Annotated in this window: 50 protein-coding genes and 12 tRNA genes (2 of these 62 running past the window's edge); 12 read left to right on the top strand and 50 right to left on the bottom strand. The window is 64.2% G+C overall.

Annotated features, from left to right (window positions below; genetic code table 11):
• The 9 genes from ACFPPB_RS03550 to ACFPPB_RS03510 form a co-directional block, all read right to left on the bottom strand.
• Window positions 1–204: the 5' end (the start) of a glycosylasparaginase gene (locus tag ACFPPB_RS03550; protein ID WP_377324435.1), read on the bottom strand. It extends 885 nt beyond the left edge of the window; the window shows 204 of its 1,089 coding nt (coding positions 1–204); it begins with the start codon at window positions 202–204; its stop codon lies beyond the left edge, outside the window.
• Between the two features lie 81 nt (window positions 205–285).
• Entirely contained in the window at window positions 286–489 is a 204-nt protein-coding gene (locus ACFPPB_RS03545; RefSeq protein WP_072756936.1) for a cold-shock protein, read from the bottom strand.
• 395 nt (window positions 490–884) lie between these two features.
• Entirely contained in the window at window positions 885–1,649 is a 765-nt protein-coding gene (locus ACFPPB_RS03540; RefSeq protein WP_377324433.1) for an S-methyl-5'-thioinosine phosphorylase, read from the bottom strand.
• Between the two features lie 161 nt (window positions 1,650–1,810).
• Complete coding sequence (locus ACFPPB_RS03535) at window positions 1,811–2,368, bottom strand: hypoxanthine-guanine phosphoribosyltransferase (protein WP_377324431.1); 558 nt, start codon at window positions 2,366–2,368, stop codon at window positions 1,811–1,813.
• Window positions 2,365–3,381 carry a beta-N-acetylhexosaminidase gene (nagZ, locus tag ACFPPB_RS03530; protein ID WP_377324430.1) on the bottom strand — a complete coding sequence of 339 codons (1,017 nt, stop codon included), beginning with the start codon at window positions 3,379–3,381 and terminating at the stop codon, window positions 2,365–2,367. Before nagZ ends, ACFPPB_RS03535 begins: the two co-directional genes overlap by 4 nt.
• Window positions 3,375–3,896, bottom strand: coding sequence for a CYTH domain-containing protein (locus ACFPPB_RS03525; protein WP_377324428.1), 522 nt, complete (start codon window positions 3,894–3,896; stop codon window positions 3,375–3,377). Before ACFPPB_RS03525 ends, nagZ begins: the two co-directional genes overlap by 7 nt.
• A 159-nt stretch (window positions 3,897–4,055) precedes the next feature.
• Window positions 4,056–5,393 carry a 23S rRNA (uracil(1939)-C(5))-methyltransferase RlmD gene (rlmD, locus tag ACFPPB_RS03520; protein ID WP_377324426.1) on the bottom strand — a complete coding sequence of 446 codons (1,338 nt, stop codon included), beginning with the start codon at window positions 5,391–5,393 and terminating at the stop codon, window positions 4,056–4,058.
• 825 nt (window positions 5,394–6,218) lie between these two features.
• Entirely contained in the window at window positions 6,219–6,827 is a 609-nt protein-coding gene (locus tag ACFPPB_RS03515; RefSeq protein WP_377324424.1) for a YdbL family probable chaperone protein, read from the bottom strand.
• A gap of 39 nt (window positions 6,828–6,866) precedes the next feature.
• Window positions 6,867–8,888: a translocation/assembly module TamB domain-containing protein gene (locus ACFPPB_RS03510; RefSeq protein WP_377324422.1), complete on the bottom strand. Its 2,022-nt coding sequence runs from the start codon at window positions 8,886–8,888 to the stop codon at window positions 6,867–6,869.
• A 45-nt stretch (window positions 8,889–8,933) separates the two neighbouring features.
• On the opposite strand from ACFPPB_RS03510, the gene ACFPPB_RS03505 reads away from it, so the two are divergent.
• A complete protein-coding gene (locus ACFPPB_RS03505; protein WP_377324420.1) occupies window positions 8,934–9,671 on the top strand; it encodes a response regulator in 738 nt (245 codons plus the stop codon).
• 250 nt (window positions 9,672–9,921) lie between these two features.
• On the opposite strand, the gene recO is transcribed toward ACFPPB_RS03505, so the two are convergent.
• From recO to ACFPPB_RS03450, 11 genes are all read right to left on the bottom strand, one after another.
• Window positions 9,922–10,644 carry a DNA repair protein RecO gene (gene recO / locus ACFPPB_RS03500; RefSeq protein ID WP_377324418.1) on the bottom strand — a complete coding sequence of 241 codons (723 nt, stop codon included), beginning with the start codon at window positions 10,642–10,644 and terminating at the stop codon, window positions 9,922–9,924.
• 96 nt (window positions 10,645–10,740) lie between these two features.
• The gene (era, locus tag ACFPPB_RS03495) at window positions 10,741–11,673 is read right to left on the bottom strand and encodes a GTPase Era (RefSeq protein ID WP_377324416.1); all 933 of its coding nucleotides are present in this window, start codon (window positions 11,671–11,673) and stop codon (window positions 10,741–10,743) included.
• 149 nt (window positions 11,674–11,822) lie between these two features.
• Entirely contained in the window at window positions 11,823–12,482 is a 660-nt protein-coding gene (gene rnc / locus ACFPPB_RS03490; RefSeq protein ID WP_377324414.1) for a ribonuclease III, read from the bottom strand.
• A gap of 3 nt (window positions 12,483–12,485) precedes the next feature.
• Window positions 12,486–12,869 (bottom strand): DUF4845 domain-containing protein, encoded by a 384-nt coding sequence (locus ACFPPB_RS03485; RefSeq protein ID WP_377324412.1) that lies wholly within the window; start codon window positions 12,867–12,869, stop codon window positions 12,486–12,488.
• 332 nt (window positions 12,870–13,201) lie between these two features.
• The gene (gene lepB, locus ACFPPB_RS03480) at window positions 13,202–14,113 is read right to left on the bottom strand and encodes a signal peptidase I (RefSeq protein ID WP_377324410.1); all 912 of its coding nucleotides are present in this window, start codon (window positions 14,111–14,113) and stop codon (window positions 13,202–13,204) included.
• A 115-nt stretch (window positions 14,114–14,228) separates the two neighbouring features.
• Window positions 14,229–16,019, bottom strand: a complete 1,791-nt coding sequence (gene lepA / locus ACFPPB_RS03475; RefSeq protein WP_377324408.1) for a translation elongation factor 4 — start codon at window positions 16,017–16,019, stop codon at window positions 14,229–14,231.
• Between the two features lie 200 nt (window positions 16,020–16,219).
• Entirely contained in the window at window positions 16,220–17,689 is a 1,470-nt protein-coding gene (locus tag ACFPPB_RS03470; RefSeq protein WP_377324406.1) for a DegQ family serine endoprotease, read from the bottom strand.
• Between the two features lie 167 nt (window positions 17,690–17,856).
• Window positions 17,857–18,537, bottom strand: coding sequence for a sigma-E factor negative regulatory protein (locus tag ACFPPB_RS03465; RefSeq protein WP_377324404.1), 681 nt, complete (start codon window positions 18,535–18,537; stop codon window positions 17,857–17,859).
• A 24-nt stretch (window positions 18,538–18,561) separates the two neighbouring features.
• Complete coding sequence (rpoE, locus tag ACFPPB_RS03460) at window positions 18,562–19,173, bottom strand: RNA polymerase sigma factor RpoE (protein ID WP_377324402.1); 612 nt, start codon at window positions 19,171–19,173, stop codon at window positions 18,562–18,564.
• Between the two features lie 188 nt (window positions 19,174–19,361).
• Entirely contained in the window at window positions 19,362–21,926 is a 2,565-nt protein-coding gene (locus ACFPPB_RS03455) for a GGDEF/EAL domain-containing response regulator (RefSeq protein WP_377324399.1), read from the bottom strand.
• A 14-nt stretch (window positions 21,927–21,940) separates the two neighbouring features.
• The gene (locus ACFPPB_RS03450; RefSeq protein WP_377324398.1) at window positions 21,941–22,435 is read right to left on the bottom strand and encodes a hypothetical protein; all 495 of its coding nucleotides are present in this window, start codon (window positions 22,433–22,435) and stop codon (window positions 21,941–21,943) included.
• Between the two features lie 305 nt (window positions 22,436–22,740).
• On the opposite strand from ACFPPB_RS03450, the gene ACFPPB_RS03445 reads away from it, so the two are divergent.
• Complete coding sequence (locus tag ACFPPB_RS03445) at window positions 22,741–24,801, top strand: 3-hydroxyacyl-CoA dehydrogenase NAD-binding domain-containing protein (RefSeq protein ID WP_377324396.1); 2,061 nt, start codon at window positions 22,741–22,743, stop codon at window positions 24,799–24,801.
• Window positions 24,802–24,879: 78 nt separating this feature from the next.
• Here the strand turns inward: ACFPPB_RS03445 and ACFPPB_RS03440 are convergent, their stop codons facing one another.
• The 5 genes from ACFPPB_RS03440 to ACFPPB_RS03420 form a co-directional block, all read right to left on the bottom strand.
• The gene (locus ACFPPB_RS03440) at window positions 24,880–25,467 is read right to left on the bottom strand and encodes a DUF2058 domain-containing protein (RefSeq protein ID WP_377324394.1); all 588 of its coding nucleotides are present in this window, start codon (window positions 25,465–25,467) and stop codon (window positions 24,880–24,882) included.
• Between the two features lie 27 nt (window positions 25,468–25,494).
• Complete coding sequence (locus ACFPPB_RS03435; RefSeq protein WP_377324392.1) at window positions 25,495–25,719, bottom strand: SlyX family protein; 225 nt, start codon at window positions 25,717–25,719, stop codon at window positions 25,495–25,497.
• Window positions 25,716–27,059 (bottom strand): UDP-glucose dehydrogenase family protein, encoded by a 1,344-nt coding sequence (locus ACFPPB_RS03430; protein ID WP_377324504.1) that lies wholly within the window; start codon window positions 27,057–27,059, stop codon window positions 25,716–25,718. The genes ACFPPB_RS03435 and ACFPPB_RS03430 overlap by 4 nt, the downstream gene beginning before the upstream one ends.
• Window positions 27,060–27,207: 148 nt before the next feature.
• Window positions 27,208–27,957, bottom strand: a complete 750-nt coding sequence (locus ACFPPB_RS03425) for an FKBP-type peptidyl-prolyl cis-trans isomerase N-terminal domain-containing protein (RefSeq protein WP_377324390.1) — start codon at window positions 27,955–27,957, stop codon at window positions 27,208–27,210.
• 173 nt (window positions 27,958–28,130) lie between these two features.
• A complete protein-coding gene (locus ACFPPB_RS03420) occupies window positions 28,131–29,897 on the bottom strand; it encodes a cation:proton antiporter (RefSeq protein WP_377324388.1) in 1,767 nt (588 codons plus the stop codon).
• A 168-nt stretch (window positions 29,898–30,065) separates the two neighbouring features.
• Between ACFPPB_RS03420 and ACFPPB_RS03415 the strand changes: the two genes are divergently transcribed.
• The 3 genes from ACFPPB_RS03415 (at window position 30,066) to ACFPPB_RS03405 (ending at window position 30,333) form a co-directional block, all read left to right on the top strand.
• Window positions 30,066–30,141: transfer RNA gene (locus ACFPPB_RS03415), tRNA-Ala, on the top strand.
• A 9-nt stretch (window positions 30,142–30,150) separates the two neighbouring features.
• Window positions 30,151–30,226 (top strand) — tRNA-Glu (locus ACFPPB_RS03410).
• Window positions 30,227–30,256: 30 nt separating this feature from the next.
• Window positions 30,257–30,333: transfer RNA gene (locus ACFPPB_RS03405), tRNA-Asp, on the top strand.
• Between the two features lie 77 nt (window positions 30,334–30,410).
• Here ACFPPB_RS03405 and ACFPPB_RS03400 read toward each other — a convergent pair.
• A complete protein-coding gene (locus tag ACFPPB_RS03400; protein ID WP_377324386.1) occupies window positions 30,411–30,872 on the bottom strand; it encodes a DUF1249 domain-containing protein in 462 nt (153 codons plus the stop codon).
• Between the two features lie 27 nt (window positions 30,873–30,899).
• Window positions 30,900–31,715, bottom strand: coding sequence for a posphoenolpyruvate synthetase regulatory kinase/phosphorylase PpsR (ppsR, locus tag ACFPPB_RS03395; protein WP_377324384.1), 816 nt, complete (start codon window positions 31,713–31,715; stop codon window positions 30,900–30,902).
• A 232-nt stretch (window positions 31,716–31,947) separates the two neighbouring features.
• Here ppsR and ppsA point away from each other — a divergent pair, with 232 nt between their 5' ends.
• The 3 genes from ppsA (at window position 31,948) to ACFPPB_RS03380 (ending at window position 35,509) form a co-directional block, all read left to right on the top strand.
• Window positions 31,948–34,320 carry a phosphoenolpyruvate synthase gene (gene ppsA, locus ACFPPB_RS03390; RefSeq protein ID WP_377324382.1) on the top strand — a complete coding sequence of 791 codons (2,373 nt, stop codon included), beginning with the start codon at window positions 31,948–31,950 and terminating at the stop codon, window positions 34,318–34,320.
• Window positions 34,321–34,420: 100 nt separating this feature from the next.
• Window positions 34,421–34,510, top strand: a tRNA-Ser gene (locus tag ACFPPB_RS03385).
• A 297-nt stretch (window positions 34,511–34,807) separates the two neighbouring features.
• Window positions 34,808–35,509, top strand: a complete 702-nt coding sequence (locus ACFPPB_RS03380; protein WP_377324380.1) for a PP2C family protein-serine/threonine phosphatase — start codon at window positions 34,808–34,810, stop codon at window positions 35,507–35,509.
• A 22-nt stretch (window positions 35,510–35,531) separates the two neighbouring features.
• Here ACFPPB_RS03380 and dnaQ read toward each other — a convergent pair whose 3' ends face one another.
• The 3 genes from dnaQ to ACFPPB_RS03365 are packed head-to-tail and all read right to left on the bottom strand — an operon-like array spanning window position 35,532 to window position 37,403.
• Window positions 35,532–36,242: a DNA polymerase III subunit epsilon gene (gene dnaQ / locus ACFPPB_RS03375; RefSeq protein WP_377324378.1), complete on the bottom strand. Its 711-nt coding sequence runs from the start codon at window positions 36,240–36,242 to the stop codon at window positions 35,532–35,534.
• A complete protein-coding gene (gene rnhA / locus ACFPPB_RS03370) occupies window positions 36,239–36,682 on the bottom strand; it encodes a ribonuclease HI (protein WP_377324376.1) in 444 nt (147 codons plus the stop codon). The genes dnaQ and rnhA overlap by 4 nt, the downstream gene beginning before the upstream one ends.
• Window positions 36,683–36,707: 25 nt before the next feature.
• Complete coding sequence (locus ACFPPB_RS03365; protein ID WP_377324374.1) at window positions 36,708–37,403, bottom strand: class I SAM-dependent methyltransferase; 696 nt, start codon at window positions 37,401–37,403, stop codon at window positions 36,708–36,710.
• A gap of 248 nt (window positions 37,404–37,651) precedes the next feature.
• Between ACFPPB_RS03365 and gloB the strand changes: the two genes are divergently transcribed.
• A complete protein-coding gene (gene gloB / locus ACFPPB_RS03360; protein ID WP_377324372.1) occupies window positions 37,652–38,416 on the top strand; it encodes a hydroxyacylglutathione hydrolase in 765 nt (254 codons plus the stop codon).
• Entirely contained in the window at window positions 38,413–39,615 is a 1,203-nt protein-coding gene (locus ACFPPB_RS03355; protein WP_377324370.1) for a transglycosylase SLT domain-containing protein, read from the top strand. Before gloB ends, ACFPPB_RS03355 begins: the two co-directional genes overlap by 4 nt.
• Window positions 39,616–39,695: 80 nt before the next feature.
• On the opposite strand, the gene ACFPPB_RS03350 is transcribed toward ACFPPB_RS03355, so the two are convergent.
• From ACFPPB_RS03350 to rlmE, 16 genes are all read right to left on the bottom strand, one after another.
• Window positions 39,696–41,597, bottom strand: coding sequence for a SurA N-terminal domain-containing protein (locus ACFPPB_RS03350; protein WP_377324368.1), 1,902 nt, complete (start codon window positions 41,595–41,597; stop codon window positions 39,696–39,698).
• A gap of 135 nt (window positions 41,598–41,732) precedes the next feature.
• Window positions 41,733–41,809 (bottom strand) — tRNA-Asp (locus tag ACFPPB_RS03345).
• 10 nt (window positions 41,810–41,819) lie between these two features.
• A tRNA-Val gene (locus ACFPPB_RS03340) sits at window positions 41,820–41,894 on the bottom strand.
• Window positions 41,895–41,913: 19 nt separating this feature from the next.
• On the bottom strand, window positions 41,914–42,186 hold the full coding sequence (locus tag ACFPPB_RS03335) for an HU family DNA-binding protein (RefSeq protein ID WP_072756969.1): 273 nt from the start codon (window positions 42,184–42,186) through the stop codon (window positions 41,914–41,916).
• A gap of 349 nt (window positions 42,187–42,535) precedes the next feature.
• Window positions 42,536–45,010, bottom strand: coding sequence for an endopeptidase La (gene lon / locus ACFPPB_RS03330; RefSeq protein WP_377324366.1), 2,475 nt, complete (start codon window positions 45,008–45,010; stop codon window positions 42,536–42,538).
• Window positions 45,011–45,183: 173 nt separating this feature from the next.
• Complete coding sequence (gene clpX / locus ACFPPB_RS03325; RefSeq protein WP_377324364.1) at window positions 45,184–46,479, bottom strand: ATP-dependent Clp protease ATP-binding subunit ClpX; 1,296 nt, start codon at window positions 46,477–46,479, stop codon at window positions 45,184–45,186.
• A gap of 109 nt (window positions 46,480–46,588) precedes the next feature.
• Window positions 46,589–47,218, bottom strand: a complete 630-nt coding sequence (gene clpP / locus ACFPPB_RS03320) for an ATP-dependent Clp endopeptidase proteolytic subunit ClpP (protein ID WP_072756972.1) — start codon at window positions 47,216–47,218, stop codon at window positions 46,589–46,591.
• Between the two features lie 84 nt (window positions 47,219–47,302).
• The gene (gene tig, locus ACFPPB_RS03315) at window positions 47,303–48,595 is read right to left on the bottom strand and encodes a trigger factor (RefSeq protein ID WP_377324362.1); all 1,293 of its coding nucleotides are present in this window, start codon (window positions 48,593–48,595) and stop codon (window positions 47,303–47,305) included.
• An 89-nt stretch (window positions 48,596–48,684) separates the two neighbouring features.
• Window positions 48,685–48,769 (bottom strand) — tRNA-Leu (locus ACFPPB_RS03310).
• Window positions 48,770–49,065: 296 nt separating this feature from the next.
• Window positions 49,066–49,141: transfer RNA gene (locus tag ACFPPB_RS03305), tRNA-Lys, on the bottom strand.
• Between the two features lie 20 nt (window positions 49,142–49,161).
• A tRNA-His gene (locus ACFPPB_RS03300) sits at window positions 49,162–49,238 on the bottom strand.
• Between the two features lie 15 nt (window positions 49,239–49,253).
• Window positions 49,254–49,330, bottom strand: a tRNA-Arg gene (locus ACFPPB_RS03295).
• Window positions 49,331–49,355: 25 nt separating this feature from the next.
• Window positions 49,356–49,432: transfer RNA gene (locus ACFPPB_RS03290), tRNA-Pro, on the bottom strand.
• Window positions 49,433–49,609: 177 nt separating this feature from the next.
• Window positions 49,610–49,686 (bottom strand) — tRNA-Arg (locus ACFPPB_RS03285).
• A gap of 279 nt (window positions 49,687–49,965) precedes the next feature.
• Window positions 49,966–51,924, bottom strand: a complete 1,959-nt coding sequence (ftsH, locus tag ACFPPB_RS03280) for an ATP-dependent zinc metalloprotease FtsH (RefSeq protein WP_377324360.1) — start codon at window positions 51,922–51,924, stop codon at window positions 49,966–49,968.
• Window positions 51,921–52,571: a 23S rRNA (uridine(2552)-2'-O)-methyltransferase RlmE gene (gene rlmE / locus ACFPPB_RS03275; protein WP_377324358.1), complete on the bottom strand. Its 651-nt coding sequence runs from the start codon at window positions 52,569–52,571 to the stop codon at window positions 51,921–51,923. Before rlmE ends, ftsH begins: the two co-directional genes overlap by 4 nt.
• An 82-nt stretch (window positions 52,572–52,653) precedes the next feature.
• On the opposite strand from rlmE, the gene yhbY reads away from it, so the two are divergent.
• Together yhbY and ACFPPB_RS03265 are read left to right on the top strand one after the other, a co-directional pair.
• Window positions 52,654–52,950, top strand: a complete 297-nt coding sequence (gene yhbY, locus ACFPPB_RS03270; protein WP_377324356.1) for a ribosome assembly RNA-binding protein YhbY — start codon at window positions 52,654–52,656, stop codon at window positions 52,948–52,950.
• Between the two features lie 9 nt (window positions 52,951–52,959).
• Window positions 52,960–53,337: an Mth938-like domain-containing protein gene (locus ACFPPB_RS03265; RefSeq protein ID WP_377324354.1), complete on the top strand. Its 378-nt coding sequence runs from the start codon at window positions 52,960–52,962 to the stop codon at window positions 53,335–53,337.
• A 28-nt stretch (window positions 53,338–53,365) separates the two neighbouring features.
• Here ACFPPB_RS03265 and ACFPPB_RS03260 read toward each other — a convergent pair whose 3' ends face one another.
• The 4 genes in view from ACFPPB_RS03260 to surE are tightly spaced (at most 53 nt apart) and all read right to left on the bottom strand, a layout consistent with a single transcriptional unit that may run on beyond the window.
• A complete protein-coding gene (locus tag ACFPPB_RS03260; protein ID WP_377324502.1) occupies window positions 53,366–54,391 on the bottom strand; it encodes a peptidoglycan DD-metalloendopeptidase family protein in 1,026 nt (341 codons plus the stop codon).
• A gap of 53 nt (window positions 54,392–54,444) precedes the next feature.
• Window positions 54,445–55,053, bottom strand: coding sequence for a YqaA family protein (locus ACFPPB_RS03255; protein ID WP_377324352.1), 609 nt, complete (start codon window positions 55,051–55,053; stop codon window positions 54,445–54,447).
• Window positions 55,053–55,733, bottom strand: a complete 681-nt coding sequence (locus tag ACFPPB_RS03250) for a protein-L-isoaspartate(D-aspartate) O-methyltransferase (protein ID WP_377324350.1) — start codon at window positions 55,731–55,733, stop codon at window positions 55,053–55,055. The genes ACFPPB_RS03255 and ACFPPB_RS03250 overlap by 1 nt, the downstream gene beginning before the upstream one ends.
• A gap of 3 nt (window positions 55,734–55,736) precedes the next feature.
• Window positions 55,737–56,019 carry the 3' portion of a 5'/3'-nucleotidase SurE gene (gene surE, locus ACFPPB_RS03245; protein ID WP_377324348.1) on the bottom strand. Its footprint extends 530 nt past the window's final position, so only the last 283 of its 813 coding nucleotides appear in the window; the start codon falls outside the window, past its right edge; it ends in the stop codon at window positions 55,737–55,739.

Raw genomic sequence — 56,019 nt, 5'->3', positions numbered from 1 at the left:
CCAGGCTGCCTGGTTCGCGGCGATGCCGAAGTCCCAGGTCGAGGCCACCCGCACGGGCGCCGCCGGCGGCGTACGAGATGCCGCACCGGCGGCCAGCTTGCCGCTTTGGTCTATCGGTCCGGCGGCCAGCTTGCCGCCCCAGGCCAGCATCGAAGCGGAAGCTCCCAGTACGGAGGCCTTGAGGAAACGTCTGCGATCAGTCATCACCTTTCTCCAGGTCACAAAGCAAAAAACCCCGCACAGGATGCGGGGTTTCGTTCTTGCTGTACAAGGTTGCCCGGTTGATCAGGCGGCTTCGACCGCCGAAGCCTGGGCGCCTTTCGGCCCCTGGGTGATATCGAACTTCACGCGCTGACCTTCCTGCAGGCTGCGGAAGCCCTTGCTGGTGATCGCCGAAAAATGGACGAAAACGTCCGCCCCTCCGTCCTCAGGCGAGATGAAACCGAAACCCTTGGCGTCGTTGAACCATTTGACCGTACCAAAACTCATTGCGCGAACCTCTGGATCCATGAAAGGGTGCGCCAGGCTCCGCGCTGAACCACCTACTCCCCCCGGTTCGCCGCCCTGGCTGGCGAAAAGTATCAATATGTGAAGGCCGAGCGCAATACGAGAGATGCCCGGGACACCCAAAGGCGGACGCCGTGCTCAGCTTTTCGGCACCTGAAGAGTGTCGAAACTCAGCCATGCTTCTGCCGTTCGCCCCCGGATCAAGTCCGGGGCAGGCTCTGAGCGTAGGCCGTAAGGCCGCACGCGGGGAGTGGCCATGGATGGCCACGGCTTTGAGGAGCGAGGAAGTCGAAGGGTACCAGCGAAGAAGCGCTTCGACTCCGCTCGCTGACGCGAGCTACGCTCAGCGCGAACGGGGCGGGTTTCAAGTTTCGACACTAATCCTGTTTCGGCATGGCGGCGAGGATGCGCGGCACCTCGGAGGTGGCCGCCGCCAGGTGCGCGAAGATTTCCTCGATGCTGATTTCCGCCTCGTCGCCGCAACCGGCGGCGAAGTTCGCGACCAGCGCCAGACACGCGTAGTCGAGCGTCAGCTCACGGGCCAGCGCGGCCTCGGGCATGCCGGTCATGCCGACCAGGTCGCAGCCGTCGCGCTTCATGCGGGCGATCTCGGCACGCGTTTCCAGCCGGGGTCCCTGCGTGGCGCCGTAGCACCCGCCGCCGATCACCGCGATGTCCGCCGCGCGCGCCGCCGCCAGCAACTGCAGGCGCAGCGACTCGGTATACGGCTCGCTGAAGTCGATGTGCTTCACCTCGGCGCCGTCGACATCGCAGTAGCTGGTGTAGCGGCCGTGGGTGTAGTCGATCAGCTGGTCGGGCACCACGATCACCCGCGGTCCCAGGTCGCCGCGAATGCCGCCCACCGCGTTGACGCCGATCACCCGGCGCGCGCCGAGACTGTGCAGCGCCCACAGGTTGGCGCGGTAGTTGACCCGGTGCGGCGGCAAGGCATGGCTCTCGCCGTGGCGGGCCAGAAACGCCACGCGCTTGTCGGCGAAATCGCCGATCACCACGTCGCCCGAGGCCGCGCCGTACGGTGTGTCCACGCGGTGGCGCGACGCGCTCTCCAGGCCGGGCAAGTTGTAAAGGCCGCTGCCGCCGATGACGGCCAGGTCTATGGTGGCGTGGTCAGGATGAGGCATCGCGATGATCCGTTTGCAGATGGTGGACAAAGACCAAAGTGGTGTCGTGAATTATCGAGGCCACGTGTAGGAGCGAACCCTGTGCGCGATGCTCTTGCTTCGTAGCGCGGGCGGTGGCCGCCCGAAGCCGGAGCGGACAGCATCGCGCACAGGGTGCGCTCCTATACGCCAGCCTTCAACGCATAGATACCCGGCAGATTGCGGCCCTGCTCGTAGTAGTCCATGCCGTAGCCGAACACGTAGCGATCCGGCAGCTCGACGCCGTTGAAATCGGAAGCGATGCCTTCGGCCAGGCGGTCGTGCTGCTTGGTGCACAGGCTGGCGATCAGCACCTTTTTCGCGCCGCGCGCATAGCAGTCCTCGCGCACCGCCTTCAGTGTGTAGCCTTCGTCGAGGATGTCGTCGACCAGCAGCACCACCCGGCCGGCCAGCGGCACCAGCGGCTCGCGCAACCAGTGCAGCTCGCTGCCGGAGGTGGCACCGCGGTAGCGCGTGGCATGCACGTAATCGAATTCCAGATCGGTGCGGATGGACAGCGCCAGCTGGCCGGCGAAGATCAGCGCGCCGTTCATCACGGTGAGGAAGACCGCCCGCTCACCATCCAGCGCGGCGTCGATGCGCCGGCCGATGTCGGCGATCACGGTGTCCAGCGTGCCGCGTTCGTACAGCAGATCGGCCTGCGCCAGCGCGTCGGCCAGTGAGGGTGTCGGAGTATTCATGCGGTTCCTTGGTCGGCGTGCAGCGCCGTGACGCGCGCGACGAAACGGTCACGCTGCGGATTATTCGTGAGGCTGTCCCAGCTCGCGCCCAGTGCGCCACGCAGGGCTGCCAGTGACGGCGGCATCGGCGACGCCTCGCCGTGCAGCGCGGCGATCGCCTCGTCCACGACCTCGGGGAAGCAGGCCAGCACCAGATCGCAACCGGCATCCAGATGCGCCCGCACACGCTCGCCCACGCTGCCGGCGGCACCGGCGGCGGCCATGCTGATGTCGTCGCTGATCACCGCGCCCGCGAAACCCAGCTCGCCGCGCAGGATCTGTCCTATCCACACCTTCGAATAGCCGGCCGGCTGGCTGTCCACCGCCGGATAGGTCACGTGCGCCATCATCACCGCCTCGACCCGCGCTTCGATGCACTCGGCGAACGGCAGCAAGTCGTCGCGGCGGATCTGGTCCAGGTCGCGCGGATCGATCGCCTGCGCCTTGTGCGTATCGGTGGCGACCGACCCGTGCCCCGGGAAATGCTTGAGCACCGCCGCCATGCCGCCCAGATGCATGCCGCGCACGTAAGCCTGGGCCAGCTCGGCGGTCACCGCCGGGTCGGCGTGGAACGCGCGCAAGCCGATCGCCGCATTGCCGCGGGCCAGGTCGACCACCGGCGCGAAACTGAAATCCACCCCACTGGCGCGCAGCTCGCTGGCCATCACCCAGGCGTGCTCTTCCGCCAGCCGCACCGCCTCGGTGGGGTCGCGCCCGTACACCGCGCCGATCGCCGCCAGCGGCGGCAGCCGGGTGAAGCCGTCGCGGAAGCGCTGCACCGGACCGCCTTCCTGATCCACCGCGATCAACAACCCGTCGCCGCCGGCTCCGCGGATCGCATCGCACAACGCGATCAGCTGCTCGCGCGATTGGTAGTTGCGCGCAAACAGCAGCACGCCGGCCACGCCCGGCGCGGTGAGCCAGCGCTTCTCGTGTTCGGCCAGTTCCAGCGCGGCCACGCCGATCATCAGCATGCGGCATCCTCGGTAGCGCGCTCGGCCGGCGACCACTGCCGGTAAGGATGCGCGATCAGGTTGACGTTGTAGTAGCGCGTCAGCGCGCTCACCTCGCGGCCCAGCCATGCCGGCCGCGGGAACGGCGCATCGACCGCCGGCAATTCGATCTCGGCGACGATCAGCCCGTGGTTGTCGCCCTCGAACTCGTCGACCTCGAACAGCATGCCGTCGACCCGCACATGATGGCGCACTTTCTCCAGCACGCCATCGCACAGGCTGGCCAGCAAGGCCCTGGCATCGACTACGGGTATCGGGTACTCGAACTCGGCGCGCGCGATGCCCGGCGTGGCCGCCTTGATATTCAGCCACGCCCGCTCGCCGGCGAGGCGGGCGCGTACCGAGGCCCGTGCATGGCCCTCGCGCAGCGCCTGCGCACCGACCAGGTAGCCCTGCGCGATGGGCTCGCTGCGCTCCACGGCGGTGCGCCAGGCATCGCTGGCCAACAGGAATTTTCGTTCGATCTCGATGGGCATAAAAGTCAGGAGTGAGTGGAGAGGCGTGAGGAGTGGGAGAGAGCAAAAACAAGAGTGTCAGGCATGCAGTGCCTCGCCCGAATCGACATGGCAACGGCGTGAAGGATCATGCACTGGCTTTCTCTCACTTCTCACTCCTCTTCACTCGCTCCTCGCTCTTCAGCGTTCGAACAGCGCGATCGACTCGACGTGCGCGGTATGCGGAAACATGTCCATCACGCCGGCCGACTTCAGCTTGAAGCCATGCTGGTTGACCAGGATGCCGGCATCGCGCGCCAGCGAGGCCGGATGGCAGGAGACGTAGACGATGCGGTGCGTCTGCTTGTGCGGCAGATACTCCAGCACCTTGTCGGCGCCGGCGCGTGGCGGGTCGAGCAGCAGCTTGTCCCACGGCTGGCGTGCCCAGTCCGCGGCGCGCTGATCCTCGAACAGGTTCGCCACGTGGAAGCGTGCGTTCTCGATGCCGTTGCGCGCGGCGTTCTGCGCGGCGCGTTCGACCAGGCCGTGCTCGCCTTCCACGCCCACCACGTCGGCGACCCGGCGGGCGATCGGCAAGGTGAAGTTGCCCAGGCCGCAGAACAGGTCAAGCACGCGGTCGGTCGGCTGCGGATCGAGCAGCTCCAGCGTGCGCGCCATCATCCGCTGGTTCATGTCGGCGTTGACCTGCACGAAGTCCAGCGGCTGGAACTCCAGCTCGACGTCCGCGACGGCCGCGTCGCCACTGGCGATGCGGAACGCCAGCCGCGGGTTCTCCGGCCACAGCGGATGCACGCTGCTGTTGCCGCCCGGCTGCAGGTAGATCGCCAGCCCATGCTGCTGGCCAAACGCGGTCAGCGCCGCCAGGTCGCGCTCGCTCAACGGCTGCATGTGGCGGAATACCAGCGCCATCAGCTCATCGCCGGCGGCGAATTCGATCTGCGGGATGGTGTCGACCGCGTCCATCCCGCTGAGCAGGTCGGCGAGCAGGCCGACCTTGGGGCCTAGCGCCGGATGCATCACCTCGCACTGCTGGATCTCGGCGACGAAGCGCGGGTTCTGCTCTTCGCGAAAACCCACCAGCACGCGGCCCTTCTTCATCACGTTGCGCACCGACAGGCGGCCCTTGCGCCGGTAACCCCACGGCTCGCCGGTGAGCGGCGGCAGCCACAGCTGCGGGCTGACCTTGCCGATGCGTTCGAAGTTTTCCGACAGCACGCGCTGCTTGGCCGCGATCTGCGATTCGGCATCCAGATGCTGCAGCGAGCAGCCGCTGCAATGCGCAAAATGCCGGCAGCGCGGCTCGACCCGATGCGGCGACGGCACGATCACCTCGACCACGTCGGCCTCATCGAAATGGCGATGGCGCTTGCGCAGCCGGGCCAGCACCTGTTCGCCCAGCAGCCCGCCACTGACGAACACCGTCTTGCCGTCGATGCGGGCCACGCCACGGCCGTCATGGCTGAGGTCGGTGATGTGGGCTTCGAACGGGGTCGACGGAACGGAGTTGGATCGGGACATGAGGCTAGTAAGGATAAGGCCGCTACGGCTGGCCCGCGATTATCCCAGATCGGCCCGGATGGCGCCCGACGCCATCCATGCCTGCATGGCGCCCCGCACGAACGACTGTAGGAGCCCGCTCGCGGGCGATGCTTTTTTTGGTCGATGCGGAAAAGCATCGCCCGCGAGCGGGCTCCTACATGGGAACGGCGTGTGGACCGGGGTGCGCGACGGGAGCCTTATTTCTTCTGCCAGGCATCCACGACGTTCTGGTGGTACCAGCCGGCGCGGCCTTTCTCGATCCAGCCCTTGGCGAAGAGTTGGATCGGGACATGAGGCTGGTAGGGATAAGGCCGCTAGGGCTGGCCGGCGACTATCCCAGATCGCCCGGATGGCACCCGACATCATCCAGGTTGCATGGAGCCCCGCACGAACGACTGTAGGAGCCCGCTCGCGGGCGATGCTTTTTTGGTCGATGCGGAAAAGCATCGCCCGCGAGCGGGCTCCTACATGGGAACGGCGTGTGGACCGGGGTGCGCGACGGGAGCCTTATTTCTTCTGCCAGGCATCCACGGCGTTCTGGTGGTACCAGCCGGCGCGGCCTTTCTCGATCCAGCCCTTGGCGAAGAGTTGGATCGGGACATGAGGCTGGTAGGGATAAGGCCGCTAGGGCTGGCCGGCGATTATCCCAGATCGCCCGGATGGCACCCGACATCATCCAGGCTGCATGGAGCCCCGCACGAACGACTGTAGGAGCCCGCTCGCGGGCGATGCTTTTTTGGTCGATGCGGAAAAGCATCGCCCGCCAGCGGGCTCCTACCCAAGACGCGGTGCGCGACCGCGAGCTTATTTCTTCTGCCAGGTGCCGGCGGCGTTCTGGTAGTACCAGCCGGCGCGGGCTTTCTCGATCCAGCTCTTGGCGAAGGTGACGCGGATCTGTGGTGCCCACTCGGGGTGGTTGTTGGCGTTGGCGATTTCGGCGTACAGCGCGGTGCGGTCGCGGTTTTCGTCGGCCACCGTGGCATTGGCCTGTGCGCGCTGGCTCAAGGGGACCTTGGCGGCATCGCGCATGGCGACCATGCCGTCATTGGTGAAGCCGACCGCACCGCTGTCCAGCAGATCGCCCAGCGCGCCCTGGAAACGGTCGTGCATGCGTCCGCGAATCGCCTCGGTGGCGGGGGTCTGGATACGGATGTTCGGCGTGTCGGCAGCGTAGGCGGCCGGAATCAGCAGGTCGAGCAGCGACGCCGAGGGCGGATGGGCGTCGCTCTTCGCCGCCGGCTTCTGCTCTTTCGGTGGCGGCGTGGTGACGGGAACCGCCGTGTCCAGCACATTGCCGATGAATTGATCGGCGGCTTTCTGCGCGGCCGCCTCGGGGAAATACACGTTGATGGTGACGCAGCCGACCAACGCCACGGCCAGCGAGGTCAGGATGACGTAGACGAGCTTGCGCATGACAGACTCCAGCGGTTTGGAATACGAAAAGAGCACGGGTCAGCGAATTTCCGCAGCGGAGCCATTGATGGCTTCGCGCAGCCGCCGCACCAGGGTCGGCCAGTCGACCTGGGTCTGGTGACCGATCACTTGCAAATGCGGCAAGCCACTGCCTTCGACGATAGTGTAGCCGTCGCCGGTCGACTGCAGACCGCTCATCTGGCAGACCGTGCCCTGCAAGGTGCAGTTGAGGCCGATCTGTTTGTAGCCGAAGGTCTTGAACAGTTTCAGCATGGCGCCTTGCAGGCCGGCGGCGATCCCGCCGCCGCCGACCGCGGTGAGGTTGTTCACCGCGCGCTGGCTGATCCGCCCGCCGCTGCCGGCAAGCAGGCTCGCCTTGAACGCGGCCGGACTCCAGTCGACCAGCCGCAGGCCCTCGATCGAGCCGTCCATCCGTCCGGTGATGCCGCCGAAATCGAACACGCTGGTGATCGCCGCCAGGTCCAGCTGTTTCATGGTGATGTCGCCATTCAATACCGGATTCGGCCCGAACGGCTGCTGCAGCGAAAGCCGGGTGAAGTCGACGAAGCCGCCGAACAGGCTGGCCGACAGTCCGCCCTGCAATTCGAAGCAGTCGTCGACCCAGCGCAGCGAGGGAATCGCGCCGCCCAGCGTGCCGGGGAACGCCGGCCAGCCCATCGCCTGGCTGAAGGCCGTCATGTCCACTCCGGTCAGCACCGCCGAGGTCGACAGTCGCTGCCCTTTCGCCGCCGCCGGACGCCAGTCCAGATCGCCGATGCGCAGCCGCCCCTTCAACACCGGCACTTCCAGCGGTTGCTGCAGACTGAGCGTGCCGGCGTGGCTGCGCCACTGCGACTGCGCAGCCCCGTTGAGGACCCGATAAAACTGCATGCTGCGCCAGGCCAGCGTGGTCGCCGGCCGTTCGCCCTGGCTCGCCCAGTCCAGCCCGCCGCGCAGGTTGTCGACCGCCAGTCGCCCATCGGCGTCGGCCAGGTCCAGGCCGTCGGTCGTGAACGCGAAGTTGCGCAGACCATCGGCGCGCAAATCGATACTGCCGTTGAGCTGACCCACGATACGCATGCCGCGCAGACCCAGGGTGGCCAGCCAGGCCTGGCCGTAGCGCTGGTAAGCCGCCGGGAAACTCGCGTGCAGGCGGTCGAGCTTCAGCATTTTCAGCTCGCCCTTCGCGCCGAAGGCCAGCGCGCCATCGAGCTGCAGCGCATCGGCATCATTGACCCGCAGGCGGCTCAATTCGATCGCGCCGTTCTGCGCATCGGCATGCAGGCCAAGCTGCACCGGATGATCCGGCAGCTTGGCGTAGAGCGGGCCCAGCAACAGCTCGCCGCCATGCAGGCTGGCATCCAGATCGATCCGGGCCGGCCCACCGGTGCTGTCGAGGCTGAACTGGCCCGTGCCGTTCAGCCCCTGCCCGGCCAGGGTCCCGGTCGGGGTATCGAAACCCGCGCCGTTGAGCGAGAACTCGCCGGAAGATTGCAGGCCCGTATCGCGCAGATCCAGCGCCAGCTCGGCATCCATCCGGCCGCTGGTGGGACGGCCGGACCAGACCGTGCCGAGCAGCCCCTGCAGCCAGCCGGCGGGAAGATGGTCCAGATGGATCTGCGCGTGGGTGGTCTGATCCAGCGGCAACGCGGCAGTCGCGTGCGTCTTGCCCTGCAGGATGTCGATCAGCAAGGTATTGGCCGCCGGGCTGAGCTGGATGTTCACGTGGGCATCGCTCAGCGCCCCGCCTGGCGCACCGGCCAGGCGTACCGTGCCGTCCAGCGTCCAGTTCAGGCGTTCATCCCGCTTCAGATCGCCATCCAGGCTCAGGCCCAGCCGCCGCCAGCCCATCGCCGCCACGTCGGCCTGGCCGACATGCAATTGCAGCTGAAGACCGCCGGTGGCGTCCTCGCCGAGCCGGGCGGTCACCGTCTGCAAATGCACGCCGGGCAGGTTGATCGACTTCGCCGTCAGCAGCACGTCCGCCCGCGCCGGCGGCGCCAAGGCGAGCCCCAGCAGGAGGCCGCAACAGAGCAAAAGATGGCTTGATGTCGGACGCATGTCGCGCCATTCTGCCAAATTAAGCTGAACGACACGGATTTCGTCATGACCAGCCCGCTCGCCGAGCCCGATTTCGCCCCCGCCGAAGCCACACGTCCGCGCGTTTTGGTGGCCGACGACGACCCTGGCAGCTGCCGTTTCCTGTGCGACGGGCTGCGCTCGCTGGGTGCCCGGGTGGAAACCTGCATGGACGGCATGGCGGCGTGGGAGCGCGCCCGCACTGAGGTTTTCGACCTGTTGCTGCTGGACTGCCGCATGCCGGGTGCCGGCGCCTTGCGGATTCTCGGCTTGCTGCGCGACGACGCACTGGCACGGTCGACGGACAGCGTCGCGGTGGCGACCACCGCCGAACTGGACCCGGTCGACCGGCAGCCGCTGCTCGCGGCCGGCTTCAGCGAGATTCTGATCAAGCCCTGCGGACTGACCGACCTGCGACGCGTGCTGGCGCTGGTGCAGCCGGAGCAGCTCGATGCCCGGGTGCTCGACAACCGTGCCGCGCTGACCGCCTCCGGCGACGCCACCACCATGCAGGCGCTGCGACTGCTGCTGCGCGAGGAGCTGGCCCTGCTCCATCAGGAACTGGACTCGCTGAGCCAGGACCATGCCGGCTTCGGGGAACGGCTGCACCGGCTGCGCTCATCCTGCGGCTTCTGCGGCGCCGCCGCGCTGTCGTCGCAGACCATTCTGCTGCAGCAACAGCTGTCGCAGCACCGCGCAACCCCGGCCGCGCTGGCAGGATTTCGCAAAGCATTGCTGGCGACGCTGCGGGCGCTCGATCGCTGAGGATGGCCTGATTCAGGCCTGGGGAACGAAGTCCGCTGCGGCCCGGAGAAAGGTGCACACCGGCCTTGGCTTGTCCTGTGGGAGCGACTTCAGTCGCGATGGCGTATCGGTGCGCTGCGCCGCCCGGTTGTGCATCGAGCTGCTGCAACGCTGCGATGCTGCAGGCCACTGCCGCGGCCATCGCCACTGAAGTCGCTCCCACAGGCGAACGGGCATCTCGGCGACGAGCAGAAGCTTGTTCAGAAGTTCCCTAACGGTTCATCGGTTGCCGCGAAACCGCCATCGCCAGCACCCGCCAGGCGCGCAATTCGCCACCGCCCAGGTGGAAACGGATGACTTCGCGCATCATGTCGCGCAGCGCCTTAAGGCCGGCGTTGTCGGGCATGGCGTCCTGCTCCAGCGCCAGCAGGTCGCTACCGCGCAGGGCGTGCGCGCTGCCGGGAGCACAACGCACGGCACCTTGCTCGACCGCATAGCGATAAGGCGCCTCGGGCACCAGGACTTCGCCGGTGGCCGAGTCGTGCTGCAGCTGCAGGCCGTAGCCGATCGCCTCCAGCAGGTCGCGCTCGAAACGGCGCAGGCTCCACGCCAGCGATTCGCCGGCGGCCAGCCGCGCCAGCGTCTGCGCATAAGCGTCGAACAGCAGCGGGAACGGGTCCTGCCGCTCGGTCAGGCGCACTACCAGTTCGTTGAGATACAGACCGGCCAGACCGGCATCGCCAGGCAGGCGCAGAGGGGTCCCCACCGCTTCGATCGCGGTCAGCGTAGCCATCTCGCCGCGCAACAGCAGATCCATCGCCAGCGGCTGGAACGGTTCCAGCTGAGCCCGGCGCAGGCGCGCGCGTTCGCCACGCACGCCCCGGGCCACCACCCCGAGCCGGCCATGGTCGCGGGTCAGGCATTCCAGCAACAGCGACGTCTCGCGGTAAGGCCGCGCATGCAGGACGTAGGCAGGTTGCTGTTCGATGCGCATGGGGTTTGTGCCGGAAATGGGGAATCGAGAATCGGGAATCGGAAAAGCGCAGCTCAGCTCTGACGATTCCCCATTCCCCGCTCCCGATTCCCGGCTCTAATCGGTATACCCGAATTTCTTCAGCATGTTCTCGTCGTCGACCCAGCCCTCGCGCACCTTCACCCAGAGCTTGAGGAACACCTTGCGCTCGAACATGCGTTCCATGTGGCGCCGCGCGCTGGTACCGATAGCCTTGAGCTGGGCGCCTCCATTGCCGATCACGATCGCCTTCTGGCCGTCGCGCTCGACCCAGATGATGGCGTGGATTTCGGCGATGCCGTCGGGCCGGTCGTTGAATTGCTCGATCTCCACCGTGGTCGCGTACGGCAGCTCCTGATCGAGCCGCAGCATCAGCTGCTCGCGCACCATTTCGGCGGCGAGGAAGCGCTCGCTGCGATCGGTGACCTCGTCCTCGCCGTACACCGGCGGCTGCACCGGCAGGCGCTTCAGGATGGCGTGTTCGAGTTCCTTCAGTCCCTGCTCCTTCAGCGCGCTGACGTAATGGATCTCGTCGTAGCTGTGCTTGGCCACCAGGTCGGCCACGAACGGCAGCATCACCGTCTTGTCCTTGTTCAGATCGACCTTGTTGATCACCAGCAGGCGCGGCGACGACTGCTCGACCAGCGCGGCGTACAGCGCTTCGTCCTCGTCGGTGAAACGGCCGGCTTCGATCACCTGCACCACCAGGTCGACATCGCTGATCGCCGAACGCGCGGCACGGTTGAGGCTGCGGTTCATCGCCCGCTTGGCGCCACGGTGCAGGCCGGGCGTGTCGACATACATGATCTGCCCGGCCTCGGTGGTATTGATGCCGAGAATGCGATGGCGCGTGGTCTGCGGCCGCGGGCTGATGATCGACAGGCGGTATCCGATCAGCGCATTGAGCAGGGTGGACTTGCCCACGTTGGGACGGCCGGCCAGTGCGACCGTGCCGCAGCGGAAATTCTCATGCGGCAAGGTGCCGGCGGCTGGATCCAGTTCGTGGTTCATGACGTGATGTGCTCGACAAGTCGGATGGCAAGTGTAGTGCTTCGCCGCGAGCGGCATGCTGGCGACGGGCTCGCACGCGCCGCAGCGGACGGCGGCGCGCGGCGCGGCGGATGAAGGCGGGGCATCGGGATCCGCGACGGCGATCCGGATCAGGGTTTGCGCGGCTGCTCCAGCAACCGGTTCAGCACGATCTCGGCCGCGTCCTGCTCGGCGGCGCGGCGGCTGCCGCCGCGAGCCTCGGCCGCCAGCGGCAGCGGCTCGCCGATCGTGCAGCTCACATCGAACGTCTTGGCATGATCGTCGCCGTGGCTGGCGGTCAGCTCGTACTGCGGCAGCGGCCAGCCGCCGGCCTGCAGATACTCCTGCAGCCGCGTCTTGGCATCCTTGGAGGAGCGCCGCAACGCCGCGATGCGCTCGCCGAACAACTCGCGCACGGCATCGCGGCAGGCATCGAAACCGCCATCCAGATACACCGCGGCGACCAGCGCCTCGAACGCGTCGGCCAGGATCGAATCGCGCCGGAAGCCGCCGGTCTTCAACTCGCCGGGACCGAGTTTCAACTCGTCGCCCAGTTCGAGCTCGCGCGCGATCACGGCCAGCGCCTGGCCGTTGACCAGCTGCGCGCGCAGCCGCGACAGTTCGCCTTCGTTGGACTTGGGATGAACTTCGAACAGCAACTCGGCGATGATCGCGCCCAGCAGCGCGTCGCCCAGAAATTCCAGACGCTCGTTGTTCGGTTTGCCGATGCTGCGGTGGGTGAGCGCCAGCTGCGCCAGCGCCGGATCACGAAAACGATAATTGAGCTTCAAAAGCTACTGACCCACATTGCCCTGCAACGGCACGCTCTTGTTGAAGTGCAGCAGGAAGTCGATGTTGTACATGAACGGAATGTCCTTGTCGTAGGACACCTGCAGCTGGCTGGCACCGCCGGCATCGCGCTTGATGGTGATGTCGGCGGGCTTGATGGTGGCGTCGTCGACGTACTGGAAGCCCATCTTGAACATCAGGCCACGGCGGATGTCATCCAGCGTCTTGCCGTTGGTGCCTTCGGTGGCGACCTGGTTCATCGCCTTGACCACGCCCATGTATTCGGAATACGACGGCAGCAACTTCATCGCCATGTAGCCGAGAAAGCCCACGATGGCCATGATGATCAGAAACCCGATCAGGGTGACGCCCGACTGCTTCGATTTCATAGTCCCCTCGCCATGCCGCATGGTGCGGCGTACCCGTTGTCTGTGGATGCCCAGGAGCCTGTCGGACTTTGGTTGGCCGGGCTGCGAATCCGTCTGTGCGGTCCATATTTCCGCCGCTTCTTGGCCCATAGAACCACTATGTGCCGGCGAAGCGTCGAAAATCTGTCCTCGCATAGCCAAATTCTCGCCTCGACCACCAAAGTACGACAGGCTCCTAGCCGATCGTTCGCACGATTCGCCGGTCGTGGCGATTATGCCAGCGAATTCTCCCGCTGTTGACGACCGGGCGCGCGGGACGTTTCGATCCCGTCACGCTTTGATCCATCGATGGTTCAATGGATGACCGTGCCTATCCGCGAGAAATCCACGCCACCGGTACCCCAACCCTTCCAGCTCATCCAGATCAGGAATGCCTTGCCGGCCAGGTTCTGTTCCGGCATGCAGCCCCACCAGCGGCTGTCGAGGCTGTCGTTGCGGTTGTCGCCCATCACGAGATAGCAGCCTGCCGGTACCTTGGAGGGCACCCGGTCGTTCGGAATCGAGTTGGGCGTGGTGTAGGCCGGCATCTGCGCCGTGGTGTGGTTGACCACGGTGCCGTCCTCGCGATGGAGGTGTTCGACCCAGACCGTGGCCCCCATGTTCAGCATGACCTCGTCCACTGTGCGCTGCGGATTGCCCTGATACGGGCCGACCTCGTCCGCTTTGACGGGCTCGCCGTTGATCAGCAGGTCGGCGCCATGCACCTCGATGCGGTCGCCGGGCAGGCCGATCACCCGCTTGATCCAGTTCTGCTGCTGTACCGGCGCATGCGGGTCGCTGCAGCTCATGTCGCCGCTGCGCACCAGCGCGCTGCCGTCGTGGCACAGATAGCCAGGAAAGCGGAACACCACCACGTCGCCGCGCTTGGGCTCGCCCAGATCGACGAACTTGTTGTTGAACGCCGGCAGGCGCAAGCCATAGGCGAACTTGTTGACCAGGATGAAATCGCCCACGTCCAGCGTCGGCATCATCGAACCGGAGGGAATCCGGAAGGGCTCGGCCACGAACGAGCGCAGCAGCAACACCACCAGCACCACCGGAAACAGCGAACGGGCCCAGTCCACCGGCATCGGATCGCGATACTCGGCCCGCGCCGCGTCGAGGCGTGCCTTGCGCTTCTTGTACAGGAACAGGCGATCCAGACCCCACACCACGCCGAACAGCACGGTGAGGCCAAGCAGAATCGCCGAAAAATCAAATTCCATGCCTTAACTCCAGGTTGCCGGGCAGATCATCGCTGATCTTGCTTATTAAAGTCAGGCTTATTAAGTCGGGCTTATTAAGTCGGGCTTGTTAAAATCAGGCTTATTCAGACCAGGATTATTTATCCACTCTCAGTACGGCGAGGAAGGCTTCCTGCGGAATCTCCACCCGACCGACCTGCTTCATGCGTTTCTTGCCTTCTTTCTGCTTCTCGAGCAACTTCTTCTTGCGGCTGACGTCGCCGCCATAGCATTTGGCCAGCACATTCTTGCGCAGCGCTTTCACGGTGGAACGCGCAATGATCTGCGCGCCGATCGCCGCCTGGATCGCCACGTCGAACTGCTGGCGCGGGATCAGGTCCTTCATCCGGTCGACCAGTTCGCGGCCGCGCCGCTCGGCGTGCGTGCGGTGCATGATCAGGCTGAGCGCATCGACCCGATCGCCATTGATCAGCACGTCGGTGCGCACGAACGGACCCGCCTCGAAACGATCGAAGTGGTAGTCCATCGAAGCATAACCGCGCGAGACGGATTTGAGCCGGTCGAAGAAATCCATCACCACTTCGGCCAGCGGCATCTCGTAGCTGATCTGCACCTGGGTCGCCAGATACTGGATCGAACGCTGCACGCCGCGCTTCTCCTCGCACAAGGTGATCACGTTGCCGATGTAGTCCGGCGGCGTGAGGATGTTGGCGATGATGATCGGTTCGCGGATCTCCTGCACCTGCGGCGACGACGGCAGCTTGGCCGGGTTGTCCAGCATCATCGTCGAGCCGTCGCTTTTCAGGATTTCATAGACCACGGTCGGCGCGGTGGTGATCAGGTTCAGATCGTATTCGCGCTCCAGCCGCTCCTGCACGATCTCCATGTGCAGCATGCCGAGAAAACCGCAGCGGAAGCCGAAGCCCATTGCCTCGGAGGATTCGGGCTCGAAGAACAGCGCGGCATCGTTCAGGCGCAGCTTGTCCAGCGCCTCGCGCATCGCCGGATAATCATCCGAGGACACCGGGAACAGGCCGGCGAACACGCGCGGCTGCATGGTCTGGAAACCGGGCAAAGCCTTGTCGGCAGGCTTGCCCGCATGGGTCAACGTATCGCCGACCGGGGCGCCATGTACATCCTTGATCGAGGCGTTGATCCAGCCCACCTCGCCGGCGCCGAGCTTGTCCAGCTTCTTGCGCTTGGGCGTGAATACGCCGACGTCTCCGACTTCATGGGTCCGCCCGGTGGACATCACCAGCAGCTTGTCGCCCGGCTTGATCTCGCCCTGCATGATGCGCACCAGCGATACCACGCCTAGATAATTGTCGAACCAGGAGTCGATGATCAGCGCCTGCAGCCGGTCGGTATCGCGCGGCTTCGGCGGCGGGATGCGGGCCACGATCGCCTCCAGCACCTCGACCACGTTCTGACCGGTCTTGGCACTGATCGGCACCGCGTCGGTGGCGTCGACGCCGATCACCGCCTCGATCTCGAGTTTGACTTTCTCGACATCGGCGGTAGGCAGGTCGATCTTGTTGATCACCGGCACCACTTCCAGTCCCTGCTCCACCGCGGTATAGCAGTTCGCCACCGACTGCGCCTCGACGCCTTGCGCCGCGTCCACTACCAGCAACGCGCCTTCGCAGGCGGCCAGCGAGCGGCTGACCTCGTAGGAAAAGTCGACGTGTCCGGGGGTATCGATGAAATTGAGCTGGTAGGTCTTGCCGTTGCGCGCGGTGTACGGCAGCGACACCGACTGCGCCTTGATGGTGATACCGCGCTCGCGCTCGATCGGGTTGGTATCCAGCACCTGCGCTTCCATCTCGCGATCGGCCAGGCCGCCACAAAGCTGGATGATGCGATCGGCCAGCGTGGATTTGCCGTGATCGATATGGGCAATGATGGAGAAGTTGCGGATCAATTCCATGGAGCGCTGGCGGCCTGTCGGGCTTGGGTTTCACTGCCGCGCACCATGCGCAGCAACACATCGCCCGGGAGCGATGCTAACCCGGCATTATCGCATGGAACCCGCCCCTGCCACCGCATCGCACGGACGCGGCGCGGCGGCCATCCGACGACGGGCGTGGATGGCTGCCGTGCCGCCGCTCTCGTGCCGACGGCGGTCGATTACTTGTTTTCCGGTATCGTCAGGCCGATAAAGCTGCTCTGGTCGCCACGACGCACCAGCAGCAACACCGTGCTGCCTGGCTTCACTTCCCTGGTCGCCGCCTGAAACTCGGCCACACTGCCGATCTTCTGCTGATTGACCATCAGGATCACGTCGCCGGCCTGCAGACCAGCCTGCGCCGCCACCGGGCCGGCGATGTCGCCGATCACCACGCCCTGCCCCGGCTTCAGCCCCAGCTGCTTGCGGGTGTCGTCGTCCAGAGGCTGCACGGTCAGCCCAAGGGCCGCCGAACCGTGTCGGCTCGATGGCCGCATGGCGCCCTGGTTGTTCACCGCATTCTGGTCGCGCGAAGCCTCCTGGATGGTGACCTCGAGCGTCTGTTTCTTGCCGTCGCGCAGGATCACCACCGGAACCTTGCTGCCCGGCTTGGTCATGCCAACCAGCGGGGGCAGGTCCGCCGCCTGCTGCAATAGCTGACCGTTATAGGACAGGATGATGTCGCCGGCCTGGATGCCCGCCTTGGCCGCACCGCTGCCGGGTGTGACGTCGACCACCGCCGCGCCTGCCCCGTTGTCGAGCTTGAACGCCTTGACGATGTCGTCGCTGACCGGCTGCATCGTCACACCGAGCTGGCCGCGCGAGACGTAGCCCTTGCTCTTGATCTGCTGCACCGCGTTCATCGCCACGTCGATCGGGATCGAGAACGACACGCCCATGTAATCGCCGGTGTTGGAGTAGATCTGCGAATTGACGCCGACCACCCGTCCCTGCAGGTCGAACAGCGGACCGCCGGAATTGCCGCGGTTGATCGGCACGTCGGTCTGGATGAACGAGGTATACGGCTGGTCCTGCTGACCGAGGTTGCGCCCCACCGCGCTGACTATGCCTTGCGTCACGGTGTAATCGAAACCGAACGGTGAGCCGATCGCCAGCACCCACTGACCGGGCTTCAGGCTGCGCGAATCACCCAGGCTCACCGTCGGCAGGCTGCCGCCGGCGTCGACCTTGAGCACGGCGATGTCGTAGGTGGGATCGGTGCCGATCACCTTGGCCGTCAAGGTGCGTCGATCCTGCAGACGCACGGTAACCGTGTCCGCATGATCGACCACATGGTTGTTGGTCAGGATGTAGCCGTCGCTGGAGATGATGAAGCCCGAGCCCAGCGAGGTGTGCTTCTGTTCCTCCGGCGACGGCATCATCGGCATGCCGAAGAAACGCCGGAACATCTCGGCCTGCGGATCGTCGGGCATGCCTTGCCCGGGCATGTTGCCGCGGGTGCTGAGGTTCGCACCCTGCTTTTCGCCGCTGTACTTGGCCTCGACATGCACCACCGCGGGTGCATTTTTCTGCACGATACCGGTGAAATCCGGCAACGCCGCCGCGGTCGTCGTCTGCGCCTGCACCGCGCCGACGCTGGCAAGACCCAGCAATGCGCAACACGTCAGGCTGCGCAAGATGGAATGTTTCATGACTCCTCCTTGGTTGACTTCAATCGGGAAGATTTCGGGCTGTTTGGATGACTTCAGCGGTTGCGCGCGTGCTGGACCCGCGCGCGCGGCTGCCGTAGCGACAGTCGGGGCAACGAGCATGGGTGGTGAGCGAGTGCGGGCAATCACACGCGAGCTCGCCTTGTTCCTTACTGCACGACGGCCTGACGCAAAGCGCCCGATCCAGACTGCTGTCCAGCCTGTTGCTCGGGGTCGAGCAACAGAAGATAACTGCCGTCCTTGTTGTCCAGCGTGCGATAGCGAGGCATCGAAGGATAGGCCGTCAGACGACGCGCGTACGCCGACTGGTTCTGACCGAACGGCGCACCCAGCGTGGCCGAAGCCTGCTGGCTGAGCAGTCCAGCGGAATTGCCGCTCAGCCACGGCGGCACGGCAGCGGGGGCGGTCGGCATGCTGCTGATCGAAGGCGCAGCGGCGATCGTGTTGGTCTGCTGCTTGGTCGATGCCGTCAGGCGCTCGGCGTCGCCGGTCGGCTGACCGATCATCAAGGCAGCGGCAGCCACGCTGGCGGCGATCGCGCCACCGGTCGACCAGCGCAACCAATGGCTGCGCCTGGATATCGCCGCAACCGGCGCCGATTCCCGCTCGATCGCCTGCATCACCCGCGCCGCGAACCCGGCCGATGCCAGCGGCGGCAACTGCCGGCGCAGACTGTCACGGGCGATGTGGTAGCGAGCCCAGCTGCGTTGCAGCGATGGGTCGTGATCGAGCCGACGCAGCAGGAAGCGCAACTGTTCCTTCGACAACTCGCCATCGATGCCGGCGGAAAGGCTCTCCGAGGCATCTGGATTCAAATCTGCGGGATTCATGCCTGCCTGGTTCATGTCTGATCCTCAGCGGTCCGACAACAGGGGCCGCAGCTTTTCGTCAATCGCTTCACGTGCCCTGAAGATGCGCGAACGCACCGTACCGATCGGGCAGCCCATCGCTTCGGCGATTTCGTCGTAGCTGAGGCCATCCACTTCGCGCAGTGTAATGGCTGTCCGCAGCTCTTCGGGCAAGGCTTGGACAGTGGAAAATACGGATTGTTCAATTTCCTGGCGCATCAGTTCGCGCTCTGGTGTGGCGCTGTCGTGCATGCGCTCGGCGCCGGTCATGAACTCGGCGTCATCGGCGTCGATGTCGCCGGCCGGTGGACGCCGGCCCATCGCCACCAGGTGGTTCTTGGCGGTGTTCACCGCAATCTTGTACAGCCAGGTGTAGAAGGCGCTGTCACCGCGAAACGAGCCGATCGCCCGCCATGCGCGGATGAACGATTCCTGTGCGATGTCCTCGCACTCGGCATGGCTTCTTACATAGCGCGACACCAGCCCGATCACCTTGTGCTGATATTTGCGCACCAGCAGGTCGAAGGCCCGCTTGTCTCCCTGCTGGACACGCTCGACCAACGCGCGATCCAGTTCGTTTTCGCCCGTCCGGGCCGTATCCGTCGTCAATGCCGTCATCCGCTGCGGAGCTTGTTTTGAACTGAACGCGGCGCTCAGACCACAGTCGGGCGCCCGAGTTCAGCATGCGTGGGTATAGCCTCCACCATAACGCACCGCCTGTTGGCTGGTTGTCATGTGCGGCCAGGCGGGCCCCCCGAATCCATCACGGACTCATGCCCGCTGTTATGGGGACACTGTCCGCCGGCTCAAGCCGGCTCGGCCACGCGTCCTTCAAGCAGGCGCTGCCGTTCGGCCAGCAACTTGTCGAAGCTGATCGGCTGCAGCGGCCGGCAGAACAGGTAACCCTGCAGTTCGTCGCAGCCATGAGTGCGCAGGAACTCCATGTGCTGTTCGATCTCCACGCCTTCGGCCACCACCGCACGCTTCAGCCGATGGGCCATTTCGATGGTGGCGCGCACGATCGCTTCGTCGTCGGGATCGACGCCTATATTGCGCACAAAGCTCTGGTCGATCTTGATCCGGTCGGCCGGCAGGCGGCGCAGGTAATCCAGCGACGCCGCACCAGTGCCGAAATCGTCGATGGCGATATGGCAGCCCAGTTTGTGCATCGCGTGCAGGTTCTCCACCAGATTCGGGGCAGCCTTGATGCTGATGCTCTCGGTGACCTCCATCTCGAGCAAGGTGGGATCCAGGCCGGTTTCGCGCAGCACCTTGGCGACGGTATCCAGCAGTTGCGGTTCCATCAGCTGTACCGCGGACAGGTTCACGCCCAGGCGCAGCCGCAATCCGTAGCGCTGCTCCCATTCCTTCGCCTGGCGGCAGGCGGTACGCATCACCCATTCGCCGATCGACACGATCAGGCCGGTTTCCTCCGCCAGCGGGATGAACACCGCGGGGCTGATCATGCCCAGCTCGGGATGCTCCCAGCGCACCAGCGCCTCCATCCCGACGATGTCCTCGGTCTCGGTGTTGACCTGCGGCTGGTAGACCACGCGCAGTTCACCGTTGCCCTCGGCATGGCGCAGGCGGCTCTTCAATGCCATGCCGTGTTCCTGCGCGTATTCCGGGCTCACTTCGTAGATCTGGAAGTTGTTGCGCCCCAGATGCTTGGCCGCATACATCGCCTCGTCGGCATGCTTGAGCAGCGTCTGCGCGTCGCCGGCATCGTCGGGGAAGAAGCTCAAACCCATCGATGCGGTCACCTGCAGTTCGGTGCCGTCCTCGAGATACAGCGGCGTCTCCATCACCTGCACGATTTTCTCGGCCACGCGCAACACGTCGTCGTTCTTCACGATATGCCGCAACACGATGGTGAATTCGTCGCCGGCATAGCGCGCCACGGTGTCGGAGGCGCGAATGCTGCCGCAAAGGCGCTCGGTGACTGTCCGCAGCACCTGATCGCCGGCAGCATGGCCGTAGGTGTCGTTGACCGCCTTGAAGCGGTCCAGATCGACGAACAATACGGCGAAGCACTCGCCGTTGCGGATCGCCTCGCGGATGATCGTTTCCAGCCGGTCGTTGAACAACAGCCGGTTCGGCAAACCGGTCAACGCATCGACCAGGCCTTCGGCACGGCCCTGCTCGCGCGTGCGCCCCAGCTCCAGCACTTGCGCGAAACGGGCCGCGGCACAGCGCAATACCGGCTCGATGATGCCCATCTCGCCGAAGCCCTTGCGGCTGCCCGCCAGCATCGCGCCAAGCACGGTGTGGCGCTCGTCGTACAGCGGCAAACCGGCAAAGCCGGCCAGGTCGAGATGCTGCAGCAAGGGGTCGACCGGTGCCAGCCGCTTCGCATCGGACCGATACAGAATCGGCTTGCCACCCAGCACCAGTTGCAGCGAGCTCTGCAGTTGCGCCGGCGGCCATACCGGGTCGTCACCGTTCCACAGCTGCAGGGTCTGGATCGGTCCATCGGCGCCGTCCTGGCGCGCCGACCAGACGGCGAGATAGTCCAGCCCCAGTTCGTCGAAGAGCAGGCGACCGGCGGCGACCTGCGCGTCGACGCCACTGGTCGAGGCAAACATCCGCGACAACAGCGACAAGGCGGCCTCGGCACGCAGGTCGGCGCGATCGCTGCGGAACATCAGCGCCAGCGCATCGCGTCCGGCATGCCGTATGCGCCGCACGCTGGCCTGGCCGGTATCGGCCCCTTGCGAGGACTTGCGCTGGCAGGGATACCAGCTGCGATCGGCTTCGGCCAGCACCTGCGCGATCGGAATGCCCTCGAAGCGCAACACGCCGGTCAGCGGCTGCCCTTCCCACTGACTGGCATGCAGGCGGCTATGCCTGGCCAGCGTCGGGCTGACTTCGAGCAGGTGATGGGTCTGCGCATCGGCGATCAGCCACTCGCTGTCGCCTTCCTCGAAGACGTAGCGGTAATCCTCGGGTGCGCCGCCGGCCCCCTTGGCCGCCGTCTGGCGCGGGCCGGAATCGCTGCTTTGCGAGCGTCGCCAGCGCGCCACGAGTTCGTTGTCGATACGCGCGGCCGAGAGCCAGTCCGCGATCCCCGCCGGCAGATCGGCCGAGCTGATCGAGGCCTCCTCGGCCAGTACGGCAATCAGTGGCGTATCGGCTCCGCCTGGCAGGCGCCGCAACTGCTCGCAGCTGCTACGGGCCCGCTGCTCGTCGCCGGACAGCACCATCACCATCAGTTGCAGCGGCGGGATCGGCGGACGCCCCTCCAGCAGGATCGCCGCATGGGCCACGTCGCGCGCACTGTAGATCTGCGGATAACCCGCCTGATCGAGCGCATCGAACAGGCTGCGGCGCAATTCGCGCTGTGCAGCAATCACCAGGATGCCGGAATTCATATGCGTGTCCGGCCTCAAACCAGCCAGCGCCCGTCGCGCAGGCGCAGCCGCCGCGGCTGGCTGTCTTCGCTGCTCAGGCGTACCGCCGCGTCCCCCAGATGTTCGGCCAGTGCCGCCGGTGCATCGATCAGCACGACGCGACGCAGGTATTCCTTGGGTGCGCGGGCCAGCTGGCGCAGCAAGGTGGCATCCATCGCGGACAACGGCAGCTCCAGCCCCAGCAGGAAATAAACGCCGAAGTGCATGCTCTGCCGCATGTAGCGCAGCGCGTTGCCCAGCCGCTGGCAATCCGGCACCCGTACATGCGCGTCGCGCAGGCTGCTCAGGCCGGTATCGGGCTGCCACAGGTACACCGCCTGCCCGGTATGCCGGGCGATCGCGCGGACCTGGTCGATCAAGGTATGGACATCCTTGCTGTCCAGCACGACCAGGCCGCTGGGAGCGGCCAGGATCCGACCGAAAATCTCGGCACCGGCTTGCGGTGGAGCGGAGGCCATTGCAGAAGTCATTGCGTCCCCGTCCCGTAGCGTCGGCAGCAGTACCATGATGAATCGTCATGCCAGCAATGGAACGCCTGACTCGTCGGGTATCGCCCGGCCGTTGCATGCCGCCCATTGGATCACGATGAGTCGCTGTTCAGCATGTGCGGCACGTGCCGCCGCCCCATGCCCCGCCCAGCCGGCCTTGACAGGCGAGCGGACGGTTACCGGATTTCACACCGGCGCCATAGCGTGGTCAAGCAAGTCCGTCACAACTCGCAATCAAGACGGCAGAAAGGTATGGTTCAGACCTCCTCCACCATGCCTGTACTCCCATGTTCGAAGGACTGCGCTTCAACCACTGGAAGACCAGCGAAGGCGACGACGGCGTTGTCGCATTGACGCTCGACCGCGCCAACAGCAGTGTCAACGCGATCTCGCGCGCGGTACTGGACGAGCTGGAGCAGATCGTCGAGCGGCTGGCGATCGAAAAGCCGGCCGGCGTCATCATCCATTCGGCCAAGCCCTCAGGGTTCGCGGTAGGTGCCGACATCAAGGCATTCGTCGAATACGCCAGGCACGACACTGTGCTGGAGAACATCGAACACGGCCAGCGCGTCTATGAGTCGCTGGCGCGGTTGCCGTGCCCCACCGTGGCCGCCGTGCATGGCGCCTGCATGGGTGGCGGCACCGAGTTGATCCTGGCCTGTCGCCAGCGCATCGCCGCTGACGATGACAAGACCCGGATCGGGCTGCCCGAGGTGATGCTGGGCATCCATCCCGGCTGGGGCGGCACGGCACGCCTGCCTCGCCTGATCGGCGCAACCGAAGCGCTGCCGCTGATGCTGACCGGCAAGTCGCTGTCGGCCAGACGCGCGCTGGCATTGGGCGTGATCGATCGCGTGGCGCGCCCCGAGGAACTGCTGGTCGAGGCACGCTTGTTGCTTCGCCACCCGCAACCCCGTCCGTTCGCCCGGCGCGCCATGGCCTGGCTCAGCAATACCTGGCTTGTGCGGCAGATCCTGGCGCCGATGGTGTTCAAGCAGACGGCGGCGAAGGTGCGCAAGGAACATTACCCCGCGCCGTTCGCCTTGATCGACGTATGGAAGCGCGGCGGCTCGGACATCCGGCTGCGGCTGAAGATCGAAGCGCGCTCGGTGGCGAAGCTGGCGAAAACGCCGACCGCGCAGAACCTGATCCGCATCTTCTTCCTGCAGGAGCGACTGAAAGGCCAGGCCGGCGATACCGACCCGGGCATCAAGCATGTGCATGTCGTCGGAGCCGGGGTGATGGGCGGAGATATTGCGGCCTGGGCTGCATTCAAAGGTTTCGACGTGACCTTGCAGGATCGCGAGATGAAATATATCCAGCCCGCGCTGGATCGCGCCCGTCAGTTGTACGAGAAAAAACTGCAGACGCCGGAGAAGGTCGAGGCCACCGTCCGCCGCCTGCGCGCCGACGTCAACGGCAGCGGCATCGCCTCGGCCGACCTGGCGATCGAGGCGATCTACGAAAACGCCGCGGCCAAGCGTGAGCTGTACGAGAAGATAGAGCCGCAATTCCAGGCCGACGAAATCCTGGCCAGCAACACCTCCAGCATTCCGCTGGACCAGTTGCGAGAGGGCCTTGAGGCGCCGCAGCGTTTCCTCGGCCTGCACTTCTTCAATCCGGTGGCGCAGATGCCGCTGGTCGAAGTGGTACGCCACGACCGGCTCGACCCGGCCATCGAGAAACGTGTACTGGCGTTCTGCAAGGCGATCGGCAAACTGCCGGTGGCGGTCAAGGGCACGCCTGGCTTCCTGGTCAACCGCATCCTGATGCCGTACCTGCTCGAAGCGATGCGCCTGTACAGCGAGGGCGTGCCCGGTGCGGTGCTGGACCGCGAGGCGAGGAAATTCGGCATGCCGATGGGCCCGATCGAACTGGCCGACACCGTGGGGCTGGACGTCTGCGCATCGGTTGGCAAGGAGCTCGCGCCATTCCTCGGACTGGAGGTGCCGCCGGGCCTGGACGACAAGATCGAAGCCGGCAAGCGCGGCAAGAAAGACGGCCAGGGCCTGTATGTCTGGCAGGACGGCAAACCGCAGAAACCCGAGGTCGACAAGGACTACACGATGCCGCCGGATCTGCAGGAACGCATGATTCTGCCGATGATCAACGAGGCCGTCGCCTGCCTTGCCGATGGCGTGGTCGACGATGCCGACCTGCTCGATGCCGGTGTGATTTTCGGCACCGGCTTCGCGCCGTTCCGGGGCGGTCCGATCCAGTACGTGCGCAGCGAAGGTGTCGACAAACTCAAGGCCAGGCTGGAACAGTTTGCCCAGCGTTACGGCGAGCGCTTCAGCCCGAAGAACGGCTGGGACCATCCAACGCTGGCGCCTGCTGGCGAGAAATGAGTGGAGAGAAGTGAGAAACGAGTGAGAGCGGCATAGTGCCTACTCGTTTCTCGCTCCTCTCCACTCACTCCGCGCCCATCACCACATCAGATCGTCGGGCACGCCGTCGTCGCCCGCGCCATCCACGTTCGGATCGACCAGCAATGCCACCAGATGCGCATCGATGGCCCGCACCTGTTCGGCGATGTCGCGACTGATCAGCAGATAACGACCGCCCTGCTGTACCACGCCCAGTTCACCGGCATTGAGCGCCGCCAGTTGTGCCGCATCGACATGCACCCGGCGGATCTTGCCGCCGTACTCGAAATTGCGCGCCTGGTCGGCCTCGGCCTTGTTCAACGCCTTGCCGTCGAGCAATTGCTGAATCTGCAACTTGCGCTCGCGCCGCAGCCTGGCCTGTTCGGCAGCTTCCTGCTCGATCCGTTTGCGTTCGTTCGCTTCGGTCTGCGCACGTATCGCATAAGCCTTGGCCAGATCGATTTCCTCGCGGCTCTGGCCCGATGGCCGTGCGGCGTGCGACTGCGGCTTGCCGCCCTGGCGTGCAGGCTTGCCGGACGGCGGCGGCGGGCGTTTCGGTTCGCGCACCCGGTCCTGTTGAACCCGGTTCTTCTGAACTTCTTTCACGATGCCGCTCTTGAGCAGCTGATCGCGCAGGGAATCGGCCATGCTGATGTTCCGTGATCGATATGAGTATCAGTAATGCGGCGGTGGCGGCTCGTTGTGCGGGTCATCTGCTGGCGCCGTGCGCATCGAGGAGAGTTCACCGCGCAGGTCGCGCAACGCCCGTTCGAGCGCGGCAATGCGTTGCGACTGGTCGGCATCCGCCGCCGTCAACGCCTGCACCGCGTCGTCGATGAAGGTCAGCTTGACCTCCATCTCGTCGAGTCGCTGTTCGAGCGTCTCGCCGCGAGCGCTCATCGACGGATCTGCAGGCTGCGGCCGCGGCCGATGCCGTAATAGGCCAGACCAGCCTCCTCCACCGTGGCCGGCTCATACAGGTTGCGTCCGTCGAAGATGACCGGCTCGGCCAGCGCGGCGCGGATACCCGCAAAATCAGGACTGCGAAACGCCTTCCATTCGGTGACCACGGCCAGGACGTCGGCGCCTTGCAAGGCATCGCTGGCGCGCTCGCACAGCACCAGGTCATCGCGATCGCCGTACAGCCGATGGGTTTCTTCGCGCGCTTCCGGATCGAAGGCGCGCACTTTCGCGCCGGCATTCCACAAGGCTTCCATCAACTGCCGGCTGGAGGCTTCGCGCATGTCGTCGGTATTCGGCTTGAACGCCAGGCCCCACAACGCGATCGTCCTGCCCGCCAGTTCGCCGTTGAAGTGATGCGAGATCAATTCGAACAACTTGGTCTTCTGCTGCCGGTTGACTGCCTCGACCGCGCCGAGCAGGCGCGCTTCGTAGCCATGGCTATGCGCCGTGCGCTCCAGTGCCTGCACATCCTTGGGAAAACACGAGCCGCCGTAACCGGCACCGGGGTAAATGAAGTGATAGCCGATCCGCGGATCCGAACCGATGCCCTGACGGACCAGTTCCACATCGGCACCGACTCGTTCGGCGATGTTCGCGATCTCGTTCATGAAGCTGATCTTGGTCGCCAGCATCGCGTTGGCCGCGTACTTGGTCAGCTCGGCCGAGCGCTCGTCCATCACCACCATGCGGTCATGATTGCGATTGAACGGCGCATACAGCTTGCGCAACACCGCCACCGCACGTGCGCCGGAGGCACCCACGATGATGCGATCCGGCCGCAGGCAATCGTCTACCGCCGCGCCTTCCTTCAGGAATTCCGGGTTGGACACTACATCGAACTCGATGGCCGCCCGGCGCGCTGCCAGCTCCGCAGCGACCGCTTCTCGCACGCGGTCGGCGGTGCCGACCGGCACGGTCGACTTGTTCACTATCACGGCGTAACGATCCAGGTGCCGGCCAATGGTTCCGGCCACTGCCAGCACGTATTGGAGATCCGCGCTGCCGTCCTCGTCCGGCGGCGTGCCGACGGCGATGAAGATCACCTCGCCATGCGCAATCGCCGGAGCGGCATCGGTGGTGAAATCGAGTAGCCCACTGACATGGTTGCGTCGGACGATCGCCTCCAGGCCCGGCTCGAAGATGGGAATCTCTCCGCGCTTGAGGCGTTCGACCTTGGCCGTATCGATATCGACGCAAACCACGTGATTGCCCATCTCAGCAAGGCAGGCACCGGTGACCAGCCCGACATAGCCAGTACCGAAAATAGTGACCCTCATCATCGTCGCGGCGACTCCATCGAAAACCAGCCGTCTATTCTAACCGCGTGGCACCGCGCAAAGATTGCAAGGTTGCCCACAAAGCAGAAGGGCGCGAATCGCTTCGCGCCCTTCCGGACCGCACGGTCGTGAAACCGTGACTGATCTATTACTTGCCGCCCGGAGCAGCGCCAGCCGGCGTCGGAGCGGTGCTGACCAGGGACACGTCGAAAATCAGCGTGGCATTCGGCGGCATCGGCGGCTGCGGCTCGGCACCGTAGGCCAGCGACGACGGAATGAACAGCTTGTAATGACCGCCGACCTGCATCAGCTGCAGACCTTCGCGGAAGCCCGGAATCACGCCAGCAAGCGGAATCTTGGCTGCGCCCGGCGGATTGTGCTTGGCGGATGCATCGAATACCTGACCGTTGACGAAGGAGCCGGTGTAGTTGATCTCGACCGTATCGTTCGGACCCGGACGGGCGCCCGTACCCTGGCTGATCACCTGGTACTGCAGGCCCGACGCAGTGCTCTTCACGCCAGGAGCCGTCTTGTTCTTGGCCAGAAAAGCGTCGCCTTCGGCCTTGTTCTTGGCGCCGAGCTTGACCATCTCAGCCTGATACTTGGCCTGGATCTTGGCCATGAAGGCGTCGTGCACCTGCTTGGCTTCGGCATCGCTCATGGTCGGCTTCTGGCCGGAGAGGGCGGCCTTGACCGCATTCGCCACGGCATTCGGGTCCAGTTCGTCGCGCATGATTGGCGGAACCTGGGAAGCAATTTCCCAACCCACTACGTAGCTGGCCTTGGCTTTGTCGACGGTACCGGCGGCGCCGGCCGTCTGGGCGGATACCCCCGCCGTCATGCCCAGCGCAACGGCCATCGCGACCGCCGTCAGCGTGGGACGCAGAAAATGCTTCATTCGTAACTTCCTCATGTTTGGAAATGCCGGCGTTGCCGACCGGAGCCTCCCCGATGGAGGCAGGCCTCGCATTGTGCGGTGCTTGTCCAGTCTTGGCAACGGATTCAGGGCTCTGACCGTCAGCCGACAGAAAGGTTCATCTCCCCTTCACCGCGGCACCGCCGGATCGCCGGTCAGCCAGCGTCGCGTCCGGACGGTCCAGGCTTGTCCAGCGTCTCCTTCAAGGCAGCCTGCAGACGCGCATGCATTTTCACCAGCCCTCGCCACAACACGACCGCCAGCACCACGCCAAGCACGCCCAACGACAGCGCAATACCGCGCGGCGGCAGGATCGTCGAGCCCAGTGCGCTGACCAGCAACGCCAGCGCCAGCAGGGTGACCAGCGGAATGATACGGGCCAGTACATTGCGGATGGCCTGGGTGTATGAACCGGCAAACCGTTCGCGTATGCCGATCTCGACCAGCAGCATGCCCAGTGCTTCGGCCTTGCGGTAAATCGCGATCAGCATCGGCAGCGACAGGAACAGCGCGCTCGCCCAGATCAGCGTATGGCGCAGATCGCGGTTGATGCCGAAGAGCGAGAACCAGTTCCAGTTGTGCGCGTTGACGTAGGCGCCCATCGTGAACAACGTCACTACCAGCAGGATGTTGATCGCGATATGCCACAGCAGCCGCCTGAAAATGGCGGCGATCGCCGCGTTCTCGTTGACCGGCTTGAGATTTTCAAGCCAGCCGCTGTAGCTGCCCGCGAGCAACTTCACAGAATGCGGAGTCACCCGGCTCAGGCCGTCCGCGAGTGCGCCGGCCGAGCGGTTCAGATACGGCGATGCCGCCATGCACAGTACCGACACCGCTACCGCGATCGGATAGATGAAAGGACCGATCACGCCCAGCGACAATCCGAGCGTGGCGATCACGAACGAGAATTCGCCGATCTGCGCCATGCCCAGCCCCGCGCGCAACGCGCTGCGTGCGTCGTGGCCGACCACGAATACGCCCAGGCTGCATACCACCGTCTTGCCGACCACCACCACCGCCGCGACCAGCAACGCGGGCAGCGCGTACTGCAGCAGTATGGCCGGATCGATCTTCAGGCCGATGGCCACGAAGAACAGTGCCGCAAACATGTCGCGCAATGGCTCCACCAGATGCAGCACGCGTTCCACGCTGCGCGATTCCGCCACCACCGCACCTGCCAGGAAGGCGCCAAGTGCCACGCTGAAACCCATCCAGGCCGCCAGCAGGCTGGCACCGAAACAGATGCCAAGCACGCTGACCAGCAGCGTCTCGTCGCGATCGAAACCAGCCACGTAATCCACCAGCCGCGGCAGCAACAGCAGGCCGAGAATCATCCCGACGACCACGAACAACCCCAGATGGCCGATCAGCGTGAACGCCGCTTCCGCCTGCACCGAGCCGCCGATCGCCACGGCGGTAAGCAGCGTGAGCATGACGATGGCCAGCATGTCCTCGGCGACCAGCAGTCCCACCACCATGTGGGCAAACTCCTGCCACCGCTGCCGTCCCTCGGCCAGCGTACGAGTGGCGACCATGGTCGAGGACAACGAGATGATCGCGCCCAGAAACAGCGCATCCATGCCGGTCCAGCTGAACAGTCTGCCGAGGCCATAGCCGATCCACAACATCAGGCCGACCTCACCCACCGCCACGGCCAGTACCCCGATGCCGACTTCGCGCAGCTTGCGCACGCTGAACTCCAGGCCCAGCGTGAACATCAGCAGCACAACACCAAGATTGGAAATGTCGTCGATCGCGCGCGGGTCGTCCACCAGCATGGCCGGCGTGTGCGGCCCGATCATTACCCCGGCCAGGATGTAACCCAGCAGCACTGGCTGACGCAGGCGCTGGAATACGATCGTGGTGGCGCCGGCCACGATCATCACCACGGCTAGATCGCGGATGAAACCGATTTCGTGCATGCCCCGACTCTTCAGTACGCCATTCATCGCAGCTTAAACGAACCACGGACGAGCGCCGCCGCATCGTGGCCTGGCGCCGCGAGCCGGGACGGATTCCTTCGTCGTCCATCCTGAAAAAAAGCTTGACGGATATCGGGCCCGACCCTATTCTTCTCGGCTTCCAGCGGCGGGGCCATAGCTCAGCTGGGAGAGCGCCTGCATGGCATGCAGGAGGTCGGCGGTTCGATCCCGCCTGGCTCCACCAACTTGAATTGTCCCCATCGTCTAGAGGCCTAGGACATCACCCTTTCACGGTGGCGACCGGGGTTCGAATCCCCGTGGGGACGCCAAGTTGGCTCGCAAAGCTGGAAAAGAAATGTGGAGCGGTAGTTCAGTTGGTTAGAATGCTGGCCTGTCACGCCGGAGGTCGCGGGTTCGAGTCCCGTCCGCTCCGCCACTAAAAAAAAACGGGAAGCCCGCCTTGCGCGGGTTTTTTGTTGCCTGTCGTTTCGTCGTCGCCATGCGGCAAGCAGATCAACCCTCACGCTCCAGTGTTCCGATGGAATGCCCTTGTTCGACCAGATACTCCAGCCAGCGCGACAGAAATCCGTTCATGCGCAGGCGGTGCTGGAACACGGTGTGAGCCGGCGAAAACGGCCCCAGCACCTGCCACAGGTGTCGCCCGGGATGGCAGTGCAGCGCCTCGGCCACATGCGCATCGGTATACATGCGCAGCTGCGCCGACGGCGCGCGCCGGCCCGTATGCGCATCGACGAAATCGTAGGTGAGTTCCAGCTCCAGCGTGTACGGATGACATTCCTGCACATGCAGATGCACCGCCAGCCCGTCATCGACATCCGAAACGTAGCGGCCCGCAGCGAGCTGCTGTGGCGCGAACAACCGAGTCAGCCGGTGATAGTTCTCCGCATACAGCCCCATCAGGAACTCGAAGCGTCCCGGCAGCAGGCTGTTGCGATTGTCCAGTACGGCACTCATAAACGGTGTGGCGACTCCGGTGGGTAATCAGAACATGGTCCGCTCTATGCCGAAGCGGTCGAAGATCTTGCTGGCGATCTCCTCGATCGACACATGCGTGGTGTTGAGGCTGGGAATACCGGCCTGGCGCATCAGCCGATCGGCCTGTTCCAGCTCCCAGCGACATTGCTGCAAGGTCGCATAACGGCTGCCGGCGCGGCGCTGCTCGCGAATCTGCGCAAGCCGCAGCGGATCGATGGTCAACCCGAACAGCCGGTCCCGGTACGGGCGCAGGCGTGCAGGCAGTTCGAGCTTCTCGAGGTCATCGTCGGTCAGCGGATAGTTGGCGGCACTGACGCCGTAATGCAAGGCCATGTACAGGCAGGTAGGCGTCTTGCCCGAACGCGACACGCCGACCAGGATCAGGTCGGCATCGGCGTAATTCACGTCGATGCCGTCGTCGTGCGATAGCGCGTAGTTGGTCGCGTTGATGCGCGCCTCGTACTTGTCGAAATCCACCATGCCGTGCGAACGGTTGACCGCACCGGAACGCTTGGCGCCGAGTTCGTCTTCCAGCGGGCCGATGAACGGTGCGAACACATCCAGCATCAACGCCCCGCTGGTGGCCACGATATCGCACAGCGCGCGCTCGGCCATGGTGTTGACGACGATGGGTCGCTGCGCACTCTGCGCGTAGTGCGTCTTGATGCGCAACGCGGCCGCTTCCGCTTTCTGCACGTTATCGGTGAACGGCAGCCGGTGCTTGTCGAACTGCACGCCCTCGAACTGCGCCAGGATGCTGTTGCCGATCGTCTCCGCGGTAATACCAGTGGAGTCGGAGATGAAGAAAACCGTGCGCTGCATACATTGTCCCGATCGCGTGGGTGCGTTTGTTCGCACCATAACCCAAGCGGAAAACGCTGTCGCCGATTGACTGCCGGCTGACTGGTATGCCGTTGGAATGTGATCCGAAGTCAATGGTCTTCTTGTGCTGCGCACCATCGGCAGCGGACAATACCAGTTCTTTGCAGCCCGCTTCCGGCCTGCCTGCCGCACCCATACCGTTATCCCACTGAATACTCTTGAGGAGACACCCTTGAACGATCTGGTGCTTTGGCTCGACCAACTGCGCATGACTGACCTGGGCAAGGTTGGCGGCAAGAACGCCTCGCTCGGCGAAATGATCGGCAACCTCGCCAAGCTTGGTGTGTCCGTGCCGGGCGGCTTCGCCACCACCGCCGATGCGTTCCAGCAATACCTGGAAAAGAGCGGCCTGGCCAGGCGTATCCAGGAACGCCTGGCTACGCTCGACGTCGATGACGTCGACACGCTGGTGGCGGCGGGCAAGCAGATCCGCGGCTGGATCGTCGACACCGCCCTGCCCGACGAACTCGAGCAGGCGATCCGCGCGGCCTACATCAAGCTGTGCAAGGACGCCGGCGCCGACGACATCGCCGTCGCCGTACGCTCGTCGGCCACCGCCGAGGATCTTCCGGACGCCTCGTTCGCCGGCCAGCAGGAAACCTTCCTCAACGTGGTCGGCATCGACGACGTGCTGCACAAGGTGAAGGAAGTCTTCGCTTCGTTGTACAACGATCGCGCCATCGCCTATCGCGTGCACCAGGGCTTCAGGCACGAAGATGTATTCCTCTCCGCCGGCGTGCAGCTGATGGTGCGCTCGGACGTGGGCGCGTCGGGCGTGTTGTTCACGCTGGACACCGAGTCGGGTTTCCGCGATGTGGTCTTCGTGACCGGCAGCTACGGCCTGGGCGAAATGGTCGTACAAGGTGCGGTGAATCCCGACGAGTTCTACGTATTCAAACCCACCTTGAACGCCGGCAAGCCTGCCGTATTGCGCCGCAACCTCGGCGCTAAGCAGTTACGCATGGTCTATTCCAGCGCTCCCGGCGAACGCGTCAAGACCGAGGACACTCCGGCCGAACTGCGCAACCGCTTCTGCATCAGCGACGAGGACGTGCAGGAGCTGGCACGCCAGTCGCTGATCATCGAAAAGCATTACGACCGTCCGATGGACATCGAGTGGGCCAAAGATGGCCACACCGGCAAGATCTACATCGTGCAGGCGCGCCCCGAGACGGTGAAGTCGCGCTCGCACGCCACTCAGCTCGAACGCTTCCACCTCAGCGAGAAAGGCAAGGTGCTGGCCGAGGGTCGTTCGATCGGCCAGAAGATCGGCGCCGGCAAGGCGCGCGTGATCCGCTCGCTGAGCGACATGAACAAGGTGCAGCCGGGCGACGTGCTGATCGCCGACATGACCGATCCCGACTGGGAGCCCGTGATGAAGCGCGCTTCGGCGATCGTCACCAACCGCGGCGGCCGCACCTGCCACGCGGCGATCATCGCGCGCGAGCTGGGCGTACCCGCCGTGGTCGGCACCGGCAATGCGCTGGACAAGATTCCCGACGGCACCGACGTCACCGTGTCCTGCGCCGAAGGCGACACCGGCACGATCTATGAGGGCATCCTGAAGTTCGAGCGCGTCACCGCGGACCTGGGCGACATGCCCGAGGCACCGCTGAAAATCATGATGAACGTGGCGAACCCGGAGCGCGCGTTCGACTTCGGCATGCTGCCGAATGCCGGCATTGGCCTGGCCCGCCTGGAGATGATCATCGCCAGCCACATCGGCGTGCATCCGAAGGCACTGCTGGAGTACGCCAAGCAGGACGCCGAGACCAAGGCGAAGATCGACGAACGCATCGCCGGCTATGCCGATCCGGTGAGCTTCTATGTGGATCGCCTCGCCGAAGGCATCGCCACCATCGCCGCCTCGGTCTACCCGAAGCCGGTGATCGTGCGCCTGTCGGATTTCAAGTCGAACGAATACGCCGGCCTGCTGGGCGGCTCGCGGTACGAGCCGCACGAAGAAAACCCGATGATCGGCTTCCGTGGCGCCAGCCGCTATGTCGACCCGAGCTTCGCCGAGGCGTTCGGGCTGGAGTGCAAGGCGGTCAAGCACGTACGCGAAGTGATGGGCCTGGACAATGTCTGGGTGATGATCCCGTTCGTGCGCACCCTGGGCGAAGGCCGCAAGGTAATCGAGGTGCTGGCGAAGAACGGACTCAGGCAGGGCGAGCACGACCTCAAGGTCATCATGATGTGCGAGGTGCCCTCGAACGCCCTGCTCGCCGACGAGTTCCTCGACATTTTCGACGGCTTCTCGATTGGCTCCAACGACCTGACCCAGCTCACCCTCGGTCTCGATCGCGACTCCAGCATCGTCGCCGGCCTGTTCGACGAGCGCGACCCGGCCGTGAAAAAGCTGCTGTCGATGGCGATCAAGACCGCACGCGCCAAGGGCAAGTACATCGGCATCTGCGGCCAGGGCCCGAGCGACCATCCGGATCTGGCCGAGTGGCTGATGGAGCAAGGCATCGAATCGCTGTCGCTGAACCCGGACACCGTCGTCGACACCTGGCTGCGGCTGGCGAAGAAAAAGGCCGGATGAGCCATCCATCCGGTCGAAGCGGGCGTACGTCCCCCATGCTTGTCACGACCGGAAGCAGCGCGTAGACTTGCCGGCTCGCGCTGACCATGCGACCCCCTTCGGAGAGGTGGCAGAGTGGTCGAATGTACCTGACTCGAAATCAGGCGTACGTGTAAGCGTACCGTGGGTTCGAATCCCACCCTCTCCGCCAGAAAAAGCAAAACGCCCCCTCGCGGGGCGTTTTGCTTTTTCTGGCGGAGAGGGTGGCGTGGACGAACCCTCCCAGGTTCGACAAATTCGTCCGGAACGAATTTGGACAGCCGCAGGCTGCCCCGCAGCGCAGCGGAGGGGTTCGGCCCAAGGATGGGCCGAACAATCCATTGAAACGTCCAAACACCTCGAGGTCCCACTGAGAACCTCTTTTTGCATTAGCAACTTTCCCCACGATCCTTTTGCGCCCATCCCCTACATCCGGCATGCTGCACCCATTCGCCTCACCAGACCCACCATGATCGAATTCGGACACGGAACGCATGTCGGCCTGCGCCGCACGCGCAATGAAGACACCTATTACGCCGATGCGTCGCTCGGCCTGTTTCTGGTGGCCGACGGCATGGGTGGTCATCAGCACGGCGAAGTGGCGTCGGCACTGGTGCGTGATGCGGTGGTCGACCTGGTCACCGGCGGACACAGTCTGATCGAGGCCGTGCATGGCGCGGCCGAGCGACTGCTTGCGCATACCCGGCACACGGCCGACGCCTTGCCGATGGGTACCACCATCGCGGCTCTGCGGACCACCGTCGACGGCTATGAAGTCGCCTGGGTAGGCGACAGCCGGATCTACATGTGGAAACACGACCTGCGGCAGATCAGCCATGACCATTCGCTGGTACAGGCCCTGGTCGAGGCCGGCCAGCTGGATCCAGCGCTGGCATCGCAGCATCCGCAACGCAACGTGCTGACGCAGGCGCTGGGCGTGACCGCCCCCGAACAGCTGCATATCGGCATGGCGCGCGGCCTGCTGGAGCCCGACATGGGCTTTCTGCTGTGCAGCGACGGATTGACCGAAGACGTCGACGACACGGTGATCGCACGCACAATGGCGCGTACCGACCTGGCCGCGCAGGAATGCGTCGATCAGCTGCTGCTGAGTGCGCTCGACGGCGGCGGCGACGACAACATCAGCGTGATCATCGTGCGTTCCTGCTGAGCCTTGCCCGAGGCGGCATGGCTCAACCCAGCCGACGCCACACGCTGCGGCCATCCGCGTTCTTGTCCAGCGCATCCAGGCACCGTTCGTGTTGCTGCAGCTCCCCCGGCGAAGCATGCAGCACGAATGGACGCGCATGCAAAACCACCGGCGCGATCATCGCTACCGCGCTGACTTGCCCGGTGATGCCTTCAAAGCCCAGGTCGAACGCTACCTGCCCCGAGGTCATCGCCAGATAGACGTCGGCCAGCAACTGGGCGTCGATCAGGCCGCCATGCAGATCGCGCCGTGAGTTGTCCACGCCTAGCCGCTTGCACAGCGCGTCCAGGCTGTTGCGCTGACCGGGATAGCGCTCGCGCGCCATCGCCAAGGTGTCCAGCACACTGCAACGGTCGCCGATGCGACCCGCGCCGTTGTCCAGCCGAGCCAGCTCGGCGTCCAGGAATCCGATATCGAAACTGGCGTTGTGGATGATCAGTTCCGCGCCGTCGATGAAGGCCAGGAACTCCTCCGCCACCTCGGCAAAACGTGGCTTGTCGAGCAGGAATTCGTCCTCGATGCCGGTCACCAGCCGCGCGCCCTCGTCGATCGCCCGATCCGGGTTGAGATAGGTCTGATAATGCCGGCCGGTGAGCCGGCGCTCGACCATCTCGACGCAGGCGATTTCCACCAGCCGATGACCCTGGCGCACCTCCAGACCGGTGGTTTCGGTATCGAGAACGATCTGCCTCATATCCCCGCCTTCAAGAGCTCGGCCTGTTCGCGCGCAGCCAGATCGACCCGCTCGTTCTCGATGTGGCCGTTGTGGCCCTTCACCCACTTCCAGCGCACCTGATGGGTACTGACCGCCTCGGACAGCCGTTGCCACAAGTCCTGGTTCTTGACCGGCTTCTTGTCCGCAGTGCGCCAGCCATTGGCGCGCCACTTCGGCATCCACTGCTCGATGCCCTGCATCACATAACGCGAGTCGGTGACGAGCAAGACCTGGCAGGGCCGCTTCAATGCCTCCAGCGCGCCGATCGCCGCCATCAGTTCCATCCGGTTGTTGGTAGTGGCAGGATCGCCGCCCACAACCATGCGTTCACTGCCCTTGGCACGCAACAGTGCGGCCCAACCGCCTGGACCGGGATTGCCCAGACAGGCGCCATCGGTAAATGCTTCCACTTCGCTCATCGTTGCTCACGTATTCCATTGAAAGTCACAGTGCCGAACTGCGCCGCGCACCCGGCGACAGCTGGCTGTTGGGCGGCACCCGCACCGGCACCGGTTTGAGCCTCAGCGGCGTGACCATGCGGCGGCGCTTGCGCGCGATCAGTACATAGCCGCCTCCCAGCAGGTGGGCCGCCATCGCAGGCGGCTGCGTCAGGCCGGGCCACAGGCGGCCGACCCGCTGCACCTGTTCGACCTCCAGCCCGTCCTGCTGCAGGAGCTGCCCCAGCCGCAGCGGCATCTGCAATGCGTGAGGCCTGCCGCGTGTACGCCAGAAAAACCACGGTGCCCAGCCGCTGAGTGGATGTACTCCGGTCAAGGCGAGTACGCCGCCCGGCGCCAGTACGCGGCTGGCCTCGGCAAGCAGGGCGGATGCGCTAGGCGCCACTTCCAGCACATGCCGAAGCAGGACCAGCTCGAACGCATCATCGACGAACGGGAGCGGCTCGTCGGCCGCTGCCCGCAGATCACCTCGATAACGGCCGTCATGGGCATCCACCAGGTGCAATGTGGTCCAGGAGCCGAGCATCGGCAACGCCGGCGGCACGTCGTCGGCGGACACACCCAGCAACAACGCATGCGTGCCAAAGCAGCGCTGCAACTCGGGCGTCAGCACGCGCGTCTGCTCATCCAGCAATCGGCGCAACGGCGCACTGGCATAGATGTCGTTATCGCGTTGATGCATGCCGTGCCACTCTCCATCCGTGCCCAGAGTGTAACGGCTGAGCGCCACCGGCAGCAGATCACAAGCTGGGCGGACCTGTCGCACGCGGCTGAACAGCCGGTCGCCCGGTTAACGCTCTTCTAACGAGCGGCCGGCAAAGCCCCCTTATAGTCCACCGCTTCACGCGAGCCCTGGATGGCTGCGTCTGTCGTTGAGCCGGGAACAGCATCCGACCCGTCGGGTGTTCCCAGAACGCAGCGGAGCTCGTCTTGCATCTCATACCGTTACCGGCGCTGGCCGACAATTACATCTGGCTGCTGCACGACGAAGATGGCAACGCCATCGTCGTCGATCCGGGCGATGCCGCCGTCGTCGAACACGCACTGACTGCGCGGCGACTGACATTGCAGGCGATCCTGCTGACCCATCATCACCACGATCACATCGGCGGTGTCGCCGCGCTGCGCGCGCGGCACGGCGTCCCCGTCTATGCACCCGTGGACGAACGCATCGCGGAGGCGACCGAACAGGTGCGCGATGGCGACTGGGTCGAACTGGCGTCGCCGCGCGTCCGCTTCGAAGTGCTCTCGATTCCAGGCCATACCCTTAGCCATATTGCCTACGTCGGGGCCGGCTTGCTTTTGTGCGGCGACACCTTGTTCAGTCTTGGCTGCGGCCGGCTGTTCGAAGGCACGCCGGCCCAGATGCTTGCCTCGCTGGATCGATTGTCGACGCTGCCGGGGGAAACGCTGGTATGCGGCGGCCACGAATACACCGAGGCCAACGGGCGTTTCGCGCGCACCATCGAAACGGCCAATCCGGAACTGCAGCAGCGGCTGCTGGAAGTGGCCGAACTGCGCGCCCGGCTCCAGCCGACGTTGCCGGTGGCGCTGGCCGATGAAATGGCGACCAATCCCTTCCTGCGTGTCGACGCCGATGCGGTTGTCGAGTGGTGCAGGCAGCAAGGTGCAGGACATGATCGCGTTGCGCGCTTTGCGGCGATACGCACGGCCAAGGACGGATTCCACGGATGAGGAGACACCTGCGCCCCCTGCCGCTGTTGCTCCCCTTCCTGCTTGCCGCTTGCGCGGGCGCCCCGACACGCTCGCCACACCAGCCGGCGGTCGAGCCGCCCACGACGGCGCTTGCCGCTCCCGGGATCGAGGTCAAGCCTCCCATCGACAAGCCATCGATATCGCCGTCGACCGATGTCTGGGATCAGTTGCGCGGCAGTTTCGCCATGGCCGACTGCGACGCCGATCCCTCGGTGCAAACGTGGGCCAGGCGTTACACGCAGAACCCGAAGCAGTTCGAAGAGCGATTGCAGCAGGCGTTGCCACGACTGACCTACGTGCAACAGGTCGCGGCCCAATACGATGTCGCCGGTGAGTTCGTGTTGTTGCCCTGGGTGGAAAGCCATTTCCAGTCGCCTCCCATCCGCCGGCGTCAACCGGCCGGCATGTGGCAGATCATGCCGGTCACCGCGGGAGCGATGGGACTGCGCGTCGATGGCCACTATGACGGCCGCCTCGATATTCCGGCTGCCGCCCACGCCGTGATGAAGCTGCTCAAGCAGTACCACGATCAGTTCCACGATTGGCGGGTGGTCGATTACGCCTACAACGCCGGCGAATTCTCGGTGCGCAAAATCATCCAGAAACATGGCATGCCGGCGGACGAACCGGCGATTCCGAAGTGGCCCGTTCGAAAGGTGACCCGCGAGCATCTCGCCAAACTGCTGGCCGTGGCCTGTGTGGTACGCGAGCCGGCTCGCTTCAACGTCAGCCTGCCCACGCTGGCGGATGAAGAGCATCTGGTGCAGGTGAAGATCGCCCATTCGATGCCGCTCGCACGGGCCGCCGACCATGCCGGCATGTCGGTGGATACGCTGAAGAATCTCAATGCAGCGTTCCGCGGCAACATGATCGATGCCGACGCCAGCTCGTACCTGTTGCTGCCGGCCAGCCACGTCCAGCAATTCAGCGACTCCCTGCTGAGGCAGCCACCGACCGCCGACGTCGGTCGCGACAGCAGCACCAGCAAAGCGGCTGTTGCCTCATCACCGGCGCCCACGGCGCAGCCGAAAACCCATACCGTCCGGCGAGGCGACAGCTTGTGGCAGATCGCGCGCGATTATTCGGTGGATATGACCCAACTGCAGCGCTGGAACCATCTCAACGGAAACACGCTCAAGCTCGGCCAGATGCTGCGGGTAAACGGCGCCGCGGATTGACCGATACTTGAACCGCCTCGCCCGACTCAAGAACGAAAAGGGCGGCCCATGGCCGCCCTTTTCGTTCGGACTCGAGACTCTTACAAGCGATTCGCGTTGATCTTGATCTTGACCTTGGACTTGAGCAACTCGATCAGTTCGCGCGTCGTTTCGGAGCCATAGGCCTGAGCCATCTGACGGCGCAGCGACTCGCGCTGTTCCGGCGGCACCTTCGACAGATCGCCGCCCTGCACCCTGTCCACGGCAAGCAACGCATAGTTGCCGTCCTGCATGTCCACCGCGGCAAACTCCGCCTTGCCCGCCGCTGGATGCGGCAGAAGGAACGCCTGCGCCAACAACGGTGCGGGCATCTGGGACTGCCGCGTGGCCTCACTCAGAGTGGTCAACGTGGCGCCGAGCGATGCCGCCACCGCTGGCATCGGCTCGCCCTTGCGCAGGCGCGCCAGCGCTTCGTCGGCCTGTTTCTTCTCGGTTGCGGCAACGCGCTCGTCGAGAATCTTCTTCTGCACATCGACGCGCACTTCCGTCAGTGGACGGGCCGCTGCCGGCACATGCTTGTCGACATGAATCACCATCGAGTGGTCGTTGCCCAGGTCGATCAGGCTGGAGTTGTTGCCCTGTACCAGGACATCATCGCCAAACGCCGCAGCGACCACCTTGGGATTCGCCGCGATGCCTTCGCCGCCCTTGCGCGAGAACAGCGCCGTGCTCTTGATCGGCAGATTCAGCGCCACCGAAGCCGGCTCCAGCGACGACGGATTCTGGTACGTGTTGTCCGACATCTTGCCGGCGACCTCGTTGTACTTGCGATCGCGCTCGGCGGCCGAGGCTTCCTTGGCCAGCTGGTCGCGCACTTCCTCGAACGGCTTGGACTGGCCGCTGCGCAAATCACGCAACCAGATGACGTGATAGCCGTCGGATGACAGCACCGGCTTGGAGATCTGGTTCTTCTGCAAAGCGAACAGCGCCGCATCGAACGCCGGATCGGTCACGCCCTTTTCCAGCCAGCCCAGATCGCCGCCCTGGCGCTTGGAGCCCAGATCCTGCGAATTCTGTTCGGCCAGCTTGGCGAAATTGCCGGGATTGGCCTCGGCCGCAATCTTTTCGGCCTTGGCCAGGGCCGCCTTCTGCTGCTCCGGCGTGGCATTGGCCGGCACGTTGATCAGGATGTGCGACGCGAGCCGCTGTTCCGGCTGCACGAAACGCTGTTTCTCATCGGCATAGCGCTTCTTCAGATCCTCATCGCTCGGTGCAGCATCCAGCGGGAGATCGGCGCCGTTGACTTCGATGTACTTCACCGAGACCTGCTCGGGATTCATGTACTCGGCCAGATGCTCTTTGTAGTACGTCTCGACCTGGGCGTCGCTGACCTGGTTGTCGGCCAGCGTGGGCCGCGGCAACAAGAAGTAGCGCAGGTCGCGGCGCTGGGTAAGCAGGCTCAGGAACTGGTCGACCTGCGCATCGCTGACGATGGTGCTGTCGTTGATCGCATCCGGCAGCAGCTGGGTCGCCAGGGAAGAACGCACCTCATCGTCGAACATGCCGGCCGTCTTGCGCTGACTGGCCAGCCATGCGCTGTAGCTGTTCACATCGAACTGGTTATTGACCTGGAACGCAGGAATCGCGGCGATGTAGTCGCGTACGGCCTGATCCGATACGCGCATGCCCCAATCCTCATTGGCGGCAAGCAGCAACTGCTGGTCGATCATGCCGTCGAGCACGCGCTGCTTGGTCTCGGGTTTCTCGAAAATGCTGGCATCGAAATGCCCGCCCTGTTCGGCGCTGGCCTGCTGCCGCAACTGGTTCATCCGATCCTGATAGGCGTTCTGGCTGATTTCATGCTTGCCGACTTTCGCCACGAACGTGTCGTTGCGCGACGTGAAGTAGCTCTCCATGCCGAACAACGACATCGCGAAAACGCAAACGCCAAGAAGAATGATGGACGGCCATCCGTGCATCTTGTTACGCATTGCCTGCAGCATTGAAATCTTCCCGCAACGTGGTTGAAAGCGCGTAGTGCGTGGGTGGTGCAAGCCGCGTGTTCGATCGCCAAGGAAACTATGCGAACACGCAACGCTCAAATGACAAGGGCGCCACACGGGCGCCCTTGCGAACTGTGGCGGAGTGGACGGGACTCGAACCCGCGACCTCCGGCGTGACAGGCCAGCATTCTAACCAACTGAACTACCACTCCGCATTTTTTCTGGTGGGTGCTGTAGGGATCGAACCTACGACCACCGCCTTGTAAGGGCGACGCTCTACCGCTGAGCTAAGCACCCGAAACCAAGCGTCAGCCGCTTAGTTTAAGGCATCCTTGAGGGTCTTGCCAGCTTTGAACGCCGGCACTTTCGAGGCCTTGATCTTGATCGCTTCGTTCGTGCGCGGGTTGCGTCCGGTACGAGCCGCGCGCTTGCGCACAGTGAACGTGCCGAAACCCACCACCGAGACGTCCTCGCCCTTCTTCAACGACTTCTGCACAGCCTCCAGATAAGCTTCGAGGGCGCGGCCCGCGTCGGCCTTGGTCAGCTCGGCCTTTTCGGCGATGGCATTGATCAGATCGGTTTTATTCATTGAAAAAACTCCCTTGTTCGGATTTCGCCAGCATCGTCCGTCCGGAGACGGGACAACACCGGCATGGATGGTTGGCTCTGCTAGGCGCCGTAACGCAACCCCGCATCGCTGCGCTGACAAACAAACGCCGGGACTGCGGTAGCGCCTTTATACCAGTGCCTTGCCGGAGTCCGCAACACAAGCTACAGCAACGTTTCCGCAAGATCTGCGATCGATGAGATCGCTTGCATAAAGGACGCCGGAGGACTAAGGCGAAACTTTCGGCGACTGGCGGTGAAAAACACAAAAAAGCGCCCCGACAAGTCAGGGCACATTCGGAAATGGGTCGGGTCGAGCGGACCGGACCGGATCAATGCGTGAGCGAATGCGACTCCGCCGATTCGGTTGCCACCGCAGCAGGTGTCTCGCCCTTGATCGGGTTCGGCCGCAGCGGACGTTCCAGGGCGATATCCAGCACCTCGTCAATCCAGCGCACCGGGTGAATCTCCAGCGAAGACGTGATGTTGGCCGGCATATCGGCCAGATCCTTCTTGTTGTCCTCCGGGATGATCACCGTGGTAATCCCGCCACGATGTGCCGCCAGCAATTTCTCCTTGAGCCCACCGATCGGCAGCACGCGACCACGCAGAGTGATTTCGCCGGTCATCGCGACTTCGGAACGTACCGGCACCTTGGTCAGCACGGATACCAGCGCCGTGCACATCGCGATGCCCGCGCTGGGTCCGTCCTTCGGCGTGGCTCCTTCGGGCACGTGGATGTGCACGTCCAGCTTCTGGTGGAACTCCGGATCGATACCGAGTTGGTCGACGCGAGCACGCACCACCGACAATGCGGCCTGGATCGATTCCTTCATCACGTCGCCGAGCTGGCCGGTATTCACCAATCGGCCCTTGCCAGGCACCACCGAGGCTTCGATGCTGAGCAGCTCGCCGCCCACCTGAGTCCAGGCCAGCCCGGTCACCAGGCCCACTTCGTTCTGCAGTTCCTTGCGGCCGAAATCGAAGCGGCGCACGCCCAGATACTGTTCCAGATTGGCCGAATCCACCGTGATCCGACCGGCATCCGCCTTTGTCCTGGCCTTGCCGGTCTTGGCGGGTGCCGCTTTCGCCTTGGCCTTTTTCACCTGCGACAAAGTCAGCTCCTTGACCACCTTGCGGCAGATCTTGGAAATCTCGCGCTCGAGGCTGCGTACGCCCGACTCGCGCGTGTAGTAACGCACGATGTCGCGCAACGCCTCTTCGCTCACGCTGAGCTCTTCAGGCTTCAAACCGTTCGCCTTGAGCTGCTTCGACAGCAGGTATTTCTGCGCAATGCCGAGCTTCTCGTCCTCGGTATAGCCGGGGATGCGGATGACTTCCATGCGGTCAAGCAGCGGACCTGGGATGTTCAGCGAGTTCGCGGTGGCAATCCACATCACTTCGGAAAGGTCCAGATCGACCTCGAGATAGTGATCGTTGAACGTATGATTCTGCTCCGGATCAAGCACTTCCAGCAGCGCCGACGACGGGTCGCCACGAAAATCCATCGACATCTTGTCGATCTCGTCCAACACAAACAACGGATTCTTGGTGCCCACCTTGTTGATGTTCTGCACGATTCGGCCAGGCATCGAACCTATGTAGGTCCGCCGGTGACCACGGATCTCGGCCTCGTCGCGTACGCCACCTAGGCTCATACGCACGAATTTCCGGTTGGTCGCCTTGGCGATCGACTGTCCCAGCGACGTTTTGCCCACGCCGGGCGGACCGACCAGGCACAGGATCGGCCCCTTCATCACCGACACGCGCTGTTGCACCGCAAGATATTCAAGGATGCGGTCCTTGACCTTCTCCAGCCCGAAGTGATCGACATCGAGCACCTCCTGCGCCACCTGCAGATCCTTGCGCACCTTGCTGCGCTTTTTCCACGGCACCCCGACCAACCAGTCGAGGTAGTTGCGCACCACGGTCGCCTCGGCGGACATCGGCGACATCTGCTTGAGCTTGCCGAACTCCTGCCGTGCCTTGGTCAGCACGGCTTTCGGCATGCCGGAGGTCTCGATCTTCTTCTGCAGTTCCTCGGTTTCGTTCGGACCCTCTTCGTTGTCGCCGAGCTCCTTCTGGATCGCCTTCATCTGCTCGTTGAGGTAGTACTCGCGCTGGCTCTTCTCCATCTGCGATTTGACCCGGCCGCGAATGCGCTTCTCTACCTGCTGCAGGTCCATCTCGCCATCGACCAGTCCGATCAGCAGCTCCAGGCGCTGACCCACGTCGGCGGTCTCCAGCACTTTCTGCTTGTCGGCCATGCGCACGGAAAGGTGCGCGGCGATGGAGTCGGCGACGCGTGAGGGGTCGTCGATTCCCGACAAGCTGGCCAGCACTTCCGGCGGCAGCTTGCGGCTTTGCTTGACCAGTTGCTCGAACAGCGAGATCAGCGTGCGCGAGACCACGTCGAGCTCGCGCTCTTTCGCGTTGTAGACCGGCTCGATCAGGCGCGAGCGCGCCATCAGCATGCCGTTTTCGTCGTGGAAATCCTCGACCGCCACGCGCGACTGCCCCTCGACCAGTACCTTGACCGTGCCATCGGGCAGCTTCAGCAGTTGCAGCACGCCGGCCAGCGTGCCGACCTGGTGCAGATCGGCGATACCCGGATCATCGACATCCGGACTCTTCTGCGCCACCAGCAGGATCTGCCGTTCGCCTTCCATGGCGCGTTCGAGCGCACGCATGGACTTGTCGCGCCCGACAAACAGCGGGATGACCATATGCGGATAAACCACCACGTCGCGCAGCGGCAGCACCGGAAGAGCGTCCAGCGCAGGGGGTAAGGGGGCATTCTTGGCCATGGAAGAGCGGTTCCTCGGAATTCCGGATCAGGTTTCGTCCCGACACTGCGCCGGGTACATCATCAGGTCAAGTGGTGACGGATGGGCCTTCACTCAAGGTTCGCGGGCGCCGAAAACAGAACGGCCCCGGCAAAATCACCGGAGCCGTTGTCATGGCGCGCCTGCGAATGGGATCAGGCGGCGGCGTCGCCGCCCTCGCCCGCCACGCGTTGCTGCAGGTTGCCGCGATAGATCAGATAGGGCTCGGCCTGCCCATCGATCACGGCGTCGTCAACCACCACCTTGCTGACGTGCTCCAGCGAGGGCAGTTCGTACATCGTATCGAGCAGCACTTGTTCCAGAATGGTGCGCAGGCCGCGCGCGCCGGTCTTGCGCTTGAGCGCCTTCTTGGCGATCGCCTGCAGCGCTTCGGGACGGAACTCCAGTTCCACCTCTTCCATCTCGAACAGTTTCTTGAACTGCTTGGTCACGGCGTTCTTCGGCTCGGTGAGAATCTTCACCAGCGCTGCTTCGTCGAGCTCGTCCAGCGTTGCCACCACCGGCAAACGGCCCACGAATTCGGGGATCAGGCCGAAACGCACCAGATCGGAAGGCTCCACATCGGCCAGCACCTTGCCCAGATTCTCGGTGCGCTCCTTGCTGCGCACTTCGGCCGAAAAACCGATGCTGGTGTTCTCGGAGCGTTGCTGGATGACTTTTTCCAGGCCTGCGAACGCGCCACCGCAGATGAACAAGATGTTCTTGGTGTCGACCTGCAGGAATTCCTGCTGCGGATGCTTGCGGCCGCCCTGCGGCGGCACCGAGGCCAACGTGCCCTCGATCAGCTTCAGCAGCGCTTGCTGCACGCCCTCACCCGACACGTCACGGGTGATCGACGGGTTTTCGCTCTTGCGCGATATCTTGTCGATCTCGTCGATGTAGACGATGCCCGACTGCGCTTTTTCGACGTCGTAGTCGCACTTCTGCAACAACTTCTGAATAATGTTCTCGACATCCTCGCCTACGTAGCCAGCCTCGGTCAGCGTGGTGGCGTCGGCGATCGTGAACGGCACATTAAGCAGTCGCGCCAGCGTTTCGGCCAGCAGCGTCTTGCCCGAACCGGTCGGACCGATCAGCAGAATGTTGGATTTGCCCAGCTCGATGTCATCGCTCTTCTGACGCGACTCGATCCGCTTGTAATGGTTGTATACCGCCACCGCCAGCGCTTTCTTGGCACGGGTCTGACCGACTACGTACTGGTCCAGCGACTCGCGGATCTCGCGCGGCTTGGGCAACTGGGTACGCCCAGAGGCGGCCTTTTCCTCCAGTTCCTCACGGATGATGTCGTTGCAAAGCTCCACGCACTCGTCGCAAATGAACACGGATGGACCCGCGATCAGCTTGCGCACCTCATGCTGGCTCTTGCCACAGAAGGAGCAATAGAGAATCTTGCCGCTATCGCTGGAACGCCCCTGTCGGTCGTCGCTCATACTTTCGGTCCCACTGACAAATCTGAATGCGTCGCGAGAATAACACAGGGCTCCGCGTCTGCCTGCAGACACGGAGCCCATCTCGTGACTCTGGGGTACGACCCGGGAATCAGGCCGATTTCACCGTCTCTCCGGCGCGCTTGTCGAGCACCTCGTCGATCAGGCCATACGTCTTCGCATCGACAGCGTTCATGAAGCGGTCGCGCTCCATGTCCAGCTCGATCTTCTCGATCGCCTGGCCGGTATGTGCAACGTAGATCTGGTTCAGGCGCTGGCGCATGTACAGGATCTCGCGCGCCTGGATCTCGATATCGGTCGCCTGCCCCTGCGCGCCGCCGGAAGGCTGGTGGATCATCACGCGCGAGTTCGGCAACGAGAAACGCTTACCCTTGGCACCCGCGGTCAGCAGCAGCGAACCCATGCTGCACGCCTGGCCGATGCACATCGTGCTGACATCCGGCTTGATGAACTGCATGGTGTCGTAGATCGCCAGACCTGCGGTCACTGCGCCACCCGGGCTGTTGATGTAGAAGTGAATGTCCTTGTCCGGATTCTCCGACTCCAGAAACAGCATCTGCGCAACGATCACATTGGCGACCTGATCGTTGACCTCGCCGACCAGGAAGATCACCCGCTCCTTCAGCAGTCGCGAGTAGATGTCATAGGAGCGCTCGCCCCGAGCCGTCTGCTCTACGACCATCGGTATCAAATTGAGGTTCTGGATGGGATCCATGGCCATTGCAGCTCTCCGGTTGATGTGCCTGACTATATGGCGCCCGGACCCGATTCGGATCAGGTCCGGCTGAGCGGGGACCTGATTCGATCAGGCACCGGCCGGGCGCATCACGTCGTCGAAGCTCAGGTCCAGCTGGGTGGTGTTGGCATGCTCCGCCACCCACTCGGCCACCTGATCTTCCATCACGCGATTCTGCAGCCCTGACATCAACTGGGGGTCGCCGTTGTAGAGTTCAATGACCTTTTCCGGCTCCTCGTAGGTCGAAGCGATAGCGGCAAGCTGCTCGGCGACGCGCTTGCGATCGATCTTGATCTCCTGCTTGCGGGCGATCTCACCCATCAGCAGGCCGGCAATCACCCGCTTGCGCGCCATCGGCATGGCGGCATCGATCAGCTGCGGCGGCGGCTGCTGACCCTGCGGCACGCTGCCGGCGGCCATGTTGCGCGCCTCGGACTGCACCAGCAGCTTCGGCACATCAAGCCCGGCGTGGGCGCCGGCCAGCTTTTCAGCGACTTCGGACTTCAGGCGCGCCATCAGCGCCGCCTTCAGCTCGCGCTCCAGATTCGCACGAACCTCCTTGCGGAAGGTCTCCAGGTCGCCGTCGGCGATGCCGAACAACTTGGCAAACTCGCCGTCGATCTCGGGCAATTTCGGCGCCTGAACCTTGATGATCTTGAAGCTGACCTTGGCGGCCTGGCCAGCCAGTTGCTCGTTGCGAAAATCGTCCGGGAAGGCGACGTCGGCATCGAAGCTGTCATCAGCCTTGCGGCCAGTCAGCGCCTCGTCCAGCGCCTTGAACAAGGTGCCCGAACCGAGCACGCTTCCGGCCCGCTCCAGACCTTCGGCCGGGAAACGGTAGTCGCCGGCTTCCGCCGCGTATTCGAACATCACGAAGTCGCCTTCGGCCGAGGCGCGATCGACCTCGTCGAAGCTGCGGCGCTGCTGGCGCAGCGTTTCAAGCATCTTGTCGATGTCGGCGTCGGTCACCACCGCCGACGCGCGATGGATCTCCAGCGCCGCCACATCGATCGCGGGAAACTCCGGCATGATCTCGAACGTGGCGGTATAGGCAATTTCGCCGTTCTCCGGCCTGCCGGTGGTGTTGATCGCCGGATTCGCGATCGGTTGCAATTTTTCCTGCTCCACCGCCTCGCGCAACGTACTGCCGATCAGGTCGGACAACACCTCGCCACGGACCTGGTCGCCGAAGCGCTGCTTGATCACCGTCGTCGGCACCTTGCCCGGCCGAAAACCCTTCAGGCGAACCGTGCGGCCCATTTCCGCAATACGCGCGCTCACCTGCGTCTCGAACCGCTCCGCGGGGAATTTCACCGTGAGCTTGCGCTCGAGCGTACCGATGTTCTCAACCGAAACCTGCATGACGTCTCCTGGTACTACCTGATGTTGTGGGCCTGCCGCAGGCGCCATGGCGGCTGTGCCGCCTGAAAAACAAGGAAAACCACGGGGCATGGTGCGAAAGGGGGGACTCGAACCCCCACGGGGTTAACCGCCAGAACCTAAATCTGGTGCGTCTACCAATTCCGCCACTCTCGCCTTGCCACCCTCATCAGCCGTGCGCAACTGCAAGATCCTGAAGCCGATTGTCATGCATCAGACAATCGCCTTCACCCCCTTCAGCCACGTCCGTCTAAGTCGATGATTCCCTTATACGAAAGCAGACCATTTTACGGTTGCACGAGCTTGCAGCACAAGCGTGCCGAGAGCGATGCGGGCCACGCTGCAGCGACGCCGGCAGAGCATCGTGGGGAAACCAAGTCTCGCCCGGCTTTATTTCGGCGGGAGCCTGCAAAGCAAAACGCCGATCGCTGGCGATCGGCGTTTTGCTTGTTTGGTGGGCCGTGAAGGATTCGAACCTTCGACCAATTGATTAAGAGTCAACTGCTCTACCAACTGAGCTAACGGCCCAGGAAACCTGGGTTTGAAACTGGGGTGGATGATGGGATTCGAACCCACGACAACCGGAATCACAATCCGGGACTCTAACCAGCTGAGCTACACCCACCATAAATCTTGTAACTGGTGCGCCCGACAGGACTCGAACCTGCAACCGTCGGCTTAGAAGGCCGATGCTCTATCCGGTTGAGCTACAGGCGCAGTCCCTGTCGGCAGAACGTGTCGCTGGTCGGGGCAGAGGGATTCGAACCCCCGACTTTTGCGTCCCAAACGCAACGCTCTACCAGACTGAGCTATACCCCGCTTTCGAATCCCCGGTCATGCAGCCACCGGAGCCTTGAAATGTTACGGGTGACGCCTCGCTCAGTCAATCCGTGTCGAAGCACACCGCTGTTTCCGAACCATCGGCCCTACGGAGCGGAAGCCACTTCTCCGTGAAAACAAAACGGGGTGCAAGCACCCCGCCTCGCCGCATAAAAATGGTGCGCCCGGAGAGATTCGAACTCCCGACCACCTAGTTCGTAGCCAGGTACTCTATCCAACTGAGCTACGGGCGCACTGAAAAAACTTTTCACTTCGCCGCCCTGGCGTCTCGAGGCGGTGAAGCAAGAAGCGGAATTATTCAGACTCAGCCCTCGTGCGTCAACCCTTTTCTTGAAAATTATTCGCGGCGGCTGATCGCGCAACAGAATTTCCGCCCGCGACATGACCTGCCAGCCATGCGCAATGCATGATCTTCATGCAACGAGGCCATCGGCGCACGCGAAGAGGGTGGCTCGCGGCCACCCTCTTCAAGCTACCGCATGATGCAACGGTTATGGCCGTCCAAATCCGGATCAGCTTTCCAGACCGGCGCGGCTCTGCGGTGCCGGATCGCCCACCTTGCCCACGGTCGAGCCCGTGTCTCCCCGCGGCGGTGGCGGCGGAGGTGTCGCTCCGGTCGGTGGGTTCTTGGTCCAGTCGGCGGGCGGCCCGGGCTCACGCCCGGCCATGATGTCGTCGATCTGGTGCGCGTCGATGGTCTCGTACTGCAACAGCGCTTCGGCCATCGTGTGCAGCTTGTCGAGATTCGCAGTCAACAGCTCCTTGCTGCGCGCATAGGCGCGATCAAGGATGCCGCGCACCACTTCATCGATCTTGCTGGCGGTCTCGTTGGAGATGCTCTTGTGCTGGGTCACCGAACGGCCGAGGAATACTTCGTCCTCGTCCTCGCCGTAGGTAATCGGACCGAGTTCGTCGGACAGGCCCCACTTGGTCGCCATGTTGCGCGCCATCTTGGTGGCCCGCTCGATGTCATTGGACGCGCCGGTGGTGACCTTGTCGGCACCGAAGATCAATTCCTCGGCCACGCGACCGCCGTACAGCGAGCACAGCTGCGACTGGATCGCCACGCGGTTGATGCTGTACTTGTCGCCTTCGGGCAGGTACATGGTGACGCCGAGCGCGCGCCCGCGGGGAATGATCGTCACCTTGTAGACCGGATCATGCTCGGGGACCAGCCGGCCGACGATGGCATGGCCGGCTTCGTGATAGGCGGTGAGCTTCTTTTCGTCCTCGCTCATCGCCATCGAGCGGCGCTCGGCGCCCATCAGTATCTTGTCGCGCGCCTTGTCCAGATGGACCATGCGCACTTCACGGGCGTTCTCGCGTGCGGCGAACAGCGCGGCCTCGTTGACCAGGTTGGCCAGATCGGCACCGGAGAAGCCCGGCGTACCGCGCGCAATCGTCATCGCGTTGACGTCGCTGGCAATCGGCACCTTGCGCATGTGCACCTTGAGAATCTGCTCGCGGCCGCGCACGTCGGGCAGACCGACCACGACCTGGCGGTCGAAGCGGCCCGGGCGCAGCAGCGCCGGATCCAGCACGTCGGGACGGTTCGTCGCGGCGATTACGATGATGCCCTCGGTGCCCTCGAAGCCGTCCATCTCGACCAGCAGCTGGTTCAGGGTCTGCTCGCGTTCGTCATGGCCACCGCCGAGGCCTGCGCCGCGATGGCGGCCAACCGCGTCGATCTCGTCGATGAAGATGATGCACGGCGCGTGTTTCTTCGCCTGTTCGAACATGTCGCGCACGCGGCTGGCGCCGACGCCGACGAACATCTCGACGAAGTCGGAACCGGAGATCGCGAAGAACGGCACCTTGGCCTCGCCGGCAATCGCCTTGGCCAGCAGAGTCTTGCCGGTGCCAGGCGGGCCGACCATCAGCACGCCGCGCGGAATCTTGCCGCCCAGCTTCTGGAAGCGGCCCGGATCGCGCAGGAACTCGACCAGCTCGCCGACCTCCTCCTTCGCCTCGTCGCAACCGGCGACGTCACTGAAGTTGACCTTGATCTGGTCCTCGCCCTGCAACTTGGCGCGCGAACGGCCGAAGCTCATCGCACCGCGACCGCCGCCGCCGGACTGCATCTGGCGCATGAACCAGATGAATACGCCGACGATCAACAGCACCGGCAGCCAGCTGACCAGCAGACCGATCAGCGAGAAACCCTCGGATGGGTCCTGGCGAACCTCGACGCCCTTGTCCTGCATCTGCTTGACCACCGAATTGGTGGAAAAGCCGAGCATCGGGGCCACGGTGCGGAACGCGCTGCCATCCTTCAGCTTGCCGCTGATGGTCGCGGGCTGATCGGCACTGATCGTGGCGGTGGCGACGTTGCCGTTGTCCACACTTTGCGCAAACGAGCTGTAAGGCAAGTCCGAAGAAGCCGCGCCATGCGGGTTGAAGCTCTGGAACACGGTAAACAGCACCACCGCGATAATCACCCAGAGCAACACATTTTTCGCTGTTTCATTCATGCACGGTTCTCGCCCGGTGACACGGCGGAAGGCTTGCGGCCCGCCGCCAGTGCGTACACCTCACGCGAACGTGCGCGCGAGGCCTTAGGTTTACGCATGGTTACGCGGGTGAACTCCGCGCGCAAGCTGCGCAAGTATTCGTCGAAGCCGACCCCCTGAAACAACTTGATCAGGAACGAGCCGCCCGGCTTGAGCCACTGCCGACTGAAATCCAGCGCCAGGTCGGCCAGCGCCATCGCACGGATCTGGTCGGCCAGCGCCACACCACTCATATTGGGGGCCAGATCGCACAGTACAAGATCCAGCTTGTGCCCCTCCAGCCGGGCCTCCAGCTCGTGCAGTACCGATTCCTCGCGGAAGTCGCCCTGCAGGAAGTCCACCCCTGCGATGCTCTGCATCGGCAGGATGTCCAGCGCGAACACCTTGCCGGTATCGCCCAGGCGATTGCGTACCAGTTGCGACCAGCTGCCCGGCGCGGCGCCCAGGTCGACCACATGGATGCCCGGCTTGAGCAGGCGATCGCGCTCGATCAGCTCCTCCAGCTTGTAGACCGCACGCGAACGCAAGCCCTCGGCCTGGGCTTTCTTGACGTATTCGTCATTGAAATGTTCACGCAGCCAGACTGCGCTGCTTTTGCTGCGGGCCATGTCGTTTGGAGTCGCCGATTGGGGAACGGGATGCCGCATGATACCCTTTGCCGTTCACTGACCGCGAATCGAGCACCACCGCATGGCCCTTTCCTCCTCGCAGATCCGCTACCTGCGCAGCCTCGCCCACGATCTGAGCCCGGTCGTCCTGCTGGGCAACAAGGGCGCGACCGAGGCCGTGGTCAAGGAGCTGAATCTGGCGCTGGACATCCACGAACTGGTCAAGGTGAAGCTGTCCGGCGGCGACAAGGACGAGCGGCAGGCCCAGATCGACGCGCTTGCCGGCGGCACCCGGGCCGAGAAGATCCACCAGATCGGCCATGTGGTGGTGCTGTTCCGCCGCAACGCCGACGAACCGAAAATCGCCCTGCCACGCTAGGCATACTCGATGGACTTGTCGCTGGACCGTCCCGAAGGCTATCTGTTCGTGCGTCGTGTCGGCGCCGGCAGCATCGCCCTGATCGACCGCGAACTCGACCGCAGTTTCCTGCTGGCGCCGGATCGGGTGATCGAGAACTGGCCGGTGGATGCTGCAGCCAAGCTGGAAGCCAGCCACGTCGAGGATATGCTCGCGCTGCAGCCGGAACTGGTGATCCTTGGAACCGGTGAACGCCAGGTGTTTCCGGCAGCCGCCTTCATGGCCGGCCTCCTGCGCAGGAACATCGGCATCGAGGTGATGGACAACGCCGCGGCCGCGCGCACCTACAATCTGCTGGCTGGCGAAGGGCGCCGGGTCGTTGCCGGCTTCATCCTGCCGATCGGCTGACTGAACCTTCCTGCCCTGCGCGGAGACTTCAGCGCGACGGCAGATACTCCAGCGGATCGACCGGATTGCCATCTTTGCGGATCTGGAACTCCAGTTCGTTGCGCGTGGCCCCGGTGGAACCCATCTCGGCGATTTGCTGGCCCGCGCTGACCCGCTGACCTTCCTTCACCAGCCGTTTGCGGTTGTGGCCATAGGCGGACAGGAAGCTTTCGTTGTGCTTGATGATGACCAGCTCGCCGTAGCCCACCAGGCCGCTGCCGCTGTACACCACCACACCGTCGGCGGCCGCCCGCACCGGATCACCCGGCTTGCCGGCGATCTCGATGCCGGGAATCGCGTCGCCACGGTGGAAACGACTGAGCACACTGCCGTCAGCCGGCCAACGCCAGTTCACGCCGCTGACGGCACGGGAGGCACCCGCGGCAACCGGGGTTGGCGCGGGAGGCGGCACCGTCGCTGGCGCGGGTGCAGGCACGCCGGCCACAGGGACGATCGCGGTCGTGGCGGTCACGGCGGGCGCCGCCGGCTTTTTGATCGTTGCGGCGACTTGCGTAGCCGTCGTCATGCTCGACGTGCCTGCCGTTGCCGGGTTCACAGGCGGCGCCGTCACCGGTTCGAACCCAGGTGCCGCTGCGGCCGTCGATGCGCGGACCGACGGGCGGGAAGAGGAAGAAACCACGGTCGGCGCTGTTGCTCGTGGGGCGTGGGCGGCCTGCGCGGCAACTGTCCTGGCCGACGGCGGCGACAGAGTCAGCCGCTGCCCAGGCCAGATCGTGTAGGGCGCGGCAATGCCGTTCCACTGCGCCAGGTCGCGAAAATCCACACCTTTACGGAATGCGATCGAGTACAACGTGTCGCTTTTCACCACGACATAACTGCCGCCGGGAATCGGCGTGCGGACCTGCGCCACCGGGCCGGCAACGTGATTGTCGTAGCCACTCCCGGCAACCGGCTCGACCACCACCGAACTGCGCATGGTGCCGCAGGCGGCCAGCAGCAGAGACATGGCCAGCGCGCTCAACGATAGAAGATATCGATCCATGCGTAGCAGCATACCGAGGCAACGGAGGTTTTTCATACGATGTCGATTCTCAGGCGAGCCGACTTTCATCGCCGCAGGAACCACCACACCAGCAAGAGGGCCAGCGCCACCAGTGCGGCCCAGCCGATCCACTCGATGTATTTGTGCAGGATCCGCTCGGCGCGCTCACCGAACAGCCGGATCAGCAGCGCCAGCAACCAGACGCGCTTGCCGCGCCCCAGCCCGATGCAGGCCAGGAACGGCAGGATCGGCACACCGATGATGCCGCAGGCCCAGGTGACGAATTTCATCGGCACCACCGGCTGCAGCGCCGCGAGGATCAGCACGCCGAACATGCCCCAGCGATGCTCGGCCATCTGCGTACTCAGACTCGCCACGCCCCGTTCGATCGGCACCGACAGATGCAACGTATCGAGCAGCGGCCGCAAGGCCTGGAATGCCCAATGTCCCAGCGCATAACCGACCAAAGCGCCCAACAGCGAGCACAGCAGGCTGATGTTGGCGTAATGGAAGGCCTTGTGCCGCTTGCCCATCATCATCGGCGCCAGCATGACTTCCGGCGGAATCGGGAAAACGAACGCCTCGACGAAACTCAGCCCGCCCAGGTAGTACAGCGCCTGCGGCTCGCGCGCCCATACCAGCGCACGTGCGTAAAGTCCCTCGAACAACCGCATCAACCAATCCCACCAAGCAGCGGCACGAAACTGACCGCGCCGAGTTCTTCCTGGGTGAAGTCGCCCTGCCCGTCGCCGCGCATGCGGATCAGGGTCTGCCGGCTGGGCGAGCCTACCGGAGCCACCAGCACGCCGGTGGGACTGAGCTGATCGAGAATCCGGCTCGGAATGGTGTCACCGGCGGCGGTGAGGATGATCGCATCGAACGGCGCCTCGTCCGGCCAGCCGAGCTTGCCGTCGTCGTAGCGCGAGCGGAGGTTGGTCAGGCCTAGCTGGCGGAAACGCCGGCGCGCCTGACGCAGCAGCTCCTCGATGCGCTCCACCGTGAACACTTGCGGCACCAGCGCCGCCAGCACGGCCGCCTGATAACCCGAACCAGTGCCGATCTCGAGGACTTTCTGCGGCAGGCCGAACTCGATCAGCGCTTCGGTCATGCGCGCCACCACCCACGGCTGCGAGATGGTCTGGCCATGACCGATCGGCAGCGCGGTGTTTTCGTAGGCGCGCGAATGCAGTGCCTGGTCGATGAAGTGATGTCGCGGCGTATTGCGGATCACGTCGATCACCCGAGGGTCGTTGATGCCACCTTCCTTCAGGTTGGCCACGAGGCGATCGCGCGCCCGCTGCGAGGTCATCCCCTCGCCTTTCAGGTCCGCCGCCGGAAGTCGATAGACAGTCATCGATCAGGCAGCCTCTTCTGCGTCGTCGCGGCCACCCGCCGCGGCGTCCATCGCCATATCGTCGCTCAGCGCCTGCATCCAGCTGCTGACTTTCTCCAGTGCCTGGAAGCGGGTCAGGTCGACGTGGATCGGCGTCACCGAGACAAACCCGCGCCGCACGGCATTGAAATCGGTGCCCGGGCCGGCATCGTCCGCTTCGCCGGCCGGGCCGATCCACCAGATCGGCCGGCCGCGCGGATCGGTCTGCGCGATGCATGGCGCGGAGCGGTGACGGCGTCCCAGCCGG

The sequence above is a fragment of the Rhodanobacter terrae genome, assembly GCF_042657005.1.
GTDB lineage: Bacteria > Pseudomonadota > Gammaproteobacteria > Xanthomonadales > Rhodanobacteraceae > Rhodanobacter > Rhodanobacter terrae.
This window is presented reverse-complemented; position numbering and strand designations above follow the sequence as displayed.

What these genes read in the sequence shown, in the direction of transcription:
- ACFPPB_RS03545 (WP_072756936.1), bottom strand. Translation starts at nt 489, where the DNA reads ATGAGTTTTGGTACGGTCAAATGGTTCAACGACGCCAAGGGTTTCGGT.
- ACFPPB_RS03540 (WP_377324433.1), bottom strand. Translation starts at nt 1,649, where the DNA reads ATGCCTCATCCTGACCACGCCACCATAGACCTGGCCGTCATCGGCGGC.
- ACFPPB_RS03535 (WP_377324431.1), bottom strand. Translation starts at nt 2,368, where the DNA reads ATGAATACTCCGACACCCTCACTGGCCGACGCGCTGGCGCAGGCCGAT.
- nagZ (WP_377324430.1), bottom strand. Translation starts at nt 3,381, where the DNA reads ATGCTGATGATCGGCGTGGCCGCGCTGGAACTGGCCGAACACGAGAAG.
- ACFPPB_RS03525 (WP_377324428.1), bottom strand. Translation starts at nt 3,896, where the DNA reads ATGCCCATCGAGATCGAACGAAAATTCCTGTTGGCCAGCGATGCCTGG.
- rlmD (WP_377324426.1), bottom strand. Translation starts at nt 5,393, where the DNA reads ATGTCCCGATCCAACTCCGTTCCGTCGACCCCGTTCGAAGCCCACATC.
- ACFPPB_RS03515 (WP_377324424.1), bottom strand. Translation starts at nt 6,827, where the DNA reads ATGCGCAAGCTCGTCTACGTCATCCTGACCTCGCTGGCCGTGGCGTTG.
- ACFPPB_RS03510 (WP_377324422.1), bottom strand. Translation starts at nt 8,888, where the DNA reads ATGCGTCCGACATCAAGCCATCTTTTGCTCTGTTGCGGCCTCCTGCTG.
- ACFPPB_RS03505 (WP_377324420.1), top strand. Translation starts at nt 8,934, where the DNA reads ATGACCAGCCCGCTCGCCGAGCCCGATTTCGCCCCCGCCGAAGCCACA.
- recO (WP_377324418.1), bottom strand. Translation starts at nt 10,644, where the DNA reads ATGCGCATCGAACAGCAACCTGCCTACGTCCTGCATGCGCGGCCTTAC.
- era (WP_377324416.1), bottom strand. Translation starts at nt 11,673, where the DNA reads ATGAACCACGAACTGGATCCAGCCGCCGGCACCTTGCCGCATGAGAAT.
- ACFPPB_RS03485 (WP_377324412.1), bottom strand. Translation starts at nt 12,869, where the DNA reads ATGAAATCGAAGCAGTCGGGCGTCACCCTGATCGGGTTTCTGATCATC.
- lepB (WP_377324410.1), bottom strand. Translation starts at nt 14,113, where the DNA reads ATGGAATTTGATTTTTCGGCGATTCTGCTTGGCCTCACCGTGCTGTTC.
- lepA (WP_377324408.1), bottom strand. Translation starts at nt 16,019, where the DNA reads ATGGAATTGATCCGCAACTTCTCCATCATTGCCCATATCGATCACGGC.
- ACFPPB_RS03470 (WP_377324406.1), bottom strand. Translation starts at nt 17,689, where the DNA reads ATGAAACATTCCATCTTGCGCAGCCTGACGTGTTGCGCATTGCTGGGT.
- ACFPPB_RS03465 (WP_377324404.1), bottom strand. Translation starts at nt 18,537, where the DNA reads ATGAATCCCGCAGATTTGAATCCAGATGCCTCGGAGAGCCTTTCCGCC.
- rpoE (WP_377324402.1), bottom strand. Translation starts at nt 19,173, where the DNA reads ATGACGGCATTGACGACGGATACGGCCCGGACGGGCGAAAACGAACTG.
- ACFPPB_RS03455 (WP_377324399.1), bottom strand. Translation starts at nt 21,926, where the DNA reads ATGAATTCCGGCATCCTGGTGATTGCTGCACAGCGCGAATTGCGCCGC.
- ACFPPB_RS03450 (WP_377324398.1), bottom strand. Translation starts at nt 22,435, where the DNA reads ATGACTTCTGCAATGGCCTCCGCTCCACCGCAAGCCGGTGCCGAGATT.
- ACFPPB_RS03445 (WP_377324396.1), top strand. Translation starts at nt 22,741, where the DNA reads ATGTTCGAAGGACTGCGCTTCAACCACTGGAAGACCAGCGAAGGCGAC.
- ACFPPB_RS03440 (WP_377324394.1), bottom strand. Translation starts at nt 25,467, where the DNA reads ATGGCCGATTCCCTGCGCGATCAGCTGCTCAAGAGCGGCATCGTGAAA.
- ACFPPB_RS03435 (WP_377324392.1), bottom strand. Translation starts at nt 25,719, where the DNA reads ATGAGCGCTCGCGGCGAGACGCTCGAACAGCGACTCGACGAGATGGAG.
- ACFPPB_RS03430 (WP_377324504.1), bottom strand. Translation starts at nt 27,059, where the DNA reads ATGAGGGTCACTATTTTCGGTACTGGCTATGTCGGGCTGGTCACCGGT.
- ACFPPB_RS03425 (WP_377324390.1), bottom strand. Translation starts at nt 27,957, where the DNA reads ATGAAGCATTTTCTGCGTCCCACGCTGACGGCGGTCGCGATGGCCGTT.
- ACFPPB_RS03420 (WP_377324388.1), bottom strand. Translation starts at nt 29,897, where the DNA reads ATGCACGAAATCGGTTTCATCCGCGATCTAGCCGTGGTGATGATCGTG.
- ACFPPB_RS03400 (WP_377324386.1), bottom strand. Translation starts at nt 30,872, where the DNA reads ATGAGTGCCGTACTGGACAATCGCAACAGCCTGCTGCCGGGACGCTTC.
- ppsR (WP_377324384.1), bottom strand. Translation starts at nt 31,715, where the DNA reads ATGCAGCGCACGGTTTTCTTCATCTCCGACTCCACTGGTATTACCGCG.
- ACFPPB_RS03380 (WP_377324380.1), top strand. Translation starts at nt 34,808, where the DNA reads ATGATCGAATTCGGACACGGAACGCATGTCGGCCTGCGCCGCACGCGC.
- dnaQ (WP_377324378.1), bottom strand. Translation starts at nt 36,242, where the DNA reads ATGAGGCAGATCGTTCTCGATACCGAAACCACCGGTCTGGAGGTGCGC.
- rnhA (WP_377324376.1), bottom strand. Translation starts at nt 36,682, where the DNA reads ATGAGCGAAGTGGAAGCATTTACCGATGGCGCCTGTCTGGGCAATCCC.
- ACFPPB_RS03365 (WP_377324374.1), bottom strand. Translation starts at nt 37,403, where the DNA reads ATGCATCAACGCGATAACGACATCTATGCCAGTGCGCCGTTGCGCCGA.
- ACFPPB_RS03355 (WP_377324370.1), top strand. Translation starts at nt 38,413, where the DNA reads ATGAGGAGACACCTGCGCCCCCTGCCGCTGTTGCTCCCCTTCCTGCTT.
- ACFPPB_RS03350 (WP_377324368.1), bottom strand. Translation starts at nt 41,597, where the DNA reads ATGCTGCAGGCAATGCGTAACAAGATGCACGGATGGCCGTCCATCATT.
- ACFPPB_RS03335 (WP_072756969.1), bottom strand. Translation starts at nt 42,186, where the DNA reads ATGAATAAAACCGATCTGATCAATGCCATCGCCGAAAAGGCCGAGCTG.
- lon (WP_377324366.1), bottom strand. Translation starts at nt 45,010, where the DNA reads ATGGCCAAGAATGCCCCCTTACCCCCTGCGCTGGACGCTCTTCCGGTG.
- clpX (WP_377324364.1), bottom strand. Translation starts at nt 46,479, where the DNA reads ATGAGCGACGACCGACAGGGGCGTTCCAGCGATAGCGGCAAGATTCTC.
- clpP (WP_072756972.1), bottom strand. Translation starts at nt 47,218, where the DNA reads ATGGCCATGGATCCCATCCAGAACCTCAATTTGATACCGATGGTCGTA.
- tig (WP_377324362.1), bottom strand. Translation starts at nt 48,595, where the DNA reads ATGCAGGTTTCGGTTGAGAACATCGGTACGCTCGAGCGCAAGCTCACG.
- ftsH (WP_377324360.1), bottom strand. Translation starts at nt 51,924, where the DNA reads ATGAATGAAACAGCGAAAAATGTGTTGCTCTGGGTGATTATCGCGGTG.
- rlmE (WP_377324358.1), bottom strand. Translation starts at nt 52,571, where the DNA reads ATGGCCCGCAGCAAAAGCAGCGCAGTCTGGCTGCGTGAACATTTCAAT.
- yhbY (WP_377324356.1), top strand. Translation starts at nt 52,654, where the DNA reads ATGGCCCTTTCCTCCTCGCAGATCCGCTACCTGCGCAGCCTCGCCCAC.
- ACFPPB_RS03265 (WP_377324354.1), top strand. Translation starts at nt 52,960, where the DNA reads ATGGACTTGTCGCTGGACCGTCCCGAAGGCTATCTGTTCGTGCGTCGT.
- ACFPPB_RS03260 (WP_377324502.1), bottom strand. Translation starts at nt 54,391, where the DNA reads ATGCTGCTACGCATGGATCGATATCTTCTATCGTTGAGCGCGCTGGCC.
- ACFPPB_RS03255 (WP_377324352.1), bottom strand. Translation starts at nt 55,053, where the DNA reads ATGCGGTTGTTCGAGGGACTTTACGCACGTGCGCTGGTATGGGCGCGC.
- ACFPPB_RS03250 (WP_377324350.1), bottom strand. Translation starts at nt 55,733, where the DNA reads ATGACTGTCTATCGACTTCCGGCGGCGGACCTGAAAGGCGAGGGGATG.